The organism is Paraburkholderia sediminicola (genome assembly GCF_046026855.1).
GTDB classification, from domain to species: domain Bacteria; phylum Pseudomonadota; class Gammaproteobacteria; order Burkholderiales; family Burkholderiaceae; genus Paraburkholderia; species Paraburkholderia sediminicola_A.
Map to the genome: position 1 here is coordinate 1 of NZ_JAQQET010000031.1, position 57,671 is coordinate 57,671.

Below are 57,671 nucleotides of genomic sequence, written 5' to 3' on the forward strand. Positions count from 1 at the left end.
ATGCAAAGAAAAGTAGGTGCCGCCCCGCACAGGGGCAACGCTAATAGACCAACACCAATTCAAGGAAAGGCCAAAAAACCAGATCAAGAAGAGACCAAAGAGCAAGATCAAAGAAAGGCCAACGCCGCAAGCGCACAGACAAACGCGCCGCGCAGGCAACAAAAAAACGCCCGACCTGACCAGCAAGCCGAGCGTTCACACAACCCCATCCTCTTGCCGCTACGCGGCCACCCTTACGCGGCCAGCCTTATTTCCCCAAACCCGTCGCAGCGATCTGCTGCTGGACGTACTGCGCGAACAAGGCGTGCAAGTGCGTGCTCGGATGGACCAAGTCAGCGAACATGTAGGTCTGGTCAGCGCCAGCCACTGTGTAGGTCTGCGGTGAGCAGAACAGTGACGAGCCGAACTGGGAGCCGTACTGGGCCGGGGTCAGCCCGTTCGTTGCGCTCGGATTGGCGGTCGCGTACGCGGTTGCGTTGGCCACCATCGACGTCAGGTTACACGCCGTGCCGGTGTTGGACACCGTGAAGCCCAACGCCTGGTAGTTCGGCAACTGCTGATCAATCCACGTGAACGCATCGGCCACGATGACCTTGCCCGTGCCCAGCAGGCCGAGGGCCGTCAGGTTCTGGACCAGGAGGCCGTTATACGCCGCGGTAATTCCCGACAGTAGTGCAGCCGTGCCAGGCGCGGCTGCGTTAGCTTGAACGCCTTGCGGCGTATTGCCGATGTCCGGCACCGTCGACAGCACCACGTGGGTCGCACCCGAGTTGACGATGGTCTGGACTTGTGCGGCGAGCTGCGTGGCGGCCGTCGCGATCTGGGGGTTGGCCAACTGCTGCAGGTAGCCGGCGATAAACTGTACCTGGCCTGCCTGCGAGTTCGGCAGTTTGCCGGCCTGCACGAGCAGCGGGTATTGCGTCTGTAGCGCGGTGGCGAGCGCCGTCAGATTGGCGGCGCTCGAGAACTGGAAGATGTCGTTCGCGCCGCCGTTCACCAGTACGAGCTGGTTCGCGTTGAAGCTCGTATGCGCGCCCAGGTAGTTCGCTACCTGGGTCACCACCGGCACGGTCGTCGCCGCCATGCTGTTCGGTGCCCAACCTTCGCCCTGGGCGTTGACGACGTCCGAGCCGCCTTGCGCGTAGCCGAACCCGCCCGTCGCGACCAGCGGTTGACCGAAGCCGCCCACATACGCGGCGGTCAACGTGCCGCCGTAGTACTCCGCGACCTTCTGGGTCCACACTTCGCCCGGGTTGGTCGTGAAGCGGCCGCCGCCGAAGCTCGACTGAATCACCGGCGCGTACGTGCCGACATCCGACAAACTGTCGCCGAACGACACGACCTGCAGTTTCACGCCGCCAGCCGGCGTGCTACTTGAACTGTTGTTATCGCCGCCACCACCGCCGCAAGCCGCGAGCAGCACAAATGCGGCACTGGCGACGGCGATCTGGGTGAGGCGTACGAAACTGCGCTTCTTCGACGTTGTTTGATTCATTTTGACTACATCTCCTCGTATGTGTGGCCCTTATGCCATGTATTGCAGGCAGCGCCCACCGCTTCAGCGGCGTGACGACAGCTTACAGAATCTTCTACGGTCTGCGCGGTGTTTGAAACGCGGCCGTATGGTTTTCTTCAATGCCCGTAGCGCCGCCGGATGACGCGGCACTCGCGCCCGCACTGGCAGCGCGGCGCGCATGATAATCCGTTGCCCAGGCGGGCGGCGCGAACAGCGCGCGCAACTTGTTGCGCCAGCCTCGCACGCTCACGAAATCGGCGGCCATCGACGCCCATTCATGAAACGTCGCCTTCAACGGGTTATACGTGTGAAGTGGCTCGACAATGCCGTACACCGGCGCGTCGTGCGGATCTTCCTCGACATAGCTGCCGAACAGGCGATCCCAGATCACTAGCACGCCCGCGTAATTGCGATCGATGTAGCGGTCGTTGCGTGCATGATGCACGCGGTGAATCGACGGCGTGTTGAGCACGTATTCGAGCCAGCCGAGCTTGCCGATCGCCTGGGTATGCACGAAAAACTGGAAGCCGAGGTTGATCAGCACGATGGCGACGATCTGCTTCGGCGGAAAGCCGAGCACGGCGAGCGGAATCCAGAACAGCCACATGCCGGCAACCGGATACATCAGGCTCTGCCGGAATGCGGTGGAAAAATTCATCCGCTCAGACGAGTGATGTACGACATGCGCGGCCCACAGCCAGCGCACGCGGTGGCTGCAGCGGTGAAACCAGTAATAGAGCAGATCCTGAGCAACGAACAGCACGACGAACGACACCCAGCTCGCCTGCCAGGTATAGACGCGATAGTGGTCGTAGAAAAACGCATAGACGGGGATGATCGCGAGCCACGCGAGCTTGTCGGCGGCTTGCTGCATCAGTGCGAGCGCGGCGTTGCAGAACGTGTCGCGCCAGCTATAGAGCTGCGCGCCGGGGCGCGTGCGCCGCAGGTGCCACGCTTCCCAGCCAATGCATGCGAGAAAGACTGGCGCCATGGCGAGCAGCAGCAATTCGGCATCGAATTGCATTGTGTCTTCCTCCGTGGTCCCTGGCCGCTGCACTTGCTGCAGCGGACGTTGTCGTTATCGTTTGATTAGGCCGCGCGACCGTAACGGATGCGCGGCTCGCGCGCTACGCATTGCGTTTTACGCGCGCTTCAAACACTGCCCGACAGCGTACACGCTTGGGCGCGTTGCGGCGCGCGGCTTCTATAGAAGGAATACTCAATGGGCGGCGCGCTTGTGCGGGTTTTTCCTGGGCTTGCTGCTGCGCGGTTCGACGACGGGGTCGGAGACCTTCGTGAATCCTTGGGACGGCCCCTGGTATACCCATTCGAGCAAGGCGTCGTGCGCGGCACGCGCGGCTTCCGAATGCGGGTCGTTAATTAGGCTCACGACCACATAACTGTTGCCGTCCGCCGAGGCCACGTAACCGGCGATCGCGCGCACGTCGCGCAAGGTGCCGGTTTTGATGTGCGCATTGCCGCCCGCGCCCTGGTTGGTCAAGCGGTTGCGCATCGTGCCGTCGACACCCGCGATCGGCAGCGACTCCACGAACACCTGAGCGACCGGGCTCGCGTTGGCCCGCTGCAGGAGATCGGCGAGCGAGAGCGCGGTGATGTGCTCGTCGCGCGACAGGCCCGAGCCGTTGTCGAGCGTCAGGTATTCCATGTCGATGCTGTCGCGGCGCAAAAACGCCTCGATGGCGCGCGCCGATTTCTCGGGCGTGGCGGGCGGCCTTTCTTCCGTCGCGCCGATTGTCAGGAACAGGTTGCGCGCCATCGTGTTGTTGCTGAACTTGTTGATGTCGCGAACGATGTCGGACAGCACCGGCCCCTGGTGCGTGGCGACGAGGCGCGCGCCGACCGGCACCGCGCCTTCGCGGGTTGTACCGCTGAAGGTGCCTCCGGTTTGCTGCCACAGCGCGAGGAAACCGCCCGCGAAGAACGCGGAGTGATCGAGCACCGCCACGTTGATCGTGCGCGGGCCGCAGCGCACGGAGTAGTCGCCAGTGAACGACGCTACCACGGTGCCATTGGGCTGCGGCGTCACGGTAGGCGAGACGGAGGCTGCATCGCCACGGCAGGGGCCATTGACCGCGCGCATCTGATTGTCGATCTGCAACTGCGAGAGCGCGGGCAGCACGTCGATTGCGACGCTGCCGTCCGGTGAAGGCGTCAGCGTGAATGACAGCGATTTGAAGGCGTACAGCAGCGGATCGGGGCCGACGTTGTAAGGCGCGGTGGCGTCGTCGTCGAACGGCGGCAGATCGCGCGTGGAGGCGTCGAAATAGCGCTTGTCGAGCACCAGTGCGCCGTCGACGCCGTTGATGCCCGCCTTGTGGATCTTCTGCACGAGGTCGATCAGTTCCTCGGGCACGAGTTTCGGATCGCCTGTACCTTGAATGTAGAGGTTGCCGTGCAGCACGCCGTTAGCGTCGAGCGTGCCGTCCGCGTAGGCGCTCGTACGCCAGCGATAGTCCGGGCCGAGGATCGAGAGGCCGGAGTATGTGGTGACGAGCTTCATCGTCGAGGCGGGCATCATCGGTTTGCCGGCGTTCAGTGCGACGATTGGCGTGCGATCGCCGACTTTTTCGACTACCACGCTGATCGACGACAAGGGTATGTGCGCGCGCTGGAGGCCGACCATCACCGGTTGCGGCAACACGGTGGTGACGTTGACGCTCGGATGTTTGGCCTTGACGCGAGCCTGCGCGGTGAGCGGTAGCGATACGCCGCAGCCGAGCGCGGCGCAGGCCAGCAGCAACGCCGCCGCGCGCGGTGCGAACCGGCGCGGCATGGAGTCGGCGGAAGCAGAGGGGAGTGGACGCAACGCCACACGGCGTGCGCGAGATAACAAAAAAGCGGGCAAAAAAGCGTGCGTCATGGACAGGCGAAGAAGCAGGATTTCGGGGCGCGGTGGCGTGCGGCAATCCAAAGTGTGTCGGAGCATCGCGTGACGCGCGGAAAAACGCTGCGCGACGCAAAGCGCTCATTGTAGAGACATGCCGCCAGGCTGCGGTGAAAAAGCGTCGCGCGGCGCGCATGCCGGGCCGGGCGCTAGAATGCGGCATCATCAAATGTTTCAGGACCGTACCAACCATGCGCATATTGCTAGTCGAAGACGACCGGATGATCGCCGAAGGCGTGCGCAAGGCACTACGCGGCGAGGGCTTCGCGGTCGACTGGGTGGAAGACGGCGAAGCGGCGCTCAGCGCGGCGACCAGCCAACCTTACGATCTGGTGTTGCTCGATCTCGGCCTGCCCAAACGCGACGGGCTCGAGGTGCTGCGCACGCTGCGCGCCAAAGGCCAGGCCACGCCGGTGCTGATCCTCACCGCGCGCGATGCGGTCGCCGATCGCGTCAAAGGTCTCGACGCCGGCGCTGACGATTACCTCGTCAAACCTTTCGATCTCGACGAACTCGGCGCCCGCATGCGCGCGCTGATTCGCCGCCAATCCGGCCGCAGCGATTCGACGATTCGCCACGGCAACCTGACGCTCGATCCGGCCTCGCACCAGGTCACGCTCGACGGTGCACCGGTCGCGTTGTCGGCGCGTGAATTTGCCCTGCTCGAAGCGTTGATCGCACGGCCCGGCGCGGTGCTGTCGAAGAGCCAGCTCGAAGAAAAAATGTACGGCTGGGGCGAGGAGATCGGCAGCAATACCGTCGAGGTCTACATTCACGCGCTGCGCAAGAAGCTCGGCGCGGACCTGATCCGCAACGTGCGCGGTCTTGGCTACATGATCGCCAAGGACGCCTGAGCCGATGCGTTCGATTCGCCGTCAATTGTTGTTCTGGCTGCTGGCGCTGGTGTTGCTCGGCGTGGGCATTGCGGGTTGGCTGATCTACCGGCAAGCGCTTGCCGAAGCCAACGAACTGTTCGATTATCAGTTGGAGCAGATCGCCGCGGCACTGCCGGCGGAGCCGTTCTCGCAAGTGCTCGGTTCGCGCGACACCGGTGACGAAGGCATCGTGCTGCAGATCTGGAATCGCAACGGCGTGTTGATGTACTACTCGCGTCCGCGTGCGCCGCTCGCGCCGCGCGCCGAACTTGGCTTTTCGACCGAGCATACGGATCGTGGCGATTGGCGTGTGTACGGCGCGATCGTCGGCGATAACGTCGTGCAGCTGGCGCAGCCGGTTTCGGTGCGCAACCGGCTCGCGGCGAACGTTGCCTTGCGAACCCTGTGGCCGCTGATCGTGTTGCTGCCGCTACTGGGCGTGGCGGTATGGGTGGTTGTCGGGCGCGGACTGCGGCCGTTGCGGCGCGTGACCAGCGCGCTCGACGCGCGTCATCCCGAGGCGCTCGACCCGCTGCCCGATCAGCGTCTGCCGCTCGAAGTCCAGCCGCTTGTGCGTGCGTTGAACGGCCTGCTTGAACGGCTCGCCACTGCGCTGGACATTCAGAAAGCATTTGTCGCCGATGCAGCGCACGAATTGCGCACGCCGCTCGCCGCCGTGCAGATTCAATCGCAACTCGTGGCCCGCGCGAAAGACGATGCCGCGCGCAGCGAAGCGCTTGCCGATCTGCAAGCGGGCGTCACGCGCGCCACACGTCTCGCCGAACAATTGCTGGCGCTTGCGCGTTCGGAGCCGGACGGTCTCGCTGCCACCAACGCGATCGATCTGCATGCGTTGCTGCAGGACTGTGTCGTGGCATACGCGCCGCTCGCGCAGAATCGCGGCGTCGATCTCGGTATCGAGACGAGCGAACCCGCTACGGTGACTGGCGATGCCGACGCGCTGCGCGTCATGTTCAACAACCTCGTTGATAACGCAACCAAATACACGCCGCGAGGCGGCCGCGTCGACGTTAGTCTGCATGTCGACGAAGGGCATCCGGTGGTGCGGATTGCCGACAGCGGACCGGGCATCGAACCGGCCGAACGCGACCGTGTGTTCGATCGCTTCTACCGGGCCGGCGCCAGCGCGAACCGCGCTCGTACTGACGTGGCGGGCAGCGGTCTCGGGCTCGCGATCGTGCGCCGCATCGCTACGCAACACCATGCGGCGGTGAGACTCGACGAATCTCCGACGGGTGGTTTGCAGGTCGAAGTGCGCTTCTGAGAATGTGAGGCTTTCTGTTCGTAAAGTGGCTCGAACGTGGCTTGGCGAGGCTGAAACAAGCCTCAAAAGCCGGCTTGGAGCGATCTGACGCTGCTTAAGACTCTTTTAAGCGATGCCACGTACGCTTCATCTCATTCCAAAGCCTCTTTCTCCCAGTCAGGAGTACACGATGAACGCGAAAACCTTGTCCCGCAGCGCTGTTGCAGTGGCTGTCGCCGTGGCGCTCTCCGCCGGCTATGTGGCGGGGCATCGCGACGTGCCCGCGCCGCAGGTAATCACGCCGGCGCAGGCCGCGATGATGCCTGCCGAAGCCGCGGCGAAAACCGGCATCCCCGATTTCTCGGGTCTGGTCGAGACCTATGGCCCGGCTGTCGTCAACATTAGCGCGAAGCATGTGGTCAAGCAGACGGCATTGCGTAGCAACGGCGGTAATGGCGGCAACGGTGGCAACCAGTTGCCGATCGATCCGAGCGATCCCTTCTATCAGTTCTACAAGCATTTCTTCGGCGGCATGCCGGGCATGCAAGGCGGCGACGGCGGCGATGCCCCCGATCAACCGAGCGCGAGTCTGGGTTCGGGATTTATCGTCAGCAGTGACGGCTATATCCTGACCAATGCCCATGTGGTGGATGGCGCGAACGTCGTCACCGTGAAGCTCACCGACAAACGTGAATTCAAGGCGAAAGTGATCGGCGCCGACAAGCAATCCGACGTCGCCGTGCTGAAGATCGACGCGAGCAATCTGCCGATCGTGAAGATCGGCGATCCGCGTCAGAGCAAGGTCGGCCAGTGGGTGGTCGCGATCGGCTCGCCTTACGGCTTCGACAACACGGTGACCTCGGGCATCATCAGCGCGAAATCGCGTTCGCTGCCGAACGAAAACTACACGCCGTTCATCCAGACCGACGTACCAGTGAACCCGGGCAACTCGGGCGGCCCGCTGTTCAATCTGCAGGGCGAAGTGATCGGCATCAACTCGATGATCTATTCGCAGACCGGCGGCTTCCAGGGTCTTTCGTTCGCTATCCCGATCAATGAAGCGATCAAGGTCAAGGACGACATCGTCAAGACCGGCCACGTGAGCCGCGGACGTCTTGGCGTCGCGGTGCAGGGCATGAACCAGACGCTGGCCGATTCGTTCGGTATGCAGAAGCCGCAAGGCGCGCTCGTCAGCTCGGTCGATCCGGGTGGCCCGGCCGCCAAGGGCGGTCTGCAACCGGGCGACGTGATTCTGTCGGTGAATGGCGAGCCAGTCAGCGATTCATCGGATCTGCCGTCGCAAGTCGCGGGTCTGGCGCCGGGCAGTTCGGCCACCGTGCAGGTGTGGCGCGATAAGGCCACCAAGGACCTGAAGGTAACGATCGGCTCGTTGTCGGACGCGAAGGTGGCTTCGGACAAGGCCGATCAGCCGACCCAGTTGCAAGGCCGTCTCGGTGTGGCGGTGCGGCCGCTGACGCCGGAAGAAAAGAGCGGCGCGTCGGTGTCGCACGGTCTGCTGGTGCAGCAATCGGGCGGTGCGGCTGAAAACGCCGGCATCCAGCCGGGCGACGTGATTCTGGCGGTCAACGGCCGGCCGGTCACGAGCGTCGATCAGTTGAAGCAGATGATTGCCGGAGCGGGTAACAGCATCGCGTTGCTGATCCAGCGCGACAACGCGCAGATCTTCGTGCCGGTCGATCTCGGCTGAAGTTAGGCGTTAGGCGGATCGGTTAGCGGGTCGGCTGGTTGATGACGTAGATGATCGTTTGGCCGGCACTTTGACTGATACGCTGGCCGATCCGCCCGGAAATTGATGTAACGCTTGCCGGTCCTTGCACTTACTGCCGAAGGACCGGTATTCGTCACCCGCATCAAACTCGTGAAGAAGGGCGCTCTGCGCCGCATGGCGTGGCGCAGCAGCGGTTTCCAGACGACGTGAACTGACGCTTGGCACGCAGGTTGCGTCTGCCTTGATCCGGACCCACTGAGGGACGCCGGACGACAAGGACCTTAAGAAGGAGCGAACCGATGAAAACCCAACGCAATCAGCGAAGGATCGTAGCCGCCGCCGTATGTGCAGCGCTCACGCTCGGTCTGGCGGGTGGCGCTTATGCGCAGGCGAGTGACGTAACGGGTGGCACGACCACCGACGAAAGCAGCGCGGGCAACGCCAACGGTGGCGGCCTGCCGCAAATCCAGCATCAGGGCGACGTCTCGTTCGTGTCGGGCGGCGTCGGTCTCGACGAATCGAAAGCACTGCAGCACGCACAAAGCCAGTGGCCGTTGTCGCTGCGCTTCACCGGTCCCGGCTCTGATTTTCTCGCCGACGTCCACGTGCGAGTGGTCGACGCGCACAACGGCGAGGTGCTGAGCGCCACGTCACGCGGACCGTACATGCTGGCCAGGCTGCGCCCGGGCCGCTACACCGTGCATGCGCGATACAAGGATAACGACCAGACCAAGTCGGTGACGATTCCGGCCAAGGGCACCGCCAAGGCGGCGTTCTACTGGAATACGCAATAAGCGGCTCACCTCCCTGAACGGCGCCGGGCGAGACGCCTGGGCGGCATTCAGGAAGGTCGCGCAATTGGCTGAAGTTTGGCCGATAATGAAGCCACGGGCGCCCCCCGTGGCTTTTTTGTTTGCACGACCGCACACCAATACGGAGCCGAGACATGAGCGATGCCTTGACACCCCACGGAAGCCCCGGCGCCGGCGCGAGCACGGGCGGGCACACCATCGTCATTAGCGGCAATAACCACCGGGTGCGGGTGATTCACGGCGGCGTGACAATGGCCGACACCCAGGCCGGCTTGACGCTCACCGAAACCGGCCTGCCGGACGTGTTTTATTTCCCGCGTGGCGATGTGAACATGGCGCGCCTTGAACGCTCAACACACACTTCGCACTGCCCGTTCAAGGGCGATGCTTCGTATTACCATCTGCGCACCGAAGGCGGCCTGATCGAAAACGCCGTGTGGAGCTACGAGACGCCGCTCGATGCGGCGATAAGAATAAAAGGATATCTCGCGTTTTACGCATCGCGCGTCGACCGTATCGATCAGACGTCCTGACCGGCTGTCGCGCGTTCATCGGGGGAGGCTGCCATGGAAGTGAACGACGCGTTACGGATTCCGCTTACGCCGTCCGACGTTTGGGACGCGTTGCAGGACCTCGCCTTGTTGCGTGCCAGCCTCGACAACTGCGAATCGTTCACGCGGCTTGGCCACGGCGAATATGCGCTTACCATGACCGTGCCGCTCGGGCCGTTGCGCGCGCGTTACGAAGCGCGGGCCCACGTAGCCGGTCAGGACTCCGGACCGGCGGACGCGCAGCGCCGCACCATCAACTTCAAGGCGCGAGCCGAGGGTATCGGCGCGTTACGCGGACAGATCGAAGTAAGGTTGCGCGCGGACGATGGCGCGCATGGCATCGGCAGGGAGCGGGGCACGCGGATCGATTACACGATCTGGGCGACCTCGTCCGGGCCGCTCGCCGAACTGCCCACGCGCCAGCTAGAAAACGCGCTGCATCAACTGGCCGACGATTTTTTCGACGAGTTCGGTGCGGTCGTTCGCGCCAAACATGGGCAAGGGCCGAACCGCGCACGTGGATCAGGGGCGCGTCGGCAGCACGTGTTTCTGCGCCCGATCACGCTAAGTGGCATCGCTCGACGCAACCGTACCGAACATGCCAATGCGCTGACCGGGCGGGCGGCGAGCGCGGCGCATGGGGCATCCCACGGTGTGTCGCATGAGGTCTCGCATCGCGACTCGGGTCCGCATGCGGTCCCGAATTGGGCGTGGGCAGTGATGATTTTTCTGGTGGCGTTGCTGTTGTATGTGGCGCGCTGGATTAGCGAACAGTGACGGCCTGGCTTGGCCCACCGCTGTCGCGCCGGCGCGACTACGAAATCCTGGTGGGTGGCTACGAAACGCCGTCGGCCATACGGCGTTTGCGGCCCCTGAACGCTTTAGCCGCTTTTGCCGGTCCTACCCACCGACCGCGCTCACACGCCGCGAAACTCCCGTCTCCATGCAGACGGCGATGTGCGGAACGCCTCCGCGAAATGTTGCCGTAGCGAGGCGGTCGAGCCGAAGCCCGCAATCCCCGCGATCGCTTCCACGGACTCATCCGTGCTTTCCAGCAACTGCTGCGCGCGGGCGAGCCGCTGTGCCAGCAGCCATGCGCCGACGGTTGCGCCAGTGGCCAGCCGGAAACGCCGGGTAAAAGTGCGGCGGCTCATCAAGGCGCGTTCGGCAAGGGTGTCGAGCGTATGCGGCGCATCCAGATTTCCCCTGACCCAATCGAGCAGGCAGGACAGGCGGTCGCCGCGCACGTTCGGCGCCACCGGCTGCTGAATGAATTGCGCCTGGCCGCCTTGCCGATGCGGTGGCACGACCAGCCGGCGCGCGACATAGTTCGCGGCCTGCGCGCCGCACATTTTGCGCAGTACGTGCAGACAGCAGTCGAGGCCGGCGGCGGTGCCGGCTGAAGTCACCACGTTGCCGTCGTCGACATAGAGCACGTCGGGATCGAGCCGCACGCACGGATAGCGGCGTGCGAAGTCGTCCGCCCACGCCCAATGGGTGGAGGCCGGCCGGTCGTCGAGGATGCCGGCGGCCGCCAGCACGAACGCGCCCAGACACAGCCCGACCAGTTGCGCGCCGCGTGCGTGGGCGGCGCGCAATGCCTCGAGCAGTGCGGCGGGTGGTGTTTCGTTCGGATCACGCCAGCTCGGCACAATGATCGTATCCGCGTCGGCGAGCGCTTCGAGCCCATGCGTGACGGCGATCGAGAAACCGGCCGTGGTGGTCAGCACGCCAGTTTCAGCCGCACAGACGCGAAAGTCGAAATCAGGCAGGCCATTACCGTTGCGCTCTTCGCCGAATACCACGCACGGCACCGAAAGATGGAACGGGCTGATGCGATCGAAAGCGACTACCGCGACGACGTGACGGGGTGCATCGTCGCGCGCCGCACTGGGGGAGGTGGGTGTAGCCATCAGTCGCAGCCGCCCTATGAAATTCAACGATGATCCAACGATGGCCCGATTCTAGCGAATCTTGTCATTCGGGTCACTATCGGGGAAGCGGCGGGTGACGAACAATGCAGTCATCGCCGCTGCCTGTGCAGCGCCCGCCCCGGGCCACGCAGCGCGAGCCTTATCTGACAGGAGTCTTGCCATGACCGCACCCCGCCGCGCGCTGATCGTCATCGATGTGCAGAACGAATACGTCACCGGCGATCTGCCGATCGAATACCCGGATGTGCAAACCTCGCTGGCGAACGTCGGCCGCGCGATGGACGCGGCGCGCGCTGCCGGCGTGCCGGTGGTGGTGGTGCAACATTTCTCGTCGGCCGGCTCGCCGGTGTTCGCGCGCGGCAGCGAAGGCGCCGAACTGCATCCGGTGGTGGGCGAGCGGGCACGCGATCACTATATTGAGAAGTCGCTGGCGAGCGCCTTTTCCGGCACTGATCTCGCCGACTGGCTGGCCGCGCAGCAGGTCGACACGCTGACGGTCGTCGGTTACATGACGCACAATTGCGACGCGTCGACGATCAACCACGCATGGCATGCAGGGTTTGCCGTCGAATTTCTGCACGACGCAACCGGTTCGCTGCCCTATGAGAACAGCGCGGGCTTTGCGAGTGCGCAGGAGATTCACCGGGTCTTCAGTGTGGTCTTACAGTCGAACTTCGCGGCGGTGGCAAGTACGGAGCAGTGGATCGCGGCGGTGCAGGGTGGGCCGACGCTCGAGCGCGGCGATATCTACACGTCGAATCAGAAGGCGCGGGCGCGCCGGGTTGCCGCGTAAGTATCTAGCCAGTCTGACCGGGTAACCGGGCGGCCGGCGCCGTCCGATTACCCTTGCGCAACGCCGGACTCAGCAGCAGCGCATCGAACATCCCGGCGACCATCTGCTCCCCATGCTTGCCGAAATCGGTCGCATCCGGCAGGAACAGCATGTCGCGCAGCGAGCCACTGACGAACGCGTGCACCATCGCCGCTGCTGTCTTCGTGTCGAGATCGGCGGGCAGTTGGCCTTTGGAGATCGCGTTGCGCAGACCGCCTTCGATCTTCTTCAGCCCTTCGCGCATATTGGTCTGATAGCGGATCATCACCGGTCCCATCTCTTCGACCAGCTCGCACTTCAGAAACAGGATGTCGAACACCCGCCGGCGACGCGGGTCGTTGGCGGTGTCGCGCAGGCAGACCGTGCAGATTTCCGTCAAACGACCGAGCGGGTCGGGTTCATTGGGGTCTTGCGAGGCGGCCTTGAGTTCGTCCAGCGGAAGCAGCACGCGGTCGAACATTTCGGTAAACAGATCGCTTTTGTGCGCGAAGTGCCAATAGATCGCGCCACGTGTGACACCGGCTGCCTGCGCGATGTCGGCGAGCGACGTGCGCGATACACCCTTCTCGAAGAAAACCCGTTCGGCCGCGTCGAGAATACTATTGCGCGTCTCCTGCGCTTCTTCTTTGGTTCTTCTGACCATATCGGTGTGACCTGCCTGATTGTGGGGTTTTCCCGGGCGTTTTTCAGGACGCTCGATGACAATCTGTCTACTGTTAAGCAATTTGCGAAGCGATCTTTGCAGGCCCCCTGCCTGCAAAGATGTAAACGCACTTTTACATGCATTCGTGGATGTATATATAATAGCATCCCACGATCGGATAGCCCAAGCCGTGACGACCGGTTAATATCCGTCACTGTTGCCTTTCAAAACGCTCTTGCGCCGTGCCCGGATGGGCGGCGCCGTGCGGCATTTCCCCGGTATGGCGCATTTCACTCAGGATGCCCCTGCAGGTGCGGTTTGCATCCACGGGCTTCCGGTCAGGCGTCGCAAGACGCATGTGTGCGCTGTCGTCCCCGGGGTAGGGATGCGCGCACTTTTTCATTCTCAGTCTTTGACAGAGGTCGCTCCATGCGCGTCGAACGGGTTCCATTCCGCTTAATCAGTGCCGCGACGGCTGCCGTATTGCTGGCAGCGTGCGGACCAAAACAATCTGCCCCGCCGCAACAAACGCCCGAAGTTGGCGTCGTCACCGTCCAGCCGACGGCGGTGCCCGTCGTCACCGAATTGCCGGGCCGCACCAGTGCCTTCCTCGTCGCGCAAGTGCGTGCACGGGTCGACGGTATCGTGCTGCGCCGCGAATTCACGGAAGGTGGAGAGGTCAAGGCAGGTCAGCGTCTGTACAAGATCGATCCGGCGCCCTACATCGCGACGTTGAACAACGCGAAGGCAACGCTGGCGAAGGCTCAGGCCAATCTCGTGTCGACCACCGCGCAGGCCAACCGCTACAAGGTGCTGGTTGCCGCCAACGCGGTCAGCAAGCAGGACTACGACAACGCGGTCGCCGCAGAAGGCCAGGCCGCGGCTGACGTGGCCGCCGGCAAGGCAGCGGTCGACACGGCGCAGATCAACCTCGGCTACACCGACGTAACCTCGCCGGTAACCGGCCAGGTCGGCGTGTCGCAAGTCACGCCGGGCGCGTATGTGCAGGCGAGCGCCGCCACGCTGCTGGCAACGGTCCAGCAACTCGATCCGGTCTACGTGGATCTGACGCAGTCCAGCCTCGACGGTCTGAAGTTGCGCCGCGAAGTGCAGGAGGGGCGCCTGAAGACGAGTGGCCCGGACGCCGCCAAGGTCTCGCTGATTCTCGAAGACGGCCGTACCTATTCGGAAAAGGGCAAGCTGCAGTTCACCGACGTGACGGTCGACCAGAGCACCGGTTCGGTTACGGTTCGCGCGATCTTCAAGAACGCGGACAAGGTGTTGCTGCCGGGTATGTTCGTGCGCGCCAGGATCGAAGAAGGTGTCAACGACAATGCGATCGTCGTGCCGCAAGTCGGTATTACGCATGACCAGAAGGGTCAGCCGACCGCGCTTGTCGTCGACGACAAGAACAAGGTCGAATTGCGTCAGCTCGTCACTTTGGGCACGTACGGTTCGAACTGGGTGGTGGAAAGCGGCCTGAAGGCCGGCGACCGCGTGATTGTCCAGGGCACCGACAAGGCGCATCCGGGGCAGGAGGTCAAGGCCGTTGCCGCGCAACTTCCCACCACACCCGCTTCCGACGCATCCGCTCAGGGTGCGCCGGCCGCCAGCGGTGCTACGCAGACGGCGCAACCCGCTTCTGCTGCATCGGGCGCGTAATAACAGGGAGCCCGCCTCATGGCAAAGTTCTTTATTGATCGCCCGATTTTTGCATGGGTGATCGCCATTATTCTGATGCTCGCGGGTATCGCGTCGGTCTTTACATTGCCGATCGCGCAATACCCGACCATCGCACCGCCGGCCGTGCAGATCAGTGCAACGTACCCGGGTGCATCGGCGAAGACGGTGGAAAACACCGTCACGCAGGTGATCGAGCAGCAGATGAGTGGTCTAGACCACTTGCTGTATCTGTCGTCCACTTCGGACGACTCGGGTACGGCAACGATCACGCTGACGTTCGCAGCCGGCACCAATCCTGACATCGCGCAGGTGCAGGTGCAGAACAAGCTGCAGCTCGCCACGCCGCTGTTGCCGCAAGCTGTGCAGCAGTTGGGTACCAAGGTCACGAAGTCGAGCAGCAGCTTCTTGCTGGTGATGGCGTTCGTGTCCGAAGACGGCAGCATGAACAAGTACGACCTCGCGAACTACGTCGCGTCGAACATTGAAGATCCGGTCAGCCGGATCGACGGCGTGGGTACGGTGACGCTGTTCGGCTCGCAGTACGCAATGCGGATCTGGCTGGATGCGAACAAGCTGACCAACTTCGGCCTCACGCCGGTGGATGTGCAGACCGCGCTGACCAACCAGAACGTGCAGGTCGCGGGCGGTTCGCTCGGCGGTACGCCGTCGGTGCCGGGGCAGGTGCTGCAGGCAACCATTACGGAAGCCACGCTGCTGAATACGCCTGAACAGTTCGGCAACGTGCTGCTGAAGGTCAATCCGGACGGCTCGCAAGTCCGTATCAAGGACGTGGCGCGCATCGAGCTCGGTGGCGAAAACTACAACTTCGACACCAAGTACAACGGTCAGCCGACAGCGGGCTTCGGTATTCAGCTCGCTACCGGCGCGAACGCGCTGGCTACGGCCAAGGCAGTGCGTGCGAAGGTTGCCGAATTGTCGAAGTACTTCCCGCACGGTCTGGTCGTGCAATATCCGTACGACACCACGCCGTTCGTGCGCCTGTCGATCGAAGAAGTGGTCAAGACGCTGCTCGAAGGTATCGTGCTGGTGTTCCTGGTCATGTACCTGTTCCTGCAGAACCTGCGCGCTACGCTGATCCCGACGATCGCCGTGCCGGTGGTGCTGTTGGGCACGTTCGCCGTGATGGGGCTGGTGGGCTTCTCGATCAATACGCTGTCCATGTTCGGGCTCGTGCTGGCGATCGGCTTGCTGGTGGACGATGCGATCGTGGTGGTTGAAAACGTCGAGCGGGTGATGCAGGAGGAGGGCTTGTCACCTCGCGACGCCACCGTCAAGGCGATGGAGCAGGTTACCGGCGCGCTGGTCGGCGTGGCGCTCGTGCTGTCGGCGGTGTTCGTGCCGGTGGCGTTCTCGGGCGGCTCGGTCGGGGCCATTTACCGGCAGTTCTCACTGACGATCGTGGCGGCGATGGTGCTGTCCGTGCTGGTCGCATTGATTCTGACGCCGGCGCTGTGCGCGACGATCCTCAAGCCGATCGAAAAGGGCCACGCGGAAAAAACCACCGGTTTCTTCGGCTGGTTCAACCGTACGTTCAACAAGAGCCGCGACAAATATCACACGGGCGTTCACCACGTGATCAAGCGCTCGGGCCGTTGGCTGATCATCTACATGGTGGTGATCTTCGCGGTCGGCCTGCTGTTCGTGAAGTTGCCGAAGTCGTTCCTGCCTGACGAAGACCAGGGCACGATGTTCGTGCTGGTGCAAACGCCGTCCGGCTCGACGCAGGAAACCACGGCGCGCGCGCTGAAGGACGTCTCCGACTATCTGCTCAACGGCGAGAAGAGCATCGTCGAATCGACCTTCACCGTGAACGGCTTCAGTTTCGCCGGCCGCGGTCAGAACGCGGGTCTCGTGTTCGTGCGGATGAAGGACTATTCGGTGCGTCAGCATTCGGATCAGAAGGTGCAGGCGCTGGTTGGCCGTCTCTTCATGCATTTCTCGAGCTACAAGAATGCGCTGGTGTATCCGGTGAATCCGCCGTCGATTCCTGAACTCGGCACGGCTGCCGGCTTCGACTTCGAACTGCAGGATCGCGCCGGTATTGGCCACGAGAAGCTGATGCAAGCTCGTAACATGCTGCTGGGCATGGCCTCGAAAGATCCGACGCTGGCTCAGGTGCGTCCGAACGGCCTGAACGATACGCCGCAGTTCAAGGTGGATATCGACCACGAGAAGGCTTCCGCGCTCGGCGTGTCGCTGTCGGCGATCGACCAGACGTTCTCGATCGCATGGGCGTCGCAGTACGTGAACAACTTCCTCGATACCGATGGCCGGATCAAGAAGGTGTATCTGCAAGGCGACGCACCGTTCCGGATGAACCCGGAAGACCTGAACGCCTGGTACGTGCGCAATTCGGCTGGCACCATGGTGCCGTTCTCATCGTTCGCAAACGGCACGTGGACCTACGGTTCGCCGAAGCTCGAGCGCTACAACGGTATCTCGGCGGTGGAAATCCAGGGCGCGGCGGCACCGGGCAAGTCGACCGGTCAGGCCATGACGGCCATGGAAGCACTCGTGGCGAAGCTGCCTCCGGGTATCGGCTACGAATGGACAGGCTTGTCGTTGCAGGAACGCCAGTCCGGTTCACAGGCGCCGATTCTGTACGGCATCTCGATCCTCGTTGTGTTCCTCTGTCTCGCGGCGCTGTATGAAAGCTGGTCGATTCCGTTCTCGGTGATCATGGTGGTGCCGCTCGGCGTGGTCGGTGCACTGCTGGCCGCTACGCTGCGCGGACTCGAGAACGACGTGTTCTTCCAGGTGGGGCTGTTGACTACGGTGGGGCTGTCGGCGAAGAACGCGATTCTGATCGTGGAATTCGCCCGCGACCTGCAGGTGGGTCAAGGAATGGGGCCGGTCGAGGCCGCGCTTGAAGCAGCGCGTCTGCGATTGCGTCCGATTCTGATGACCTCGCTCGCGTTCATTCTCGGTGTGATGCCGCTCGCGATCAGTAACGGCGCGGGTTCGGCCAGCCAGCACGCAATCGGTACCGGCGTGATCGGCGGGATGTTGACGGCGACCTTCCTCGCGATTTTCATGATCCCGATGTTCTTCGTCGTGATTCGCGCGAAGTTCGGCGGCGAGAAGGAAGATCCGGATGAGGCGCTCGCACACTACAACCAGCACCATCCGCATGACGGCCAAGGTGGCGGGTCGACTGATGAAGGCTCGGGCAAGGACGGACATTGAGATGCAAAAACACTCTTTGATTGCAGTGGCGGTTGCGCTGTTCGCCGCCGGTTGCACGATGGCGCCGAAGTACCACCGCCCGGATGAACCCGTGACGGGCACTTTCCCGGCCGGCGGCGTGTATGACACGCAGCCGGGCGCGACCCAGCCGGGCGCGGGGCAAACGGGCACGTCGATTTCGGCGCGCAGTGCCAGCGGCCAGGCTGCGGCCGATATCGGCTGGCGTGACTTCTTCGTCGATCCGCGCATGCAGCGGTTGATCGAGATCGCGCTGAAGAACAACCGCGATCTGCGCGTGTCGGTGCTGAACATGCAGGCGTCGGCGGCGCAGTACCGCATCGTTCGTGCGGGGCTGTTCCCGACGCTCGACGCCGCGGCTTCGCAAAGCAAATCGCGTACGCCGAAAGAACTGGTTATCAACAACCAGACAATCTCGAACACGTACTCGGTCGGTCTGAACGCTTCCTGGGAAATCGACTTCTTCGGGCGGATTCAAAGCCTGAAGGATCAGGCGTTGGCGCAGTACCTGGCCACCGCTCAGGCACGCAAGGCGGCGGAAATCTCGCTGGTCTCGCAAGTCGCGGATCAGTACCTGACGGTGCTCGAGCTCGACGATCTGCTGACGGTGACGCAGAACACGCTGAAGACCTCGCAGGAATCGTATCGGATCGCCAAGCTGCAATTCGATAACGGCACAGGTTCGGAACTCGATTTGCGGCAATCGCAAACCGTGGTCGAGCAGGCCAACGCGAACCTGCAGGCGCAGGCACGTCTGCGCGCCCAGGGTGAGAATGCGCTGGTGCTGTTGCTCGGCGAGCCCTTGCCCGCCGATTTGCCGCCGGGTCTGACGTTGAACGACCAGAATCTCCTCACGGATATTCCGGCCGGTTTGCCGTCCGATCTGCTGACGCGTCGCCCGGACATCATGGAGGCCGAAGAGAACTTGCTGGCGGCCAACGCGAACATCGGTGCGGCACGTGCGGCGTTCTTCCCGAAGGTCTCGCTGACCGGTAGCTTCGGCACGCTGAGCCCGTCGCTCGGTGGCCTGTTCAAGCCAGGCTCGGCGGCGTGGAGCTTTGCGCCGTCGATCACGCTGCCGATCTTCGAAGGCGGGCAGAACCTTGCCAACCTCGATCTCGCCAATATCCAGAAGAAAGTCCAGATCGCGACGTATGAAAAGGCGATCCAGACGGCCTTCCGCGAAGTGGCGGACGGACTCGCAGCACGCGGCACGTACGATCAGCAGATCCAGGCGCTGGAGCGCAATACGTTTGCAGAACAGCGTCGACTGGATCTGTCGAACCTGCGTTATACGAACGGCGTCGACAGCTATCTGTCGGTGTTGACTGCGCAGACCGATCTGTACTCGTCGCAGCAGTCGTTGATTACCGCGCGCATGCAACGTCTCCAGAACCTGGTCGATTTGTACCAGGCACTGGGCGGCGGCTGGATCCAACGGGCTGGCGAGCAGCCGCGTCCGGCGGATGCGCCGGTCGACTACGGCGCGGCAAGTGCGCCGGTGGCGGCTTCGGCCGCGACGGCGGGCTAAGCTTGAAGCAGGCGCGCGGCGGGTCACGGTTTTAGGTCAGCCGCGCTGGTTGACTGGGTTGACTGGGAATAAAAAACGCCACGGCAAGCCGTGGCGTTTTTTTTGTGCAGAGAGTGCGTGACTTCAGGTGCCTCACTCACTTCAGGCACCCCCAGCATCTGAGCAGGCACCTCAAGCACCTCAAGCACCGCAGTCGCGCGGCACTGGTTCTCCTCAAGTCAGACGCTCAGTGCAGGTCCACCGCACGCAGCATCTCGTCGCGCGGCGGCTCGTTCCCGCCGCGTCCGTCGAAATCATGGCCGGCTTTGCGAATTTCGCATTGCGCCTTCTTCTCGCTCTTCACACCGTTGAAGATCAGGTTCAGCACGACCGCCGACACCGACGCCAGCAAGATCCCGCTATGCAACAGCGGCGAGAGCGCCGGCGGCAGCTTCGAGAAAAATTGCGGCGACACCACCGGCACCAGACCCATGCCGATACTCACCGCGACGATGAACAGGTTGTGGTGGTTCTTCACGAAGTCGACCTTGGCCAGCACTTTGATACCGTTTGCCGCAACCATGCCGAACATCACGATGCCCGCACCGCCGAGCACGAAAGCCGGCACCGAGGCAACCACTTGTGCCATCTTCGGGAACAGGCCCAGCAGCACCAGGATCACGCCGCCCATCGCGCAGACAAAGCGGCTCTTCACACCCGTCACGCCGATCAGGCCGACGTTCTGCGAGAACGAGGTATGCGGAAACGAGTTGAAGATGCCACCGATCAGCGTGCCCAGACCGTCGACGCGCAAGCCGCGCACCAGCGTTTTCTGATCCACCGGACGATCCACCATGTCACCGACCGCGAGGAACATGCCGGTCGATTCGATGAAGGTGACGAACATCACGGTGACCATCGTCGCGATCGCGAGCGGATCGAAATGCGGCAGGCCGAAGTGGAACGGCATCACGATGCCGACCCACGGTGCGTGCGTGACGCCGTCCATGTTCACGCGGCCGAGTGCCAGCGCGATGATGAAACCCGCAACGATGCCGAGCAGCACCGAGATATTGGCGAGGAAGCCCTTGGCGAATTTGTTGATCAACAGGATCAGCATCAACACGAGGAGCGACAGACCGAGATAGACCGGATTGCCGTAGTCAGGGTTGCCGACACCGCCGGCCGCCCAGTTGATACCCACTTCCATCAGCGAGAGGCCGATCACCGAGATCACCACGCCGATCACCACTGGCGGGAAAAAGCGCAGCAGCTTGCCGACCATCGGCGCGAGAAGAATGCCCACGACCCCGGCCGCGATCGTCGAGCCGAAGATGTCGAGAATGCCGAGCGACGGATTGGTGCCGATCGCGACCATCGGACCGACAGCCGCGAACGTGCAGCCCATGATGACCGGCAGACGGATGCCGAAGATCCACAGACCGAGGGTCTGAATCAGCGTGGCGATGCCGCAGGAAAACAGGTCGGCGCTAATCAGGAACGCGATCTGGTCTTTCGGCAACTTCAGCGCCGCACCGATGATCAGCGGCACCGCAACTGCGCCTGCGTACATCACCAAAACGTGCTGAATGCCGAGCGTCAGCAACTGGCCCGCGGGCAGTCGCTCGTCGCACGGGTGAACCGTGTTCGATTGCATTTTGTCTCTCTCCACCATCTCGTTTTGGGATGACTCCAAGGTATGCGGAACGAAAAAGTGGAACAAGACCACTGGGGCCTATTCTGGCATTCCCGGTGACGATATGCATGAGGCCCATTTGAAAGGCAAAAGAAATGCGCGCGCTGCACAAATCGGCCGTAAGTCCCATGCAGCAGCGATGGAAGCGCAGGTGACGCTCGCGCCCGCCTGAATGAGATATGTGTGAGAATCAATGAGGTGTATCTCGCTCGACGCATAGTGCTGTTTTGATGCGACTCGTGGCGTGGCGGGGTTAACCCGCGATTCCGGGTTTTCTGCGTACATTCGGACGCGTTTCCGAAGCCGCGTAGCGGTGACAGAAAATACGTCGTTCCAGGCACCTTTCGCGTACTTGTCCCCAAGCTCAAATTGACGTTCTATCGCCCATGAGTTTTCTTGGCATCGACCTCGGCACCGGTTCCCTCAAAGTAGCAATCGTCGACGAAAGCGGCCGTGAGCAGGTAGCGGCGAGTGTCGCGTATGCACTCGAAACGCCGCATCCGGGATGGGCGGAAATCTCGGTGCAAACCTGGTGGCGCGCGCTATGCGAAGCGGCGGCGCGTTTGCCTGAGGATATGCGCCGCGAGATACAGGCAATCGGCTTCTCCGGACAGATGCACGGTGTCGTGCTGATCGACGCCGATGGCGAAGCTGTGCGCCCCGCAATGCTCTGGCCCGACACGCGCGCGTTGGGCCTGCTCGACCAGTGGCCCGAGCCGCAGCCGAATCCTGTTGCACCCGGCATGGCGGGTCCTTTGTTGCGTTGGATCGTGCAGAACGAACCGCTGTCCGCGCGCAAGGCGCGTTGGGCGCTGCAACCGAAGGATTGGCTGCGTGTCGCGCTGGGCGGCGCGGTCGCGACCGATCCATCCGACGCTTGCGCGACGGCGCTCGCCGATCCGGCTGGTGTGTGGGATCGGGAACTGCTTGAACGGCTCGAATTGCCGCGTGAGTGGTTTGCGCCGCTTGCACCTTCCTATGCGGCGGGCGGTACGTTGTCGCAGAAAGCTGCGCAGGAACTGGGTCTGCGAGCCGGCATCGTGCTCGCGATTGGCGGCGCCGATACGCCATGTGCCGCGCTCGGCAGTGGTCTCGCCAGCGACGGCGACGCGTTGCTTACCACCGGCACCGGTGGGCAAATCGTCGTGCTCGCCGAACACGCACCGCAAGCCGTGAAAGGCTTGCATCGCTATCGAGCCGCGAGTGACCACTGGTATCGGATGGCGGCGATGCAAAACGTCGGCGTCGCGCTCGAACGCGTGCGCGGCTGGCTCTCGTATGAATGGGCCGATGCCTATCGTGAAGCGTTCGGTGAAGCGTCGGGCGATGCATTGAGCAGCGGTGCCTCAGGCAACGCATCGGGTGAGGCCCTTGGTGACGCAACAGACGCTACCCCAATCGCCGCGCCAGGCCTCACCTTCCTGCCATACCTCACCGGCGAGCGCACGCCGTGGCTCAACCCATCCGCACGCGGCGGCTGGCTTGGCCTTGCATTCGACCACACGCGTGGCACGATGATGCGCGCCGCATTTGAAGGCGTCGCGTTCTCGCTGCGCGCCGGGCTCGACGCGATCCGTGCGAGTGGCGCCACGGTAACGACATTGAAACTCGCAGGCGGTGGTTCAGTCGATGCACGCTGGCGGCAGTTGCTTGCCGATGCGCTGAACGTCGAGCTCCATGCCGTGGATTGTCCGAACGCGGCGCCCCGTGGCGCGGCCATTCTCGGCGGATTGGCGAGCGGGCATTGGCGCGCGAGCGATCTCGCCGCGCTTGCGCCGGGCGCGACACGTGTTGCCGGGCCACAAGGTGATGCGGCGCTTGCCGAACGTTACGCGCGCTTTCTCGATCTGTATGGCCGCGTCGAATCATGGTTCGGCGAACCCCCACAACGGTAACCGAAGCGATGTCAGCTACAGACAATGCTGCGACGTACTTTGCAATACCATTACGGCTTTCGCGCGCTAAGTTATAGGCCGGCACGCGATGTCGGACGAGAGCAACATCGTCCGTTCACAGCCTGGCAAACGAATTAACTGCAGTAGCCGAACCGCGACACCGGCACGCCGCGCTATATTTCACTGCGACGCGCCAGAGCATTCATAGACTCACAGGAGCATTCACGATGAAAACCAAAGCAGCAATCGCCTGGAAAGCCGGCGCCCCGTTGACGATCGAAGAGGTGGACCTGGAAGGCCCGCGCGCCGGTGAAGTCCTGATCGAAGTGAAAGCGACGGGCATCTGCCACACCGACTACTACACGCTCTCGGGCGCCGATCCGGAAGGCATCTTCCCGGCGATTCTCGGTCACGAAGGCGCGGGTGTGATCGTCGACGTCGGCCCGGGCGTGGGCACGCTGAAGAAGGGTGATCACGTCATTCCGCTCTACACGCCGGAATGCCGCCAGTGCAAATTCTGTCTGTCGCGCAAGACCAATCTTTGTCAGGCGATCCGTTCGACGCAAGGCCGCGGCCTGATGCCCGATGCAACGTCGCGCTTCTCGCTGGACGGCAAGCCGCTGTTTCACTACATGGGCACATCGACGTTTTCGAACTACATCGTCGTGCCGGAAATCGCCGTCGCGAAGGTGCGTGAAGATGCACCGTTCGACAAGATCTGCTACATCGGTTGCGGCGTGACGACGGGCGTGGGCGCTGTCGTGTATTCGGCGAAGGTCGAAGCGGGTGCGAACGTGGTGGTGTTCGGTCTCGGCGGCATTGGTCTGAACGTGATCCAGGGCGCGAAGATGGTCGGCGCGGACAAGATTATCGGCGTCGATATCAACCCGGGCCGCGTGGAGCTGGCGAAGAAGTTCGGCATGACCCACTTCATCAACCCGAACGAAGTCGAGAACGTGGTCGATCACATCGTGCAACTCACCGACGGCGGCGCGGACTACTCGTTCGAATGTATCGGCAACACCAGGGTGATGCGTCAGGCGCTGGAGTGCACGCACAAGGGTTGGGGCCAGTCGTTCATCATCGGCGTGGCGGCGGCGGGCGAGGAGATCAGCACGCGTCCGTTCCAGCTGGTGACGGGGCGCGAGTGGAAGGGTTCCGCATTCGGTGGCGCGCGCGGCCGTACGGACGTGCCGAAGATCGTCGACTGGTACATGGAAGGCAAGATCAATATCGACGACCTGATTACGCACCGCCTGCCGCTCGAACGCATCAACGAAGGCTTCGATTTGATGAAGAAGGGCGAGTCGATCCGTTCGGTCGTGCTGTACTAACGCGGCACCGATACGTCACCGATACGTCACCGATACGTCAGTGGCCCAGCACAGAAAGGAGCATTGCGAATGCTTGAACTATTGTCGTCGTATGCCTGCCATGGCGGCGAGCAGCGGATCTACCGGCACGACTCGCAGACTGTCGGTCTGCCGATGCGCTTCTCGGTGTATCTGCCGCCGCAGGCCTTGCAGGCCAGCGCGAATGTGCCCGCGCTGTTCTACCTCGCGGGTCTGACTTGCACGGAAGAAACCTTTCCGGTCAAGGCGGGCGCGCAGCGCTTTGCGGCACAGCACGGCATCGCGCTGATCGCGCCGGATACCAGTCCGCGCGGCGCGGGCGTGCCGGGTGAAAGCGCGGCGTGGGATTTCGGCGTGGGTGCGGGCTTTTATGTCGACGCGACACAGCAGCCGTGGGCGAAGCAGTATCGGATGTACTCGTACGTGCGCGACGAACTGCGCGAAACGGTACTCGCGAATCTGCCAGTGGACGGCGCGCGTCTTGGCATCTTCGGGCATTCGATGGGGGGTCACGGCGCGTTGATGCTGGCGCTGCGCAACCCGGAGATCTATCGGTCGGTGTCGGCGTTCGCGCCGATCGCCGCGCCTTCACAGTGCCCGTGGGGCGTGAAGGCGTTCAGCGGATATCTGGGCGAAGACCGCGAAGCGTGGAAGCAGTATGACTCGAGCGAGCTGGTCGCTCACGTGTCGCGCAAGTTCACGCAAGGGATTCTGGTCGATCAGGGGCTGGCGGATCAGTTCCTCGCCGAGCAACTGAACCCGGATGTGTTCGAAGCTGCCTGCAAGGCTGCGGGGCAGCCGCTAACGCTGCGCCGTCACGCGGGCTACGACCACGGCTATTACTTCATCTCGACTTTCATCGAGGACCATCTCGCGCATCACGCGAAGGTGCTGCTTGGTTGAAGTCTTGCAGGAGGAGGGCGGCGGCATGCAGTTGTGTTGCCGCCTCAATGCCGCCTCAACAAACTCCCGCCATACACAACAGCCGACAGCACGGTGATCCAGAAGCTCGTTGGCCAGTCGGTATAGAACGCCAGGGTCAATCCCAGCCATGCCTGTACCAGCGCGAACACGGCGGCGAGTACGAGACCGGTGGAAAGCCGCGTCGTCACGTTTTGCGCGGCGGCAGCCGGTCCGACCATCAGCGTGAACACCAGCAGTACGCCGACGATCTGTGTGCATGCCGCCACGGCCAGTGCGGCGATCGCCAGAAACAACACCGACACCAGACGCAACGACACGCCCTTGGCTTCGGCTAATTCCGGCTGTAGCGAAGCAAACAGCAACGGCCGCATGATCGCCGCGAGCGCCAGCAAACTGACGACACCCAACGCCGCCAGCACGCCGAGCGTCGACGCATTCACGCCGAGCACGTTGCCGAACAGCAGCGCGGTGACCTGGGTCGCGTACGCCGTGAAGAAGTGCAGGAACAGCAAGCCGAAGCCGAGCGACAGCGACAGGATCACGCCGATCGCCACATCGCGTCCGGCGAGCCGCTCGCCGAGCGCGCCCATGCCGACCCCTGCCGCGAGCGTGAAGCCGATCATCCCCCAGATCGGCGAGATGCCGATCAGGACCGCGCCGGTCGCACCGGTGAAGCCCACGTGCGAGAGCGCGTGGCCCGCGAAGGTCTGCCCACGCATCACCAGAAAATATCCCACTATCCCTGCCAGCACCGCGACGATCCCCGACGCCGCGAACGCGTTCACCATGAAATCGTATTCAAACATCGTGCGTGTGTCCGTCGCGTGAGTCGTGCTGGTGTGAGTGGCCGTGTGCACCATCGTGGTCGTGCGAATGCCCGTGAGAGTGCGAGTGGCTATGGCCGCCGTTCTCGTCGTGTTCGTGCTCGTGATCGTGTTTTTCGACTTCGACGTCGCCCGACATCACGAAGATGCGGCCGTTCACGCGCATCACGTCGATCGGCGAACCATAGAGACGCGACAGCACCGGCTTTGTAATGACTTCATCGACGGTGCCGAGCGCGGCGACGCCGCTGCCGAGATACAGCACGCGGTCGAGCGAGTTCAGAAGCGGGTTCAGTTCATGCGCCGAGAACAGCACGGCAATGCCGAGTTCCTGCTGCACGCGCCGCACCAGTTCAACGACGCTCTTCTGATGATGTGGATCGAGGCTGATCAGCGGTTCATCGAGGAGCAGCAGCTTGGGATTGCCGAGCAGGCATTGCGCGAGCAGCAGGCGCTGACGCTCGCCGCCCGACAGTTCCGATAACGGCCGCTCGGCCAGCTTGCGGCCGCCCACCAGATCCAGCACCCGCTCGACATCCGCACGGGTCTTGCTGTCCGCATGGGGCAGGCCCCAGCGGTGTCCGTCGGCAGCCATGGCGACGAAGTCGCGGCCACGCACGCGGCGTCCTGCCAGCGCACTGCGCGTCTGCGGCATATAGCCGATCGACGCGTTGCCACGCGCGACCGGCTGCCCCAGCAAGCGGATCGCGCCGCTCGCCGCCGGCACGAGACCGAGCACGGCGCGCATCAAGGTCGTCTTGCCTGCGCCGTTCGGCCCGAGCACGCCGATGAATTCGCCCTGGTTCACCACGAACCCGGTGTCGCGCAGAATCGAGCGGCCGCCGAGTTCGAGCGTCACGTGCTCGAGTTCGAGCACGGGCGTGTTGGCGCGTGAGCTGGTTAATGCACTCGTTGATGCATTAGCTGGCGTGCTGTGGCCAGTCTCGGTCATGGGGTTTTTCCTTTGGCGGTGCTTGCCGCCGCATCCGCTGCGCTCGCATCGCCCGCAGCCAGCGCCGTGCCCAACGCGTCGAGCTGCGTCAGCATCCACGTCTGATAGGTCTTGCCGGCCGGTTCGGTTTCGGTGACGCTCATGGTCGGCACCTTCGATTGCTGCGCGAGCTTCAACATGCGTTTGGTCAGGGCCTCGGTTGCCTGGCTGTTATAGATCAGAACGCGTACGCGCTTTTCGCGCAGATCGCGTTCGAACGCGGCGATATCGGCCGCGCTTGCTTCAGTGTCGTTCATCGTCGCCAGCTGGAAGCGCAGATTGCGCATCGAGAGGCCTACTGCGTCCGACATATAGCCGAACACCGGCTCGGTCGCCGTCACGGGCACGCCGGCGTAGCGGCTATGCAGACCGGCGACTTTGGCGTCGATGGGTTTCAGCGAATCGAGAAACTTCGCGAGGTTCGCATCGTACGCCGACTTGTGCGCCGGGTCAGCCGCGACGAGCGCCGCGCTCACCGCGCGCGCCACTTTCGGCATGGTCGCCGGGTCGTACCACAGGTGCGGATTATCGCCGCCCTTCTTGCCGACGAGATCCGCGGCGACAATCGTGGTGCGCTTCGCGCTCTTCGAGGCCCCCAGCAATTTTGCCATCCACGGATCGTAGTCGGCGCCGTTGTAGACCACAAGGCTCGCATGCTGCAAGGCGCGCGCCGTCTTCGGGCTGGCCTCGAACAGATGCGGATCCTGATCCGGATTGCTGAGGATGCTCGTTACGTCGACGCGGTCGCCGCCTAGTTGCTGCACGACGTCGCCGTAAAAGTTTTCCGCTGCCACCACCGGGATTTTCGCATCCGCGGCGAAGGCGCTATGACTGAGCGAGAAAGCAGCAGCGGCAACCGCGCCCATGGCCAGGTATTTCGACAGCTTCAGCGCATGGCGCGCCCCGTTCAACATCGAGCCGAATTTCTTCATCGTTGTTTCCTGCTGCGTGAGAGTTGAAAGAAACACAAACGTCAGGCATGCCCGGTTTTCGCGGTCACGCCGGTTTTCATGCCGATGCACCTGTGGACCGCGCCGCGCGGGCGCAGCGGGCGCACAGTCCGCTTAATTCGACTACCTGGCGGTGCACCTCAAAGCCGTGCGCCGGCGCGCTATGCGACAACTGCTGGGCAAGATCGCCGCCGGGAATCTCGACGGTCGCCCCGCACCCGTCGCACATCAGAAACTGGCCGCTGTGCGGCAGGCCGACTTCGCAGCAGGCCACGAACGCGTTCTTCGATTCGATCCGATGGACGAAGCCGTGTGCGAGCAGAAATTCCAGCGCGCGGTAGACGGTCGTGGGCGGCACGCGGCCACGCTGCGGCTCAAGTGCGTCCAGTAGTTCATAGGCGCCGATCGGCCGGTCGCTGGCGACGATCGCCGCATACACCTGACGCCGCAGCGGCGTGAGCGCAAGCCCATGCAGGGCGGCGTGCGCTTCGGCATGGGCGACGCGTACGGCATGGTGTTCTGCAATCGATGTAGCCATCAGCGGACTCCCCTGACGAACCTGCAAGGCTTCGAAGCGAAGCGAGGTCGCAATGATATAACGTATCTTTAATTCTTGTCAGCGACTTGAGCAGAAAGCCGATTGGCGGCCTTTGATTTCTCGGAACAGTGTCGATCGGGACGGGGAAAGGGTGCACGCTGGATACGCGCCGGGCGGGCCCGGCTCCTGCCGCGCTGCACCATCGAAATCTGCTCGAGCGCCTTGACATGACCCGGTCCGTATCCGATCATTCGATCACTAACAGAGCAATTGTTCGCGCAACGAGCGTTCGCTCACTGCGCCACAAGAAGCGAAACGAACCGGAGACAGGCAGTGGCGGCACGATTGCAAGACAAGGTGGCCATTCTGACGGGTGCGGCAAGCGGAATCGGTGAAGCCGTGGCGCGGCGCTATCTGGACGAAGGCGCGCGTTGCGTGCTGGTCGATGTGAAGCCGACGGACAGTTTCGGCGACGCGTTGCGCGCCGCGTACGGCGACCGCGTGCTGACCGTCAGTGCCGACGTGACGCGCCGCGAGGACATCGAACGCATCCTCGCGAGCACGCTGGCGCGCTTCGGCCAGGTCGATATCCTGTTCAACAACGCGGCGCTCTTCGATATGCGCCCGATCCTCGATGAATCCTGGGACGTGTTCGACCGCCTCTTCGCGGTCAACGTGAAGGGCATGTTCTTCCTGATGCAGACCGTCGCCCAGAAAATGGTCGAGCAGGGCCGTGGCGGCAAGATCATCAATATGTCGTCGCAAGCCGGGCGGCGCGGCGAGGCGCTGGTGTCGCACTACTGCGCGACCAAAGCCGCCGTACTCAGCTATACGCAGTCCGCGGCGCTCGCTCTCGCGCCGCACAAGATCAATGTGAACGGTATTGCGCCGGGTGTCGTCGATACGCCGATGTGGAAAGAGGTCGACGCGCTCTTCGCCCGCTATGAAAACCGGCCGCTCGGCGAGAAGAAGCGCCTGGTCGGTGAAGCGGTGCCGCTCGGCCGTATGGGTGTGCCGGACGATCTGACCGGCGCCGCCCTGTTTCTCGCGTCGGCGGATGCCGACTACATCACCGCGCAAACGCTGAACGTCGACGGCGGCAACTGGATGAGCTGAGCGAATCGTAGAGTGGATGAGTCGGACCTGCTTCACCCTTCGTCATTTTCGTAGAACAAACGCAGCATCACATAACGTACGAGAAAGGAGACAACACATGAAACCAGCTACAAAATCCGCGCTGAAGGCGGTCAGTGCCGGCGCTGTCGCATGCTTTGCGTTGCACGCTCAGGCGGCCACGGTGACCATTGCGACGTTGAACAATCCGGACATGATCGAGTTGAAGAAACTCTCGCCCGCTTTCGAGCAGGCGAATCCGGATATCAAGCTCAACTGGGTGATTCTCGAAGAAAACGTGCTGCGTCAGCGCGCCACCACCGACATCACGACTGGCAGCGGCCAGTTCGACGTGATGACGATCGGCGCGTACGAAACGCCGCAATGGGGCAAGCGCGGCTGGCTCACGCCGCTCACCAACCTGCCCGCTGATTACGATCTGAACGACGTCGTGAAGACGGCCCGCGACGGCCTCTCGAGCGGCGGCCAGTTGTACGCGCTGCCGTTCTACGTCGAAAGCTCCATGACGTATTACCGCAAGGATCTGTTCGCGGCCAAGGGCCTGAAGATGCCCGATCAACCGACCTACGACCAGATCGCGCAATTCGCCGACAAGCTCACGGACAAAGCCAACGGCATGTACGGCATCTGCCTGCGCGGCAAGGCCGGCTGGGGCGAAAACATGGCGTACGCGACGACGCTGGTGAACACCTTCGGCGGCCGCTGGTTCGACGAAAAGTGGCAAGCGCAACTGACCTCGCCGGAATGGAAGAAGGCCATTACGTTCTACGTCGATCTATTGAAGAAAGACGGCCCTCCGGGAGCGAGTTCGAACGGCTTCAACGAAAACCTGACGCTGATGTCCTCGGGCAAGTGCGCAATGTGGATCGATGCAACGGTGGCCGCCGGCATGCTCTACAACAAGCAGCAGTCGCAGATCGCCGACAAGGTGGGTTTTGCGGCGGCGCCGATCGCCGTCACGCCGAAGGGCTCGCATTGGCTGTGGGCATGGGCATTGGCCATTCCGAAGTCGTCGAAGCAGGCTGACGCGGCGAAGAAGTTCATCGCCTGGGCCACGTCGAAGCAGTACATCGAACTGGCCGCGAAGGATGAGGGCTGGGCTTCGGTGCCGCCGGGAACGCGTCATTCGACTTACGCGCGCCCTGAGTACAAGCAGGCCGCACCGTTCGGCGACTTCGTGCTGAAAGCAATCGAAACGGCGGATCCGGATCACCCGACGCTCAAGCCGGTGCCGTACACCGGTGTGCAGTTCGTTGGCATCCCTGAGTTCCAGTCGTTCGGCACCGTGGTCGGTCAGAGCATCTCCGGCGCGGTTGCCGGTCAGATGACGGTCGATCAGGCGCTGGCAGCCGGGCAGGCAACGGCGAACCGCGCCGTGCAACAGGCCGGTTACCAGAAATAAGCTGGCTTGCAAGCACCGTAACGTAACGTGAAACGCGCCGGCTGACGCCCGTCAGCCGGCTCACGCAGCACAGCGGGCCGTCCTCGTCACTCATTTGGCACTTACGCGCCGCGACATCGCAGGCGTCGCGGTGAGTGATGCGGCTAAGGCGGTGTCTTCGCCGGACAGCCCGCGCATTACCGAACAGGTGGTCAACCATGCGTCCTCTGCGCCTACCTCTCATGCATGCCCATCCCCAGACAGAAAAAGAACGCGAAGTCCGCAAAGCCAATTCCGCCCGCTGGCTGGTATCGCCCTCGGTCGCGGTACTCGTACTGTGGATGGCTATTCCGCTGGCGATGACGATCTGGTTTTCGTTTTCGCGCTACAACCTGCTGAATCCGGATCTCAAAGGCTTCGCTGGATTCGACAACTACAAATATCTCGCCACCGATCCGTCGTTCGGACCGTCGATCGGGCACACGCTCGAGCTGATCATCTCGGTGCTGGTGATCACGGTGGTCGGCGGCGTGCTGATGGCGATTCTGTTCGATCGTAAGTTCTACGGTCAGGGCGTCGCGCGGCTGCTGGCGATCGCGCCGTTTTTCGTGATGCCGACGGTCAGCGCGCTGATCTGGAAGAACATGATCCTGCACCCGGTGTATGGCCTGATCGCACAGGGCATGCGCGCAGTCGGCATGCAGCCGATCGACTGGTTCGCCGACTATCCGCTGACGGCCGTGATCATGATCGTCGCGTGGCAGTGGCTGCCGTTCGCGTTCCTGATTCTGTTCACCGCGATCCAGTCGCTCGATCAGGAGCAGAAGGAAGCGGCACGCATCGACGGTGCGGGTCCGTTCTCGATGTTCTTCTACATCACGCTGCCTCACCTGAAACGGGCAATTGCAGTGGTGGTGATGATGGAGACGATTTTCCTGCTGTCGATCTTCGCCGAAATCTATACGACCACGGGCGGCGGTCCGGGCACCGCGACCACCAATCTGTCGTACCTGATCTATTCGCTGGGTCTGCAACAGTTCGACGTCGGTCTCGCTTCGGCAGGCGGCATTCTGGCTGTGGTGCTGGCCAACATCGTGTCGTTCTTCCTGGTGCGGATGCTCGCGAAGAACCTGAAAGGGGAGTACGAAAAATGAGCCACGTTGCCTCTACACCTGCGTCCACTACGACGCCCATGACTGTGCCGGCCAAGTCGCCGTTCGCCGCAATTCGCCGCGGCATTCCCGGCGTGATTGCCTGGCTGGTCGCGCTGCTGCTGTTCTTCCCGATCTTCTGGATGACGATCACCGCGTTCAAGACGGAGCAGCAGGCGTATTCGTCGTCGCTGTTCTTCATCCCGACGCTCGATAGTTTTCGCGAGGTATTCGCGCGCAGCAATTACTTTTCGTTCGCGTTGAATTCGGTGCTGATTTCGGTCGGTGTCACGGTGCTGTGCCTGATTCTCGCCGTGCCCGCCGCCTACGCGATGGCGTTCTTTCCGACGCACCGCACGCAGAAGGTGCTGCTGTGGATGCTGTCGACCAAGATGATGCCGTCGGTCGGCGTGCTGGTGCCGATCTATCTGTTGTGGAAGAACACCGGCTTGCTCGATACGGTGTCGGGTCTGGTGATCGTCTACACGCTGATCAATTTACCGATTGCCGTGTGGATGTCGTTCACGTACTTCGCTGAAATTCCGCGCGACATTCTCGAAGCAGGACGGATCGACGGCGCTGCGACGTGGCAGGAAATCGTCTACCTGCTGATGCCGATGTCGTTGCCGGGGCTTGCCTCCACCTCGCTGCTGCTAGTGATCCTGTCCTGGAACGAAGCGTTCTGGAGCATCAACCTGTCGAGTTCGAACGCCGCACCGCTGACCGTGTTCATCGCGTCGTATTCGAGTCCTGAAGGTCTGTTCTGGGCGAAGCTCTCCGCTGCATCGCTGCTTGCGGTCGCACCGATCCTGATCGTCGGCTGGTTGTCGCAGAAGCAACTGGTGCGCGGCCTTACGTTCGGGGCGGTCAAATGACGGCAGGCACGGCGATAGGCAGCTTCGCGCTGATCTGCGATTGCGACGGCGTGCTGATCGACAGCGAAGCCGTGGCGGCGCGCATGCTGGTGCACGAACTCGAAGCGCGCTGGCCCGATACCGATGTCGAACCGGTGGTGCTGCCGCTGCTCGGCCTGCGCATCGAAAAGGTGTTGCAAGGCACGGCGGCGCAACTCGGCAAGCGCCTCAGCGTCGCGGATATCGAGGCGATCCGCCAAGCGGTGGAAGCGGCGGCGATGCAGGCGCCGGCAGTCGTTGGAATCGAGGCCGCGCTCGCGCAGGTGCCGCTCACCAAAGCATGCGCGAGCAACAGTTTCCGGCCGTATGTGGAGAACGTGCTGGCGCGCACGGGCCTCGTGAAATTCTTCGGCGACCGGCTCTTTTGCGCCGATGCGGTGCCGAATCCGAAGCCCGCGCCCGATGTCTATCTCGCTGCCGCGCAAGGTGTCGGCCTCGCACCGTCCGCCTGCCTCGTCGTGGAAGACAGCGTGACGGGCGTGACGGCGGCAACCGCGGCGGGCATGACGGTGCTGGGCTTTATCGGCGGCGGTCATGCGAGTGACGCGCAGATCGACGCATTGCATGCAGCGGGCGCACGTCACGTTTTCGACGACATGCTGCAGTTGCCGGAACTGGTCGCGCAATGGACGCTGAGCGCGACGGCAGCGGCGCCGTAAGCGCCGTAGGTCAAAGTCAATGAACAACGAATGAGCTGGATCGGAATCGTACATAGAGAAGCGAATCAACGCAGCTGCTGAAGAAACGGAAGCAACGGAACTAACCTGAGCAACCGACGCAGTTGAAGCACCGTTAGCAACGCACAGCAATACACGGAGACACATCATGGCAAGCGTAACTCTGCGTAACATCAGAAAAGCCTACGACGACAACGAAGTGATGCGCGACATCAACCTCGACATCCTGGACGGCGAATTCGTCGTGTTCGTGGGTCCGAGCGGTTGCGGTAAATCGACGCTGATGCGGATGATCGCCGGCCTCGAAGACATCAGCGGCGGCGACCTCACCATCGACGGCACGCGTGTGAACGACGTGCCGCCCGCCAAGCGCGGCATCGCGATGGTGTTTCAGTCGTACGCGCTGTATCCGCACATGACGCTATACGACAACATGGCGTTCGGCCTGAAACTCGCCGGCACCAAGAAGCCGGAGATCGACGCCGCCGTGCGTAATGCGGCGAAGATTCTGCACATCGACCATCTGCTCGATCGCAAGCCGAAGCAGCTTTCGGGCGGTCAGCGCCAGCGCGTTGCAATCGGCCGCGCGATTACGCGCAAACCGAAAGTGTTCCTGTTCGACGAACCGTTGTCGAATCTCGACGCCGCGCTGCGTGTAAAGATGCGCCTCGAATTCGCGCGTCTGCATGACGAATTGAAGACCACCATGATCTACGTGACGCACGATCAGGTCGAAGCCATGACGCTGGCCGACAAGATCGTCGTGCTGTCGGCGGGCAATGTGGAGCAGGTCGGCAGCCCGACCATGCTGTATCACGCGCCGGCCAATCGCTTCGTCGCCGGCTTCATTGGTTCGCCGAAAATGAATTTCATGGAAGGGATCGTGCAATCGGTGACGCACGACGGCGTCACGGTGCGCTACGAAACCGGCGAGACGCAGCGTGTCGCGGTCGAGCCGGGCACGGTGAAGCAGGGTGATAAGGTCACCGTCGGTATTCGTCCGGAGCACCTGCATGTCGGCACGACAGACGACGGCATCTCGGCGCGCACCATGGCGCTCGAATCGCTCGGCGACGCAGCGTATCTGTATGCAGAATCCGGCGTTTCACCGGATGGCCTGATCGCGCGAATTCCACCGCTCGAACGGCACGCCAAGGGCGAGATGCAAAAACTTGGCGCCACACCGGATCACTGCCATTTGTTCGACAGCGAAGGGAAAGCGTTCCAGCGTAAGATCGTCGAAGTCCTGGCCGCGTGAGTCAGTGATGGGGAAGGTGGCGGGCGCGCCGCTTTCCTTCAGGCTTCCAGCGCCGCCCGTGCACACAACTCGTCAGTCACCAGTCCCGACAGCCAGCCGCCTTTGAGCACCGCGATCAGCGCTTCGCGCTTGCGCGCGCCGCCGGCAAACCCGATGGTGGGCCGCTGCGGCGGGGCGTCGAGTGCGATGCTGGTGACACGCCGGCCAGTCGGCGATTCAACGTGCGCGCCGGCTGAATCGATCGGCAGGCCGAGCATTTCCGCCACCGCACCGTTCTGCACCAACTCCTTCACTTCCGCGGAGGTGATAAAGCCGTCTTCATGCAGCGGACAGTGCGGCCCGATATTGCCGATGCCGACGAACGCGACATCCGCCTTGGCCGACAGCGATTCGACGATTCGGTACAGCCGGTGATTGCACCACTGCGCGCGCTCGGCCTCGCTATCGGCGAGCAGCGGCGCAGGCAGCAGAAAATACTTGCCGCCGGTCTTCTCGGAAATGTGCAGCGCGACGTCATAGCGGTTCGAGGAGCCGTCCTGGGCGATCGCCCCGACCATCGATACCAATCGGTGCTGCGGACGCTCCAGCTGGGCGATCTGATCGACTGCGGCCTTCAGCGTACGGCCGCTGCTCACGGCGACCACCATCGGTTTTTCTTCGCTGAGATAGCGTTCCATGACCTGCGCGCCGGCCACCGCCAGCTTGCGGTCGACTTCCTCCGGCGTATCGCTGTCGATCGGTACGACTTCGCACATGCTCAGGCCGTAGCGCTTCGAGAGTTGATCGGCGAGGGCAAGACAATCGGCCAGTTTGTGATCGACGCGCACGCGGATCAGATTCTTCTCGACAGCGAAGGCGACCAGGCGCTGCGCGACCGGGCGTGACACCTGCAGTTTCTCGGCGATTTCGTTCTGGGTATTGCCGGCGACGTAATAAAGCCACGCGGCGCGGGTAGCAAGATCTAATTTTTCTGTGGACTTGGGCACGGTGACGGTTCGCTTGAGGTGCGCCGATGATAGCAGCCGGTCTCCGCCTCTCAGCGGGAACCGGCTGCGGCTTGCCGGTTAGGCGAGCGGTTGCCGCGCGGGGTCGAACAGCGGCCGCACGTGGCGGTAGAGCGCGCGATAGGCTTCGAGCCGGTTGCGCAGTTCGGCGTGTCGTTGCGGGTTCGGCGTGAACTCCTTTTCGATCGGCGGCTTGGTCAGCACCTTGGCCGGTTCGCCGCCCGCCGCCAGCCAGCCGAGGCGTGCCGCGCCGAGCGCCGCGCCGGTTTCGCCGCCGCCGTGCTTGCGGGTCGCGGTGTCGAGCGCATCGGCGAGCAGTTGCGCCCAGTAGTCGCTGCGAGCGCCGCCGCCGAGCAGGGAAAGCGCCTTCGCTTCGGTGCCGGCCGCGCGCAATGCGTCGAGGCCGTCAGTGAGTGCGAGCGTCACGCCTTCGAGTACCGAGTAGCCGAGCAACGCGCGATCGGTTGCGTGATTCATGCCGAAGAACACGCCTTGCGCATACGGATCGTTGTGCGGCGTGCGCTCACCCGACAGATAGGGCAGAAAGAGCGGGGCGGTGTTCAACGCGTCCGCTGGCAGCGCCTCAATTTCGGCGAGCAGGGTCGGCTCGTCGGTTGAGGTGAGTTTGCAGAACCAGCGCAAGCAACTTGCCGCCGAAAGCACCACGCTCATCTGATGCCAGCGATCTGGAATCGCGTGACAGAATGCGTGCACCGCAGAAGCCGGATTCGGCCGGAAGCTGTCGCCGACCACGCACAACACGCCGGACGTGCCGAGCGAGACGAAGCCGTCGCCCGGTTGCGTTGCGCCGATGCCGATCGCACTCGTGGCGTTATCGCCGCCACCGGCCGCGACGATCACGGCGTCGCTCAAACCGAACTCGCGCGCCACCTCGGGAAGCAGGGTGCCGGATGGCTCGCTGCCTTCGCACAAGGCTGGCATCTGCGCGCGCGTCATGTTGCAGGCGGCGAGCAGCGAATCGGACCAGTCGCGTTTGGCGACGTCGAGCCACAGCGTGCCCGCTGCATCCGACGGATCGGATACCTTGCCGCCGGTCAGTTGCAGGCGTAGATAGTCCTTCGGCAGCAGCACGCAGGCAGTCCGCGCGAAGATGTCCGGTTCGTGACGCGCGACCCACAGCAGCTTCGGCGCGGTGAAACCGGGCATCGCGAGATTGCCGGCCACGGTGTGCAACTCCGGCGCGCGCTCGGTCAGCTCCGCGCATTCCTTGTCGCTGCGCATGTCGTTCCACAGGATCGCAGGGCGCAATACGCGGTCCTGCGCATCCAGCAGCACGGCGCCGTGCATCTGCCCCGAGAGGCCGATGCCGCGAATCTGCGCGAACTCGTCGGGATGTTTGGCGCGCAACGCGGCCAACGCCGTGCGCGTGCCGGCCCACCAGTCTTCGGGATTCTGTTCGGCCCAGCGCTGATGCGGGCGCGAAACGGTAAAGGGCGAGCCTGCGGTGCCGATCACGCGTCCATCGGACGCAAGCAGCAGGACTTTCACTTCGGACGTGCCGAGGTCGATGCCGAGATACATGGGCGCGAAACCTTCGTCGTTAGGGATGCGCTACTTTAGCCGCATAGGGCAAGCGGTGCCATGCGCATTAAGCCTGGCACCGGCGCGCTTCGATGCCGCGCGGTGCCAGGCGCTGAGCGACGCGATGCCCGTTGCTGCCGGCGTGCGCGTGCACCACATTGCGGCGACGCTGGGCGCCGTCGCACGGGTTCGCGGGTCAAGCCGCGCCGCGTTTGGCCAGCCACACGTCGACGCGTGCCAACGCGCCTGCCAACGCCGATTCCAACTCCGGTGTCTGCGCCATGCTGCCCCACAGCAGCCGGTCAGCGGCGAACGCCTTCAACGGATCGGGCGCGCTAAAGAAACCGCGCGCGACGCGCTCGTCCATCACGCCATCCTGATACGCATACGGCAGCTTGCCGGCGTTCCAGCGTTCGAGGAAGCGAAAGAACAGCGCCGGCAACATCGCCGTCGCCGCTGGCGTGGCGCCGCGCTCGAAGCATTCGGCGAGCGTCGGCGCGATAAAACCGGGCAGCTTCGAAAAACCATCGGCGGCAACGCGCTGGTTGGTGTCCTGGATATAAGGGTTGCCGAAGCGGTCGAGCACGACATCGCGATAGCGTTCGAGATCGAGTGGGCTCGGCGTAAGGCAGGGGATCACGTCTTCGGTCACGTAATCGAAGGCGAATTTGTGGATGTCCGGGTCGAGCGTGCCTTCGTGGATGTAGTTCAGTCCGACCAGCGTGCCTGCCCACGCAATGCAGCTATGCGGTGCGTTGAGAATGCGGATCTTCGCTTCCTCGTAAGGCAGCACCGAGTCGACCAGTTCCGCGCCGACCTTTTCCCACGCGGGGCGTCCCGCGATGAAACGGTCTTCGATCACCCATTGGATGAAGGCTTCGCCCATGACCGGGCAGGCATCGTCGACGCCGGTGGCGGCTTTCACGCGTTCGCGCACGTCGGGCGTGGGACGTGGCGTGATGCGGTCGACCATTGAACTTGGACACGCGGTGTTGTCGTCGAACCATTGCGCCAGTTCGTCCGCACCGCGTCGTTCGAGAAATTCGCTCATGCCCGCATGAAAACGCTCGCCGTTGCTGCGCAGGTTATCGCAAGTCTGGAGCGTGACCGGGCCAGCGCCGCGCTTCATGCGTGCGTCGAGAATCGCCGCGAGCGCGCCGTAAATCGTGGTGTGGCCGCCTTTCAGGTCAATCGCGAGATCGGCATTTTCGGTATCGAGTTCGTCCTGTTCGTCGAGGTAATAGCCGCCTTCGGTGACGGTAAACGCAATGATCTTGCAGGACGGATCGGCGCCCGCTTCGATCAGCGTATCGAGACTCTCGGTCCACGGCACCACGCGCTCGATCGAACGGATCGTCTCGTACGCGCGCTCGCCCTGCGGCGTGACGGTTTCGAGTGTATAGACGCCGTTTTGCGCGGCAAGCGCTTCGAGCACCGCATTCATGTCGCTGCGAATATTGCCGACCGTCAGCGACCAGTGCGGCTCGCCCGCCACTTTCGCCTCGTTCAACCGATGGAGATACCAGGCCTGATGCGCGCGATGAAACGATCCCGCGCCGATGTGCAGGATCACGTGTGCGGCCGCGCCGCTGCCTTGCCCGCTGTTCATGTGCGTCTCCTGAATGTCTTCGATCGCACGGCTTGAAGCGTGCGTTTTTTCTCGAGGGTGGAGCATTTGCTCTGTCTGTGAGCGAATGATCGTACCCGGCGAATCGAATGTCAAGGCGACGTAAGCGGCTTTTCGTGGCGCAGCGCGGCGTGGCGGGACTTTCGGCGCGACTCGCGAGGCGTCCGCGCGTTATGGGACGTGTCTCGCGGTGCGTATTGCATTGCATCAAATTTGACTTTCACCGCGCCAGGACTAACCCGAATGCAAAAAAGTATCGGTCCACGGTTTCATTTCGAGTGGTGGATAAGGCTTTTGAGGGCTACTTTTCGCTATACAAGATGAAGCTCAGCGGCACTTGCGACACGCCGCTTCATGGAGGCAGACGCGATGCAACCCGATCTGGAACTCGTCGCCGTACGGCGTGACGAATCGTTCAAAGTGTGGTCGCACGGCTATCCGTATCGCACGGTGCGCTGGCATTTTCATCCGGAATACGAAATCCATCTGATCGTGGCGACGACCGGCAAGATGTTCGTCGGCGACCATATCAGCAGTTTTGTGCCCGGCAACCTCGTGTTGATGGGGCCGAACCTGCCGCATAACTGGGTCAGCGACGTGCCGGAAGGCGAGACGATTGCGCAGCGCAATCTGGTTGTTCAGTTCGGGCAGGAGTTCGTGTCGAGTTGCATGGGCAGCTTCCCGGAGTGGCGTCAGGTCGAAGCGCTGCTCGCCGACTCGCGCCGCGGCGTGTCGTTCGGCGCGCAGACAAGTGCGGCGATCCAGCCGCTGTTCCTCGAATTGCTGGCCGCGCGTGGACTGCGCCGACTCGTGCTGTTCATGTCGATGCTCGAAATCCTGATGGATGCCGAGGATCGCGAGACGCTTGCGAGTCCCGCCTATCAGGCAGACCCGACCGGGTTTGCGTCGACTCGCATCAATCACGCGCTGTCGTATATCGGCAAGAACCTGTCCAACGATCTGCGCGAATCGGATCTGGCTCAACTCGCCGGGCAAAGTGTCAGTGCGTTCTCACGCTATTTCCGCCGCCATACGGGGCTGCCATTCGTGCAGTACGTGAACCGCATGCGCATCAACCTCGCGTGCCAGCTGCTCATGGACGAGGAACTGAGTGTCACCGATATCTGCTTCAAGGCGGGCTTTAACAACCTGTCGAATTTCAACCGGCAGTTCCTCGCGGTGAAGGGTATGGCGCCTTCGAAATTTCGCCACTACCAGCAACTGAACGACGCGAGCCGCGACGCCTCCGAAGAAGCGGCCGCGCGCGGCGCAGGCATCGACGATGCACCCGCTATCGTGCTTGCGCCAGGTTTGCCACGCACCGCTGCCGCTGCCTATCCACCGACGTAGTCCTCATCAAGCTTTAAGCCAAAGCGTTTCACTTCACCCGCGTTTCAACACCTATCGCGCTGTCGCCGGACAGCGTGAGGGACGTGCTCATCTCATCGAATAGTTTTAATAACGGAGACAACCATGACGCAATCCACTTCAAAGCAGACATCGTTGAAGACCTTCGCGCGCAGTACGGCAGCGCTCGCGATGTTCGCGTTCGGCCTGTCGTTCGTCACGGCGCCGGCTGCACAAGCCGCACCGCTGAAGATCGGCATGACGTTTCAGGAACTGAACAACCCGTACTTCGTGACGATGCAAAAAGCGCTGAACGATGCGGCGGCGTCGATCGGTGCCACCGTGGTCGTCACCGACGCGCATCACGACGTCAGCAAGCAGGTCAGTGACGTCGAGGACATGCTGCAAAAGAAGATCGATATCCTGCTCGTGAATCCGACCGATTCGACCGGCATTCAATCGGCGGTGACGTCGGCTAAAAAGGCGGGCGTCGTGGTGGTTGCGGTCGATGCGAATGCGAATGGTCCGGTCGATTCGTTCGTCGGCTCGAAGAATTTCGACGCGGGACAGATGGCGTGTGAGTACCTGGCGAAGTCGCTTGGCGGCAGTGGAGAAGTGGCGATTCTCGACGGCATTCCGGTCGTGCCGATTCTCGAACGTGTGCGCGGCTGCAAGGCAGCGCTTGCGAAAGTACCGGGCATCAAACTCGTGGATACACAGAACGGTAAGCAGGAACGCGCGACTGCGTTGTCCGTCACCGAAAACATGATTCAGGCGCATCCTAATCTCAAAGGTGTGTTCAGCGTGAACGACGGCGGTTCGATGGGCGCGCTCTCGGCGATCGAATCATCGGGTAAGGACATCAAGCTGACCAGTGTCGACGGTGCGCCGGAAGCGATTGCCGCGATCCAGAAACCGAATTCGAAGTTCATCGAAACATCCGCGCAATTCCCGGCCGACCAGGTGCGTATCGCGCTCGGCATTGCACTCGCGAAGAAGTGGGGCGCCAATGTGCCGAAAACCATTCCGGTCGACGTGAAGATGATCGACAAGAGCAATGCCAAGGGTTTCAGCTGGTAAGTCGAATGCTTGCCGCCGTCGCTGGGTTCGATAAGCGCGGCGGCGAGCAGCAGAGGAGGGCCCGATGGACACGATACTCAAGCTCGACAACATCACCAAAAGCTTTCCAGGCGTAAAGGCGCTGCAAGGCATTCACCTGGAAATTTCGCGTGGCGAGATTCACGCGTTGCTCGGCGAAAATGGTGCCGGCAAATCGACATTGATGAAAATCCTGTGCGGCATCTATCAGCCCGACGAAGGCACGATCACGATCGCGGGCGAAGCGCGCCACTTCACGAACTATCACGACGCGGTTGCCGCGGGCGTCGGCATTGTGTTTCAGGAGTTCAGCCTGATTCCGTATCTGAACGCGGTGGAGAACATGTTTCTCGGCCGCGAGTTGAAGAACGGTTTCGGTCTGCTCGAACGCGGCAAGATGCGGCACGCGGCAGCCGCGATTTTTCAGCGCCTGGGCGTGACGATCGACTTATCGGTGCCGATTCGTGAACTGTCGGTCGCGCAGCAGCAGTTTGTTGAAATTGGCAAGGCGTTGTCGTTGGAGGCACGCATTCTGATTCTGGATGAACCGACCGCGACGCTAACCCCGGCCGAAGCTGAACATCTGTTCGCGATCATGCGTGATCTGAAGACGCAGGGCGTGGCGATGATCTTCATCTCGCACCACCTCGAAGAGATTTTCGAAGTGTGTGATCGCATTACCGTGTTGCGCGACGGTCAGTACGTCGGCATGACCGAGGTTGCGGAATCCGATGTGAGCCATCTCGTGGAAATGATGGTGGGGCGCCGCATCGAAAACAGCTTTCCGCCAAAGCCGCCGTTGCGCGCCGATGCGAAGATCGTGCTCGCGGTCGACAAACTGCAGTTGCTCAAAGACAGCCCGATGCTGAGTTTCACGCTGCGCGAGGGCGAGATTCTCGGCTTTGCGGGACTGGTCGGTTCGGGTCGCACGGAAACCGCGCTGGCCGTGATCGGCGCGGACCCGGCTTACGTGAAGGAAATCCGCATCAACGGCACAGCCGCAAAACTATCCGATCCTGCCGATGCGTTGCGCGCCGGTGTCGGTATTCTGCCGGAGAGCCGCAAGACCGAAGGTCTGATTACCGATTTCTCGATCAAACAGAATATCTCGATCAACAACCTCGGCAAATACCGCTCACTGCGTTTCTTCATCGATCAGCGCAGCGAAGCGCGTGCCACCGCCGACATCATGAAGCGCGTCGGGGTTAAAGCGCCGACGATGCATACCGAAGTCGCGACACTCTCAGGTGGCAATCAGCAAAAAGTGGTGATCGCCCGCTGGCTGAATCACCACACCAACATTCTCATCTTCGACGAACCGACGCGCGGCATCGACGTCGGCGCCAAAGCCGAAATCTATCTGCTGATGCGCGAACTCACCGCGCGCGGCTACTCGATTATCATGATTTCGTCCGAACTCCCGGAGATTGTCGGCATGTGTGACCGCGTCGCCGTGTTCAGGCAGGGCCGCATCGAAGCGATGCTCGAAGGCGACGGGATCGACTCGAACGCCGTGATGACCTATGCAACAGCCGGCACCCGTGGAGCACCCCATGAACACGCCTAATCCTTCTTCATCGCCGAAAACCTCGACCGTCAGTAGTGGTACGCCCGGTGCACCGGTGCGCTATACGTGGGCCGCGTTGAAACGCTCGACGCTCTTCTATCCGTTCATCGGCTTGCTGGTGGTGTGCATCGTGATGGTGTTCGCGAGCGACAGTTTTCTCTCCGCTGCGAACATCGAAAACGTGCTGCGCCAGGTGTCGATCAACGCGATCATCGCCGTGGGGATGACGTGCGTGATTCTGACCGGCGGCATTGATCTGTCGGTGGGCTCCGTGATGGCTTTGGCGGGTACGCTCGCCGCGGGCTTGATGGTGGCCGGGATGAACGCAGTCGCTGCATTGGCGGTCGGCATCGCAGTCGGATTGGGCTTTGGCGCCGCGAACGGGTTCTTCGTTGCATTCGCCGGTATGCCGCCGATCATCGTCACGCTCGCCACCATGGGTATCGCGCGCGGCCTCGCGCTGATCTACACCGGCGGCTATCCGATCGACGGCCTGCCTGACTGGGTCAGCTTCTTCGGCAGCGGCAAGATATTTGGCATCCAGGCGCCGGTTGTGATCATGGTGGTGATCTATGCGCTTGCCTGGGTGTTGCTTGAACGCATGCCATTCGGCCGCTACGTGTATGCGATTGGCGGCAACGAGCAGGCGACGCGCTTATCCGGCGTACGTGTGGCTCGCGTGAAGCTGATCGTCTACTCGATTGCCGGTTTGACCTCCGCTTTCGCCGCCATTGTGTTGACCGCGCGTTTGATGAGTGGCCAGCCGAATGCGGGTGTTGGCTTTGAACTCGACGCCATCGCCGCCGTGGTGATGGGTGGCACCTCGATCTCCGGCGGACGCGGCTCGATCATCGGCACCCTGATCGGCGCGTTGCTACTCGGCGTACTGAACAACGGTCTGAACATGGTCGGCGTGAATCCGTATGTGCAGAACGTGATCAAGGGCGGAATTATTTTGCTGGCGATCTACATCAGCCGCGACCGTAGAAAGTAACTTTTAACCGACCTCTTTTAAGCAGGACCATGTAATGACTCAGTCCACTGAATCCACCCAATCCGGTAAGCAGGAAATGACGGCGATTGTTTGCCACGCACCGAAAGACTATCGCGTCGAACAGGTGTCGAAGCCGAAAGCGCGTGCTCATGAACTGGTGATCCGCATCGCCGCGTGCGGCATCTGCGCGAGCGACTGCAAGTGTCATTCGGGCGCGAAGATGTTCTGGGGCGGCCCAAGCCCCTGGGTCAAAGCGCCGGTGATTCCGGGCCACGAGTTTTTTGGTTTCGTCGAAGAAATCGGTGAGGGCGCCGCCGATCACTTCGACGTGAAGATGGGCGACCGCGTGATCGCGGAACAGATCGTGCCGTGCGGTAAGTGCCGTTACTGCAAATCCGGCCAGTACTGGATGTGCGAAGTGCACAATATCTTTGGCTTCCAGCGCGAAGTTGCGGACGGCGGTATGGCCGAGTACATGCGCATTCCGCCGACGGCGATCGTCCACAAGATTCCCGACGGTATCTCACTCGAAGATGCCGCTATCATCGAACCGCTGGCGTGTGCGATCCATACGGTGAATCGCGGCGAGTTGCAACTCGATGATGTGGTGGTGATCGCGGGTGCGGGTCCGCTTGGTTTGATGATGACGCAAATCGCTCATCTGAAGACGCCAAAGAAGCTGGTCGTGATCGATCTGGTTGAAGAGCGCCTGGCGCTCGCACGTGAATACGGCGCGGATTTGACGATCAATCCAAAGCAGGAGGATGCGCTGGCGATCATTCATTCGCTGACCGACGGCTATGGTTGCGACGTCTACATCGAAACGACCGGTGCGCCGATCGGCGTTAATCAGGGCATGGACCTGATTCGCAAGCTTGGGCGTTTCGTCGAGTTCTCGGTATTTGGTGCGGATACGACGCTGGACTGGTCGGTGATCGGCGACCGCAAGGAGCTCGATGTACGCGGCGCGCATCTCGGCCCATACTGTTATCCGATTGCGATCGACTTGCTGGCGCGCGGACTCGTTACGTCGAAGGGTATCGTCACGCATGGGTTTTCGTTCGAAGAATGGGACGAGGCGATCAAGGTCGCTAATTCGCTCGATTCGATCAAGGTGTTATTGAAGCCGCACGCCTGAGGATTGAGTGCAGCATGGGTCAAGGACGAGCGGCACATAAACGGAGACTGTATGGATTACGTCATCGGCGTCGATATCGGCACGCAGAGCACCAAGGCGCTGCTGGTCGATCAGCACGGCGCGATCGTCGCGCAGCATGCGTCGAGCTATCAGCCGGATACGCCCAAGCCGCTATGGGCAGAACAATGGTCTGCGGTGTGGTTGAAGGCCGTGGTGGAATGCATCGCGGCGTGCGTCGGCAAGGCGAAGGAGGCGGGCCTCGCGGCGAAGTCGATCAAGGCGTTGTGCGTGAGCAGTCTGTATGGCGGTTCGGGGATTCCCGTCGATAGCGATATGCGGCCGCTCTATCCGTGTCTGATCTGGATGGACCGGCGCGCGACCGGTCAGGTCGAGTGGGTGCGTGAAAACATCGACCTTGAGCGACTGTATGCCATCACGGGCAATGGCGTGGACAGCTACTACGGTTACACGAAGATGCTGTGGCTGCGTGACCATGAGCCGGATGTGTGGGCGCATACGCGTTACTTCCTGCCGCCCAATGCCTATGTGATTTATATGCTGACTGGCGAGGTCGCCGTCGATCATAGTTCGGCGGGCAATATCGGCGGTATCTACGATATTGCGAAACGCGACTGGTCGGACGAAGCACTCGACATGCTCGGCATTCCCGCGACGATGATGCCGGAGCGGTTAGTGGAGTCGTCCGAAGTGGTGGGTGGCTTGTTATCGCAGTGGACCGAACAGCTCGGATTGGAGGCGGGCACGGCAATCGTCGCGGGTGGCGTGGATGCGGCGGTGGCGACGTTTGCCGCAGGCGTCACGCGCGCCGGGCAACATGTTGCGATGATCGGCACGAGTATGTGCTGGGGGTATATCAACCAGACTGTCGACGCGCGGCATGGGTTGATCAGCATGCCGCATGTGTTCAACGGTCAGCGCGATATTTACGTATTTGGCGGTGCGATTACGGCGGGTGCTTCGGTGACGTGGTATCGCGAGCAATTTTGTCATGCGGAGACTGAGGCCGCACGCGCGATGCCGAATGGGGATCCGCATCGGTTGCTGGAAGAGAGCGCTTCACAGATTCCGGCGGGTTCGGATGGGGTGATGTTCTTGCCGTATTTGATGAGCGAACGCAGCCCTGTGTGGGATGCCAAGGCGAGTGGGGCGTTTGTTGGCCTGAGCCTGTTTCACACGCGGGCGCACTTGTATCGGGCGGTGTTGGAGGGTGTGTCGTTCGCGTTGAAACACAACATCGAAGCGGGACGTAAAGGCGCGCAATCGTTGGATGACAAGCTGATTGTGGTGGGCGGGGCGGCGCATTCGGATTTGTGGATGCAGATCATCGCGGACATTACCGGCTATCCGGTCTATACGATCGAGCAGGAAGTGGAGGCCGCGATGGGGGCGGCGTTGCTGGCAGGGGTTGGTGTCGGTCTGGTATCGCGTGAAGAGGCGCAAAGCGGATGGGTCACGCTGATTGAACGTGCGGAGCCGAACGCGCAGCGGATGGCTTTGTATGAACAGCGATTTGGTATTTATACGGATTTGTATCCGGCGTTGAAGCCGGTCATGCATCGATTGCAGACATCATGAATGCTACTTTTGATTTTTCTGGTAAGTCGATTCTGGTTACTGGAGCGTCGAGCGGAATTGGACGGGCTACGGTTGAAGCGTTGTGCGCGTCCGGTGCGAATGTGGTCGCGGCGGCGCGCAATGTGAATGAACTCGCGCGATTGGCTGAGGAAACGGGATGCGAACCGTTGACGCTCGACGTGAGCGATGAAGCCGCTATCGATGATGCGTTGAGTTCACTCGACGCGTTCGATGGGCTCGTGAACTGCGCGGGTATTGCTTTGCTTGAGCGGGCGGTGGATACGACGGGTGCCAGCTTCGATCGCGTGATGGGGGTGAATGCGCGTGGGGCGGTGCTGGTTGCCAAGCACGTGGCTCGCGGGATGATCGATACTAAGCGTGCTGGCAGTATCGTGAATGTTTCCAGTCAGGCAGCACTTGTGGCGCTTGATGATCATTTGAGTTATTCGGCTTCAAAGGCGGCGCTTGATGCTGTTACGCGTGCTTTGTGTATCGAACTGGGGCCCTACGGCATTCGGGTGAATAGCGTTAATCCTACGGTGACTTTGACACCGATGGCCGTGCAGGCCTGGAGTGATCCTGTGAAGCGCGATCCCGCTTTGATGGCGATTCCGTTGAGGCGCTTTGCGGAGTCTGCTGAAGTCGCTGCGCCGATTATGTTTTTGTTAGGCGATGCAGCTTCGATGATTAGTGGGGTTTGTTTGCCGATTGATGGGGGGTATACCGCGAGGTGATTGGTTTGTCTGCTACGGATTAATGTCGGTGCGGCTACGGTGTAACGGCGAATCGCGTCTAGGACGTCACCGGACTTGCACGGCCGCTATGTCGCGAATGAGATTCCAGGCCCCGCACACGAGCGGGCCTTTTTTGTTGGCCACGGGCAACGAAGTTCGCACTTCGTCTGCACACAATCCCAGCTCCCGTAGGTCGGTGATGCCGTCCGGCGGGTCGACTTAGACCATCGCGCTCGCGTCAATCGGCGAATCGTCGACAATTTGATGGTCGACGATGCTGTGCACGGAACGTCCCCGCCATCTTAGGCAGTCACTTTGGTGCCTTGCCATCTTCCTTGAATGTCCCCGATGCGGGCGTTGTTGCGGCACCCGCTTAGCGCCACTCTTGTTTTGATGCTTCTGATTTCAGCCGGTTTGTGAAGATCTGTCGCGCAATAGGTATTTTCAGAATGTTCCTATTCTGGTTTCAGTTCCCCTTCGTGCAACGTCGAATTATTACGCATTTCTAACGACGTATTGCTGAGGGGAGATGTATGAGAACAAAACCCCAACCTTGCCGGCTTGGAGGCAAGCTAGCCCGCCTGGTGGCCGCATGTGCCTTGCTACTGGTGACCTCTACCGCGCGTGCAGACGACTGCTGGACGCTTTATTCGAAGTCTGGTGCAACGCCAGGTACAGCGAGCTGCCGACTGGACGTCGCAAGCAATACCCCAAGTGGCATGGGTAATTACGGATGTAGAAACGACATAGCGGCAATTGACGAGTGGTGCGCCACAACTACGGACCCTGACGAATCCTGTCCGGTTGCCGATCCGGTCTATCCGGCCAACGGCAAGGTGACGCTCTCTGAAAACGACTTCCGTAGCGGCGATGGAATGCCGCTGACATTCACTCGAAGCTACCTATCCTCACCGTTTCTCAAATCGGCTACCGCCATGGGGCCGGTATGGATGAGTAACTGGCAGCGACAACTCAACGTGGCCGTGACCAGCGGTAGTTCACCGCAAGTCATTGCCTATCGTGCAAACGGCCAACCGCTCACTTTCCTACTTGCCAACGGACAGTGGAAAACCCCTAACTTCAGCGGGCTCGCTCTCGCTCAGAATGGCGCTGGCTGGGCCCTGACGGACCTGACGACTGATACCGTCGAGTCTTATTCGGCACAGGGCGTCTTGTTGTCCGAAACAACACATACTGGCTTCACACGAACGCTCACCTATGACAACGCGGGGCGACTCACGGCCATCAACCAGCGCGCGGCAGGTGCGGTTCCGAAGTATGAGTTACTGTCGATCAAGCTTGAGTACGACACGTTAGGCCGTATCTACCGCATGACAGACCCAAGCGGTGGCCTTACGCAATACGGTTATGACGGAAGCAGTAACCTCGTATCAGTCACATGGCCCGATGGTTACGTGCGCCGTTACGTCTACGACGATTCGCGCTTCAAGAATGCACTAACAGGTGTAGTTGACGAATCCGGTTCACGGATCGCTACGTGGACTTATGATGCAAGGGGGCGCGCTACCTCCGCCACGCACCCGGATACGACGCGGAATGTCCAGTTCACCTATGGCAACGGCTCTACGACCATGTCCTGGGCTGACGGTTCGGGCACGGTTAGCTTTGCGTCAGTCGCCGGCATGTTGCGCGTGACCGGTGGCAGTACAACCGATGGCACCGAGAGCCGGACGTTGGATACGAGCGGGAACCTGCTGCAAAAAACTGCGCCGGACGGAAGTGCGGCATATTCGTACGATGCTTCGGGCCGACCGGTTCGCGCTGCGGTAAGTAGTTCTGGTGGCATGGTGATAACGTCGGTGCGTTATGCCGATTCGGCAAGCTTGCATCCGTCACTTGTTGCGACTCCGGGAAAGATGCGTGCGTTCGTGTATGACGCAGGTGGCAACGTCACCGGATACAGCGAGTTCGACACGTCTGACACAACAGGCGCAAGTGGCTTCGACGCTAGTGGCACAGGCAACAAATTGACTGTAGGCGCGCGCTACGATGCCAACAACCGCTTGGCGCAAGCAGCTGTCTACATGAACGGCGTCAAAACCGAAGATTGGGCGTACTTCCCAGACGAAACCGGGAATCTGCAGACCGCTCAGGAGCTGATCTCACATTGGCTACTTGGTGCAGTCGATCGTGACGCGTCGAACCGTGTAACGAGAGCCAGCGGGAACTACCGTGAAGCACGCTTCACTTATGACAAGCGTGGACGCGTCAGCCGGTTCACCTACAACGAAGATGCAACTGCACTGACGGCAGGTCTGAAGCGTTTCCTGACTGTGGACTACAGCTATACACCGGACGGTCGTGTGGCGGGTCGGACAGGTACGGTGGCCAGGAACGGGGGTGCAGCGCAAGCGATATCCAGTGATGAGATTGACCAGTGGATTAATAACTATGAAACTGGTGCTGATCCTGTCGGGCCTCCCGGCAATCGCTCAGCCTCGCGTAGGGCTTTAAGAGCGGACGCCGCAACGACAATCTCTCCGGTATGCGCAGAGTGTTATGTTTTACGAAGGCCAAGCTGGCATGGAAGCTCTTTTATCACGGGCTTGCCATCACTCAGGCAGATCAGCCTGTTCGGGGTGGCGAGCCTGAATTGCAAATTGCGGCACAGGAGCAGGTACCGTTTCCTATCCTGATGCCTGAACAGAACGGGCAATCAAAACGTGCGGTGCTATATGCACAACTGTTCCAGACTAACGGCGACTCTGATTCGGGTTTCGTCAAGTGCTCTTACGGTGTGCCTATGACGAAGCGTTGCCGCCAAGTGAAGGAACGATGCATCGACAAATGCCATTTGTTATTTCAGACAAAAGACTACGGAGTGACTTATTTCAGATGCCTGAACAAATGCATGGCCGACAACGATTGCTAGGGGAAAACACGATGATTGACGATAAAATTCTCGCCGCGGAAGTCAATGAGAAATTACTCTCGGCAAATCGCGCGATTGTTGATGCTGTGAAGTTGGTTGAGGAACGCGGCGCGGAGCAAGAGATTCGAGCATTTCGTGCTGAAGCCGCGAATGTGGCAGGACAGCTGTTTACTGTCCTTTTGAGACCGCTGTGGCAAGCGTTTCCTGAACTTGCTCCTGAAGGGATGGGGACGACCCCTTCGCCAAAGAAAAAAGGCAAGCGATAGAAACATAATAAGGCGCGAGTAGTTCGCGCCTTTTTTCTACCCCGGCATGGCGGCCACTACTTCATTTTAGTGCTTCACTGCCGCCTGCTTTGCATCAGCCCGCGCGCACACGGCAGTCTTTACGCGCGCCTGCTTGCGTGTCACAGCATTGTCAGATGCAGCCTCGGCTTCTGCTGCAGCTTCCCGTGCTTCTCGTCCCGTCTCCGCGGCATCTGAAAGAAGTTTCGTCGCAAGCTTGGCGGTGATACGACTGTGAGCAACCCCCTTTGCATCGAGCGCGATCACCTGGTACAGATCGCGGTCGCATTCAACTTCCTGCTGGTATTGCTCGACGGTATAGAGCAGGTGTTCCAGCAGGTTGCGCTCACGGCGTCTTTCTTCGACCGTTGTGGCCGGGCATCGCGTGATGCTCGCCGCGAGATCAATCAGCGTTTCAAGCTGCCGGATTTGCCGGTCGCATGTTCCAAACGCTGACAATGCAAGTTTTTCGTACTGGAGCGCATCAACAGGCGGGCGTGATGCAAGTCGAGTCTTTCTAGTGGGTTTGTTCATGGCGCGATTTCCGGTGTGTTTCTGAATCGCCCGACACTCGCGAACTAATCGTTGGGGTGAGCCGGCACGTAGCGAGTTTGAGAGACCGGGCGCAAAACCAGAACCGGCGAGCCTTGCGGCTCCCTCACCACTGCCCGCCCATAGATATAGACGTGTCTGATTGCGCACTATCCACTTTCGCAGATAGTGCGGCTTTGCGCTGCGGGCTCTCACACCCGGCCGTCTTTCCAACGGCAAATAGAAATCTAACCCACCCGTTTTTTAAGACGATCAACCACGCAGGCTAAACGCGCGAGTTAAGACCAATCTTTACATTTTGACCTGTGTGTCTATCGCTCGCAATGCATTGCGTGAACGTTGCCAATACATTGCGAATTGGCAAAGACGCAAACACGCTTTAAAGCATCGTCCTCACATGCCAAAGCTCCGGAAACAGAACCACATCCAGCATCTTTCGCAGATAAGGCGCGCCACTCGTGCCACCCGTGCCTTGCTTAAAGCCGATGATTCGCTCAACCGTCGTCACATGCCTGAACCGCCACTGTCGAAACGCATCCTCGAGGTCGACAAGTTCCTCCGCCATCTCGTACAACTCCCAATGCCGCGAGGGATTCCGATAGACCTCCAGCCAGGCCGCCTCAACAGACGCATCATGCGTAGTCGGCTGCGTCCAGTCCCGATCCAACCTCGACGGTGAAATCTCAAACCCACGCCGCGACAGCAGCCGAACCACCTCGTCGTAAAACGAAGGCGCTTCCAGCGAAGCCGTTACCTCAGCAAGGACATCCGGCCGATGCGCATGCGGTTTCAGCATCTGTTCATTTTTATTCCCAAGCAAAAACTCAATCTGCCGATACTGATAAGACTGGAACCCGGAAGAGCTACCCAGATAAGGCCGCATCGCCGTGTACTCCGACGGCGTCATCGTCGCGAGAACGCTCCATGCCTGCACAAGCTGCTCCATGATCCGCGACACACGAGCTAGCATCTTGAACGCCGGCGGCAACTCATCGCGATGCACCGCCTTCAACGCCGCGCGCAACTCATACAGCGCGAGCTTCATCCACAACTCGCTCGTCTGATGCTGGATGATGAACAACATCTCGTTGTGATCCGGCGATAACGGATGCTGCGCATCCAGTACCGTCCCCAACGACAGATAATCGCCGTAACTCATCGACTCCGAAAAATCGAGTTGTGCGTCATGCCAGCCATCGCCGGAATCGGCAACAGCAGCGGTCGTAGCAGAGGCCGAAGGAGCAACCCCGCTGCCATGTCCAAACGGACACCCTTGCGCCGGTTTCTCTTCCGGCAATCCCGGCGTTTGCATGTGATCGGTCATCGCGCGCTCCTTAGGTCACGGCGCCGCGAGCGGCAAATTCAGGTGCTCGCCAGGTCTCTTGCGCAAGCACATCGCGCAGCGTCTCCACCGCATCCCACACATCGACAAAGCGGGTATACAGCGGCGTAAAACCAAACCGCAGCACATGAGGCTCGCGATAATCTCCGATCACGCCACGCGCGATCAACGCCTGCATCACTTCATACCCATGCGGATGCTCGAAGCTCGCATGCGAACCGCGCTGCGCATGGTCACGCGGCGTCACGAGCTTCAAAGGAAACTCGCCACAACGCGCTTCGACCAGTTCGATAAACAGATCGGTCAGCGCGAGCGACTTCGCGCGGATCGTCTGCATATCCGTTTGCAGGAACACATCGAGTCCGCATTCGACGAGCGACATTGACACCATCGGCTGGGTGCCGCACAGGAAGCGCCCGATACCGTCATCGGGTTGATACGCCGGGTCCATCTTGAACGGTGCGCGATGTCCCCACCAACCGGACAGCGGCTGCGCGAAATCGTTTTGATGACGCTTGGGCACCCACACGAACGCCGGCGACCCTGGGCCGCCATTCAGATACTTATACGTGCACCCTACTGCATAGTCCGCGCCGACGCCATTCAGGTCGACCGGCACCGCGCCCGCCGAATGTGCGAGGTCCCACAGCGCAAGAGCGCCCTTGTCGTGGATCAGTTTGGTCAGCGCCGCCATGTCGTGCATGTAGCCGGTGCGATAGTTCACATGCGTGATCATGGCGATCGCGGTGTCGTCGCCGATCGCGGCGGGCAATTCGGACGGATCGTCGACGAGGCGCAATTCATAACCGCGGTCGAGCTGTTCGATCAGCCCTTGCGCGATGTACAGATCGGTCGGGAAATTCGAACGCTCAGAAACGATCACGCGACGCTTCGGATCGCGGGCGTTCGCCAAGCGCACGGCAGCTGACAAAAGCTTGAACAGGTTGATCGAAATCGTATCGGTGACGACGACTTCGTTTTCGGCCGCACCGATTAGCGGCGCGAGCTTGTTGCCAAGGCGGCGCGGTAATTCGAACCAGCCAGCGGTGTTCCAGCTGCGGATCAGGCCTTCACCCCACTCGGCGCCGATCACGGTCTGCGCGCGCTGCGCGGCGGCGGCCGGCGGCACGCCGAGCGAGTTGCCGTCGAGATAGATGGTCGTCGACGATAGCGCGAACTGGTCGCGCAGCGTTGCGAGCGGGTCGGCGCTATCGAGCGCCAGTGCTTCGTCACGAGTGTTCATGGTGGTCCAGTCAGTCAGATCAAGGAGTTCGGTGAATACGATGAATGCGGTTGTTCAGCCTTGCAGGGCATCGGTAATCAGCGAGATTCGGGCAACGCACGCAACACGGCGCGCACAGGGCTCGCATCGAGCGTAGTCAGCTTGAGCGGCAGCGCGATCAGTTCGTAGTCGCCGGGTGCGACGGCATCCAGCACGATGCCTTCGAGAATCGCCATGCGGTGCGCGCGAATCCGGTGGTGCGCGTCCATCGTCTTCGATTCCTGCGGATCGAGCGACGGCGTATCGATGCCGATCAGCTTCACCCCTTTCGCCGCCAGCAGATCGATTGTTTCGGGCGCGACTGCGCAGAATGCGCTGTCCCAAGCCGTCGTCGGCGCGATTTTGTAAGTGCGTAGTAAGACTCGCGGCGGCAGGTCGTCGAGTGAGCCGCTCAGGTGTTGTGGCGTGACAACAGGCAAAGCGCCGATGCAATGAATCACACGGCAGCGTCCAAGGTACGCATCGAGCGGAACTTGCCCGATCGCCGCGCCTTCTGCGTCGTAGTGAAGCGGGGCGTCGGTGTGGGCGCCGGTGTGCGGCGACAAGGTCAGTCGCGCGACGTTGACGGGCGAGCCCGCCTCCATGCGCCATACGCGTTCGATGCCGACCGGCGTATCGCCGGGCCAGACTGGCGTCGCGGTATCGACGGCGGGGGTGATGTCCCAGAGTGTGTCCATGTCTCCATCGGCGGATTGTGTCTATCCGGGAATGATAGGTGGCTTGCCGCGAAATGTGATTGCGAAAAAATCTCCTTCTGCGCCCTGTCTTGGAACATAATTTGAGACAAATGGGAAAGGGAGACCGAATATGAACGCGATCTCGCTCGACGCCACCGATTGTCGTATCTTGACGGTGCTTCAGCAAGAAGGACGGATCAGCAATCTTGACCTCGCGGAGCGCATTTCGCTCTCGCCATCGGCCTGTCTACGACGCCTGCGCCTGCTCGAAGAGCAGGGCGTCATCGAACATTACCGCGCGTGTCTGAATCGCGAAGTGCTGGGTTTCGAACTGGAAGCGTTTGTGCAGGTGTCGATGCGCAACGACCAGGAGAACTGGCACGAGCGTTTTGCGGAGGCGGTGCGGGATTGGCCGGAAGTGGTCGGCGCGTTTGTCGTGACCGGCGAGACCCATTATCTGTTGCGGGTGCTCGCCCACAATCTCAAACACTATTCGGATTTCGTGCTGCAGCGCCTCTACAAGGCGCCGGGCGTGATGGATATTCGTTCGAATATCGTGCTTCAGACGCTGAAGGAAGATTCGGGCGTGCCGGTGTCGCTCGTGCCGAAAACCAGCGGACACAGCGCGTCGCATAGCTGAGTGCGAGCGGCCGGTCAGCTTGCTTCGGCATGTACCGCTTGTTTGCAGCCGCTGTTAATACGCAGCGGCGCCGCGTTCAGAGCGGCTTGAGTCCGTGAAACTGGCCGTTCTGGAAGACCAGCGGCGCAATTTCCGCAGCATTCTCGTGGACGCCGCAGCGCTCCACTTCGCCGACGAAAATTACGTGATCGCCTTCTTCGTAACGGCTGCGGTTATGGCATTCGAACCAGGCGAGCGCGCCGTCGAGCACCGGCATGCCGGTGTCGCCTTCGGCATGCGAAACGCCTTCGAAACGATCACCCTTCACCGTGGCGAAGCGTTTGCACAGATCGAGCTGCGACGCTGCCAGTACGTTGACCACGTAGTGACTGTTCGCCCGGAACACCGGCATCGACGCCGAGCGCGTCGCGAGGCTCCATAGCACCAGCGGCGGATTGAGCGAAACCGAATTGAACGAGCTGGCCGTGATGCCGATCAATTGGCCGGACGCTGCGCGCGTTGTAATGACGGTGACGCCGGTGGCGAATTGGCTGAGCGCCTGTTTAAAGGCGGGCTGGTCGAAATTGGGTGGGCTGGCGCGCTTCATTGGGCGGAAGCCCTGGTGCCAGGCCGGGTGAAGCCCGGGCTGAACCCATCGCGCGTGCGGCCGGAAACAAATGATTCAAAAGTCATAGTGAAAATCGTCGATTTGTCCCAATTTTAACTGTAATCGCGGTGGACTGGCCGCGCCGCCTGCCGGTAAATGGAAAAACCGCTAAGCTGGAAAGTCTCGACGCGGGCATGAGCGTTGCGGTTAAGCGAGGCAGGCATCAGCCGACTATGGGAATCAAGGAGCAAGCAGCATGAGTCAGATAGGCGAAGTCGCTACCCTCGGTGGCGGGTGTTTCTGGTGTCTCGAAGCGGTGTATCTGGGCGTCGAAGGCGTGAACGCGGTGGAGTCGGGCTATGCGGGCGGCCAGACCCAGCGGCCGACCTATGAACAGGTGTGCGACGGGGTGACGGGCCACGCGGAAGTCGTGAACGTCGACTTCGATCCGGCGAAGATCAGCTATCGCGAGATTCTCGATATTTTTTTCGCGATCCACGATCCGACCCAGTTGAACCGGCAGGGCAACGACGTCGGCACGCAATACCGCTCGGTGATCTTTACCCATTCCGACGGGCAGCGCGAAACGGCACAGCAGGCGATCAGTGAGATCGGCGAACAGGCTATCTACGACGGCCAGATCGTCACCCAGGTGCTGCCGCTCGACGGCAACTACTGGCCGGCCGAAGCGTATCACCAGAACTATTTCGCGCAGCACCCGAATCAGGGGTACTGCTCGTTCGTGGTGGCGCCGAAGGTCGCGAAGTTTCGTCAGAAGTTCGCGCATCGGATCAAGGCGAGCTGAGTGGTTCCTCCGGCTTTTCGGGCTCGTCCTCGTCTGGATGCTCGGGCTCGTGAGCGAGGCGCGCATACGCTTCGATGATCGCCCGCGCCAGTTCCACGCAGCTTAACGGTGCCGACCCTTCCGCCTTGTTGTTGATCGCGATCACCACCGGCTGGCCGGCCAGCGCATAGCGTGCGGCCAGCTCGGCGAGCGAGGCGCGGGTCGCCGGATCCCGATCGACCAATTGGTTGAACGGTTCGTACTTGGCCTTCGCCTGCTCGTATTTGAAGCCGCCGTGCAAGCTCCAGCGCACGATCAGCGGGCCGGCTGGCTCGCCGTCCAGCAGCGCGAGCGCCGCCGCCTGACGCAGCGGATCCGGCATCCGTGCATGAATCCCCACGCAATACCGCACCCCCGCTGCTTTTAGCGTGCGGATGAACCGCGGCGTGAGCAAACTGGCGTCGCGGATTTCAATCGCGTAGCACGTGCCTTCAGGTAGCTTCGGCAATGCTGTCAGGAACTCGGCGAGGCGCTCGATGAATGCCGCCGGTTGCGCGAGCATCTGGTCGGGCAGTGGCGAGAGCTGGAACACCAGCGCACCGGCTTTCGTGCCGAGGCCTTCGATACACGGCGTGACAAACTCGTCGATCGCCATTTGTGCGTTCAGAAAACAGGGGTTCAGCGAGACCGGCTCGCCGCGTTCGGCGCGCACGGTGGCGTCGGTAATCGTCATCGGTGCTTTGACGATGAAGCGGAAGTGCTCCGGCACCTGCTGCGCGTAGCGCAAGTATTCGGTGACGGTGAGCGCCTGGTAAAACGA

The 57,671-nt window shown here is 61.6% G+C and carries 50 protein-coding genes (1 of these 50 running past the window's edge); 31 read left to right on the forward strand and 19 right to left on the reverse strand.

Going from position 1 to position 57,671, the window contains the following annotated elements:
• Positions 1–247: 247 nt before the first annotated feature.
• From PQR40_RS28475 to dacB, 3 genes are all read right to left on the reverse strand, one after another.
• On the reverse strand, positions 248–1,495 hold the full coding sequence (locus PQR40_RS28475) for an SGNH/GDSL hydrolase family protein (protein ID WP_408234883.1): 1,248 nt from the start codon (positions 1,493–1,495) through the stop codon (positions 248–250).
• 94 nt (positions 1,496–1,589) lie between these two features.
• On the reverse strand, positions 1,590–2,540 hold the full coding sequence (locus tag PQR40_RS28480; RefSeq protein WP_408510332.1) for a sterol desaturase family protein: 951 nt from the start codon (positions 2,538–2,540) through the stop codon (positions 1,590–1,592).
• A 195-nt stretch (positions 2,541–2,735) separates the two neighbouring features.
• Entirely contained in the window at positions 2,736–4,397 is a 1,662-nt protein-coding gene (gene dacB / locus PQR40_RS28485; RefSeq protein ID WP_459252662.1) for a D-alanyl-D-alanine carboxypeptidase/D-alanyl-D-alanine endopeptidase, read from the reverse strand.
• A gap of 215 nt (positions 4,398–4,612) precedes the next feature.
• Between dacB and PQR40_RS28490 the strand changes: the two genes are divergently transcribed.
• The 6 genes from PQR40_RS28490 to PQR40_RS28515 all read left to right on the forward strand — a co-directional run bounded on the left by PQR40_RS28490 (position 4,613) and on the right by PQR40_RS28515 (position 10,429).
• Entirely contained in the window at positions 4,613–5,275 is a 663-nt protein-coding gene (locus PQR40_RS28490) for a response regulator (RefSeq protein ID WP_408234892.1), read from the forward strand.
• 4 nt (positions 5,276–5,279) lie between these two features.
• Complete coding sequence (locus tag PQR40_RS28495; RefSeq protein WP_408234895.1) at positions 5,280–6,581, forward strand: ATP-binding protein; 1,302 nt, start codon at positions 5,280–5,282, stop codon at positions 6,579–6,581.
• A gap of 169 nt (positions 6,582–6,750) precedes the next feature.
• Positions 6,751–8,268 carry a DegQ family serine endoprotease gene (locus PQR40_RS28500; protein ID WP_408234898.1) on the forward strand — a complete coding sequence of 506 codons (1,518 nt, stop codon included), beginning with the start codon at positions 6,751–6,753 and terminating at the stop codon, positions 8,266–8,268.
• Positions 8,269–8,588: 320 nt separating this feature from the next.
• Positions 8,589–9,083 (forward strand): carboxypeptidase regulatory-like domain-containing protein, encoded by a 495-nt coding sequence (locus tag PQR40_RS28505; protein ID WP_408234900.1) that lies wholly within the window; start codon positions 8,589–8,591, stop codon positions 9,081–9,083.
• A gap of 152 nt (positions 9,084–9,235) precedes the next feature.
• Positions 9,236–9,634, forward strand: coding sequence for a DUF427 domain-containing protein (locus tag PQR40_RS28510; RefSeq protein WP_408510333.1), 399 nt, complete (start codon positions 9,236–9,238; stop codon positions 9,632–9,634).
• Positions 9,635–9,667: 33 nt separating this feature from the next.
• Complete coding sequence (locus PQR40_RS28515) at positions 9,668–10,429, forward strand: SRPBCC family protein (protein WP_408337393.1); 762 nt, start codon at positions 9,668–9,670, stop codon at positions 10,427–10,429.
• Positions 10,430–10,569: 140 nt separating this feature from the next.
• On the opposite strand, the gene PQR40_RS28520 is transcribed toward PQR40_RS28515, so the two are convergent.
• Complete coding sequence (locus PQR40_RS28520) at positions 10,570–11,565, reverse strand: helix-turn-helix domain-containing protein (RefSeq protein ID WP_408510334.1); 996 nt, start codon at positions 11,563–11,565, stop codon at positions 10,570–10,572.
• Between the two features lie 181 nt (positions 11,566–11,746).
• Here PQR40_RS28520 and PQR40_RS28525 point away from each other — a divergent pair, with 181 nt between their 5' ends.
• Positions 11,747–12,379 carry a cysteine hydrolase family protein gene (locus PQR40_RS28525; RefSeq protein ID WP_408337397.1) on the forward strand — a complete coding sequence of 211 codons (633 nt, stop codon included), beginning with the start codon at positions 11,747–11,749 and terminating at the stop codon, positions 12,377–12,379.
• 4 nt (positions 12,380–12,383) lie between these two features.
• On the opposite strand, the gene PQR40_RS28530 is transcribed toward PQR40_RS28525, so the two are convergent.
• Positions 12,384–13,061, reverse strand: coding sequence for a TetR family transcriptional regulator (locus PQR40_RS28530; protein WP_408234915.1), 678 nt, complete (start codon positions 13,059–13,061; stop codon positions 12,384–12,386).
• Between the two features lie 429 nt (positions 13,062–13,490).
• Here PQR40_RS28530 and PQR40_RS28535 point away from each other — a divergent pair, with 429 nt between their 5' ends.
• From PQR40_RS28535 to PQR40_RS28545, 3 genes are read left to right on the forward strand one after another with little or no spacing between them, the layout of a single operon-like run.
• Positions 13,491–14,723 carry an efflux RND transporter periplasmic adaptor subunit gene (locus PQR40_RS28535; protein ID WP_408234916.1) on the forward strand — a complete coding sequence of 411 codons (1,233 nt, stop codon included), beginning with the start codon at positions 13,491–13,493 and terminating at the stop codon, positions 14,721–14,723.
• 18 nt (positions 14,724–14,741) lie between these two features.
• Positions 14,742–17,951: an efflux RND transporter permease subunit gene (locus PQR40_RS28540; protein ID WP_408234919.1), complete on the forward strand. Its 3,210-nt coding sequence runs from the start codon at positions 14,742–14,744 to the stop codon at positions 17,949–17,951.
• Position 17,952: 1 nt separating this feature from the next.
• Positions 17,953–19,500: an efflux transporter outer membrane subunit gene (locus tag PQR40_RS28545; protein ID WP_408234922.1), complete on the forward strand. Its 1,548-nt coding sequence runs from the start codon at positions 17,953–17,955 to the stop codon at positions 19,498–19,500.
• Positions 19,501–19,726: 226 nt separating this feature from the next.
• Here PQR40_RS28545 and PQR40_RS28550 read toward each other — a convergent pair whose 3' ends face one another.
• Complete coding sequence (locus PQR40_RS28550; protein ID WP_408234925.1) at positions 19,727–21,136, reverse strand: nucleobase:cation symporter-2 family protein; 1,410 nt, start codon at positions 21,134–21,136, stop codon at positions 19,727–19,729.
• 1 nt (position 21,137) lies between these two features.
• Here PQR40_RS28550 and PQR40_RS28555 point away from each other — a divergent pair, with 1 nt between their 5' ends.
• The 4 genes from PQR40_RS28555 to fghA all read left to right on the forward strand — a co-directional run bounded on the left by PQR40_RS28555 (position 21,138) and on the right by fghA (position 25,325).
• Positions 21,138–21,347 carry a prephenate dehydrogenase gene (locus tag PQR40_RS28555; protein ID WP_408392137.1) on the forward strand — a complete coding sequence of 70 codons (210 nt, stop codon included), beginning with the start codon at positions 21,138–21,140 and terminating at the stop codon, positions 21,345–21,347.
• A gap of 214 nt (positions 21,348–21,561) precedes the next feature.
• Positions 21,562–23,070, forward strand: coding sequence for a xylulokinase (locus tag PQR40_RS28560; protein WP_408337402.1), 1,509 nt, complete (start codon positions 21,562–21,564; stop codon positions 23,068–23,070).
• Positions 23,071–23,297: 227 nt separating this feature from the next.
• Complete coding sequence (locus tag PQR40_RS28565) at positions 23,298–24,404, forward strand: S-(hydroxymethyl)glutathione dehydrogenase/class III alcohol dehydrogenase (protein ID WP_408337404.1); 1,107 nt, start codon at positions 23,298–23,300, stop codon at positions 24,402–24,404.
• A gap of 69 nt (positions 24,405–24,473) precedes the next feature.
• Entirely contained in the window at positions 24,474–25,325 is an 852-nt protein-coding gene (fghA, locus tag PQR40_RS28570) for an S-formylglutathione hydrolase (protein ID WP_408510335.1), read from the forward strand.
• 44 nt (positions 25,326–25,369) lie between these two features.
• Here fghA and PQR40_RS28575 read toward each other — a convergent pair whose 3' ends face one another.
• The 4 genes from PQR40_RS28575 to PQR40_RS28590 form a co-directional block, all read right to left on the reverse strand.
• Positions 25,370–26,152, reverse strand: coding sequence for a metal ABC transporter permease (locus PQR40_RS28575; protein ID WP_408206710.1), 783 nt, complete (start codon positions 26,150–26,152; stop codon positions 25,370–25,372).
• Positions 26,145–27,122 carry an ABC transporter ATP-binding protein gene (locus tag PQR40_RS28580; RefSeq protein ID WP_408337408.1) on the reverse strand — a complete coding sequence of 326 codons (978 nt, stop codon included), beginning with the start codon at positions 27,120–27,122 and terminating at the stop codon, positions 26,145–26,147. Before PQR40_RS28580 ends, PQR40_RS28575 begins: the two co-directional genes overlap by 8 nt.
• Entirely contained in the window at positions 27,119–28,093 is a 975-nt protein-coding gene (locus tag PQR40_RS28585) for a metal ABC transporter solute-binding protein (RefSeq protein ID WP_408234940.1), read from the reverse strand. Before PQR40_RS28585 ends, PQR40_RS28580 begins: the two co-directional genes overlap by 4 nt.
• A 76-nt stretch (positions 28,094–28,169) precedes the next feature.
• Positions 28,170–28,649: a Fur family transcriptional regulator gene (locus tag PQR40_RS28590; protein ID WP_408234943.1), complete on the reverse strand. Its 480-nt coding sequence runs from the start codon at positions 28,647–28,649 to the stop codon at positions 28,170–28,172.
• A gap of 333 nt (positions 28,650–28,982) precedes the next feature.
• Between PQR40_RS28590 and PQR40_RS28595 the strand changes: the two genes are divergently transcribed.
• From PQR40_RS28595 to PQR40_RS28620, 6 genes are all read left to right on the forward strand, one after another.
• Entirely contained in the window at positions 28,983–29,765 is a 783-nt protein-coding gene (locus tag PQR40_RS28595) for an L-iditol 2-dehydrogenase (protein ID WP_408234945.1), read from the forward strand.
• Positions 29,766–29,862: 97 nt separating this feature from the next.
• Positions 29,863–31,185 carry an ABC transporter substrate-binding protein gene (locus tag PQR40_RS28600; protein ID WP_408234948.1) on the forward strand — a complete coding sequence of 441 codons (1,323 nt, stop codon included), beginning with the start codon at positions 29,863–29,865 and terminating at the stop codon, positions 31,183–31,185.
• A gap of 197 nt (positions 31,186–31,382) precedes the next feature.
• A complete protein-coding gene (locus PQR40_RS28605) occupies positions 31,383–32,318 on the forward strand; it encodes a carbohydrate ABC transporter permease (protein WP_408234951.1) in 936 nt (311 codons plus the stop codon).
• Positions 32,319–32,356: 38 nt separating this feature from the next.
• On the forward strand, positions 32,357–33,190 hold the full coding sequence (locus tag PQR40_RS28610; RefSeq protein ID WP_408235188.1) for a carbohydrate ABC transporter permease: 834 nt from the start codon (positions 32,357–32,359) through the stop codon (positions 33,188–33,190).
• Positions 33,187–33,888 (forward strand): HAD family hydrolase, encoded by a 702-nt coding sequence (locus PQR40_RS28615; protein ID WP_408337416.1) that lies wholly within the window; start codon positions 33,187–33,189, stop codon positions 33,886–33,888. Before PQR40_RS28610 ends, PQR40_RS28615 begins: the two co-directional genes overlap by 4 nt.
• A 166-nt stretch (positions 33,889–34,054) precedes the next feature.
• A complete protein-coding gene (locus PQR40_RS28620) occupies positions 34,055–35,164 on the forward strand; it encodes an ABC transporter ATP-binding protein (protein ID WP_408234957.1) in 1,110 nt (369 codons plus the stop codon).
• 38 nt (positions 35,165–35,202) lie between these two features.
• Here the strand turns inward: PQR40_RS28620 and PQR40_RS28625 are convergent, their stop codons facing one another.
• The 3 genes from PQR40_RS28625 to dalD all read right to left on the reverse strand — a co-directional run bounded on the left by PQR40_RS28625 (position 35,203) and on the right by dalD (position 39,319).
• Positions 35,203–36,150 carry a sugar-binding transcriptional regulator gene (locus tag PQR40_RS28625; RefSeq protein WP_408234960.1) on the reverse strand — a complete coding sequence of 316 codons (948 nt, stop codon included), beginning with the start codon at positions 36,148–36,150 and terminating at the stop codon, positions 35,203–35,205.
• A 78-nt stretch (positions 36,151–36,228) separates the two neighbouring features.
• A complete protein-coding gene (gene xylB, locus PQR40_RS28630; protein ID WP_408510336.1) occupies positions 36,229–37,710 on the reverse strand; it encodes a xylulokinase in 1,482 nt (493 codons plus the stop codon).
• Positions 37,711–37,906: 196 nt separating this feature from the next.
• Positions 37,907–39,319 (reverse strand): D-arabinitol 4-dehydrogenase, encoded by a 1,413-nt coding sequence (gene dalD, locus PQR40_RS28635; protein WP_408510337.1) that lies wholly within the window; start codon positions 39,317–39,319, stop codon positions 37,907–37,909.
• A 387-nt stretch (positions 39,320–39,706) separates the two neighbouring features.
• On the opposite strand from dalD, the gene PQR40_RS28640 reads away from it, so the two are divergent.
• The 9 genes from PQR40_RS28640 to PQR40_RS28680 all read left to right on the forward strand — a co-directional run bounded on the left by PQR40_RS28640 (position 39,707) and on the right by PQR40_RS28680 (position 50,970).
• Positions 39,707–40,687, forward strand: a complete 981-nt coding sequence (locus PQR40_RS28640; RefSeq protein ID WP_408234969.1) for an AraC family transcriptional regulator — start codon at positions 39,707–39,709, stop codon at positions 40,685–40,687.
• A gap of 123 nt (positions 40,688–40,810) precedes the next feature.
• Complete coding sequence (locus tag PQR40_RS28645) at positions 40,811–41,764, forward strand: ABC transporter substrate-binding protein (RefSeq protein WP_408234972.1); 954 nt, start codon at positions 40,811–40,813, stop codon at positions 41,762–41,764.
• 64 nt (positions 41,765–41,828) lie between these two features.
• Positions 41,829–43,349, forward strand: coding sequence for a sugar ABC transporter ATP-binding protein (locus tag PQR40_RS28650; RefSeq protein ID WP_408337423.1), 1,521 nt, complete (start codon positions 41,829–41,831; stop codon positions 43,347–43,349).
• The gene (locus tag PQR40_RS28655; protein ID WP_408510338.1) at positions 43,336–44,343 is read left to right on the forward strand and encodes an ABC transporter permease; all 1,008 of its coding nucleotides are present in this window, start codon (positions 43,336–43,338) and stop codon (positions 44,341–44,343) included. Before PQR40_RS28650 ends, PQR40_RS28655 begins: the two co-directional genes overlap by 14 nt.
• A 34-nt stretch (positions 44,344–44,377) precedes the next feature.
• Positions 44,378–45,481, forward strand: coding sequence for an alcohol dehydrogenase catalytic domain-containing protein (locus PQR40_RS28660; protein WP_408510339.1), 1,104 nt, complete (start codon positions 44,378–44,380; stop codon positions 45,479–45,481).
• A gap of 51 nt (positions 45,482–45,532) precedes the next feature.
• Positions 45,533–47,077, forward strand: coding sequence for an FGGY-family carbohydrate kinase (locus PQR40_RS28665; protein WP_408510340.1), 1,545 nt, complete (start codon positions 45,533–45,535; stop codon positions 47,075–47,077).
• Entirely contained in the window at positions 47,074–47,811 is a 738-nt protein-coding gene (locus tag PQR40_RS28670) for an SDR family oxidoreductase (RefSeq protein ID WP_408392112.1), read from the forward strand. The genes PQR40_RS28665 and PQR40_RS28670 overlap by 4 nt, the downstream gene beginning before the upstream one ends.
• Positions 47,812–48,344: 533 nt before the next feature.
• Entirely contained in the window at positions 48,345–50,468 is a 2,124-nt protein-coding gene (locus tag PQR40_RS28675) for a DUF6531 domain-containing protein (protein ID WP_408510341.1), read from the forward strand.
• Between the two features lie 247 nt (positions 50,469–50,715).
• The gene (locus PQR40_RS28680; protein ID WP_408510342.1) at positions 50,716–50,970 is read left to right on the forward strand and encodes a hypothetical protein; all 255 of its coding nucleotides are present in this window, start codon (positions 50,716–50,718) and stop codon (positions 50,968–50,970) included.
• A 66-nt stretch (positions 50,971–51,036) separates the two neighbouring features.
• Here the strand turns inward: PQR40_RS28680 and PQR40_RS28685 are convergent, their stop codons facing one another.
• The 4 genes from PQR40_RS28685 to kynB all read right to left on the reverse strand — a co-directional run bounded on the left by PQR40_RS28685 (position 51,037) and on the right by kynB (position 54,841).
• On the reverse strand, positions 51,037–51,522 hold the full coding sequence (locus tag PQR40_RS28685) for a hypothetical protein (RefSeq protein ID WP_408510343.1): 486 nt from the start codon (positions 51,520–51,522) through the stop codon (positions 51,037–51,039).
• 397 nt (positions 51,523–51,919) lie between these two features.
• The gene (gene kynA, locus PQR40_RS28690; RefSeq protein WP_408337431.1) at positions 51,920–52,864 is read right to left on the reverse strand and encodes a tryptophan 2,3-dioxygenase; all 945 of its coding nucleotides are present in this window, start codon (positions 52,862–52,864) and stop codon (positions 51,920–51,922) included.
• A 10-nt stretch (positions 52,865–52,874) separates the two neighbouring features.
• Positions 52,875–54,125, reverse strand: coding sequence for a kynureninase (gene kynU / locus PQR40_RS28695; protein WP_408510344.1), 1,251 nt, complete (start codon positions 54,123–54,125; stop codon positions 52,875–52,877).
• A gap of 77 nt (positions 54,126–54,202) precedes the next feature.
• The gene (gene kynB / locus PQR40_RS28700) at positions 54,203–54,841 is read right to left on the reverse strand and encodes an arylformamidase (protein ID WP_408337435.1); all 639 of its coding nucleotides are present in this window, start codon (positions 54,839–54,841) and stop codon (positions 54,203–54,205) included.
• A gap of 130 nt (positions 54,842–54,971) precedes the next feature.
• Between kynB and PQR40_RS28705 the strand changes: the two genes are divergently transcribed.
• Positions 54,972–55,481: an Lrp/AsnC family transcriptional regulator gene (locus PQR40_RS28705; protein WP_408206662.1), complete on the forward strand. Its 510-nt coding sequence runs from the start codon at positions 54,972–54,974 to the stop codon at positions 55,479–55,481.
• Between the two features lie 76 nt (positions 55,482–55,557).
• Here PQR40_RS28705 and PQR40_RS28710 read toward each other — a convergent pair whose 3' ends face one another.
• Positions 55,558–56,067 (reverse strand): flavin reductase family protein, encoded by a 510-nt coding sequence (locus tag PQR40_RS28710; RefSeq protein ID WP_408235001.1) that lies wholly within the window; start codon positions 56,065–56,067, stop codon positions 55,558–55,560.
• Positions 56,068–56,323: 256 nt separating this feature from the next.
• Between PQR40_RS28710 and msrA the strand changes: the two genes are divergently transcribed.
• Positions 56,324–56,872, forward strand: coding sequence for a peptide-methionine (S)-S-oxide reductase MsrA (msrA, locus tag PQR40_RS28715; RefSeq protein ID WP_408510345.1), 549 nt, complete (start codon positions 56,324–56,326; stop codon positions 56,870–56,872).
• Here the strand turns inward: msrA and PQR40_RS28720 are convergent.
• Positions 56,859–57,671, reverse strand: partial view of a DUF72 domain-containing protein gene (locus PQR40_RS28720; RefSeq protein ID WP_408510346.1) — the 3' portion only. The gene runs 516 nt beyond the window's last position; 813 of the gene's 1,329 nt are visible here — the last part of the coding sequence; its start codon lies beyond the right edge, outside the window — the gene reads right to left on this strand; its stop codon occupies positions 56,859–56,861. The two genes, msrA and PQR40_RS28720, sit on opposite strands and share 14 nt — an antisense overlap.

Excerpts from the sequence above, each read along its gene's own strand:
- PQR40_RS28580 (WP_408337408.1), bottom strand. The coding sequence starts at position 27,122 with ATGACCGAGACTGGCCACAGCACGCCAGCTAATGCATCAACGAGTGCA.
- PQR40_RS28480 (WP_408510332.1), bottom strand. The coding sequence starts at position 2,540 with ATGCAATTCGATGCCGAATTGCTGCTGCTCGCCATGGCGCCAGTCTTT.
- kynU (WP_408510344.1), bottom strand. The coding sequence starts at position 54,125 with ATGAACACTCGTGACGAAGCACTGGCGCTCGATAGCGCCGACCCGCTC.
- dalD (WP_408510337.1), bottom strand. The coding sequence starts at position 39,319 with ATGAACAGCGGGCAAGGCAGCGGCGCGGCCGCACACGTGATCCTGCAC.
- PQR40_RS28560 (WP_408337402.1), top strand. The coding sequence starts at position 21,562 with ATGAGTTTTCTTGGCATCGACCTCGGCACCGGTTCCCTCAAAGTAGCA.
- PQR40_RS28685 (WP_408510343.1), bottom strand. The coding sequence starts at position 51,522 with ATGAACAAACCCACTAGAAAGACTCGACTTGCATCACGCCCGCCTGTT.
- PQR40_RS28495 (WP_408234895.1), top strand. The coding sequence starts at position 5,280 with ATGCGTTCGATTCGCCGTCAATTGTTGTTCTGGCTGCTGGCGCTGGTG.
- PQR40_RS28710 (WP_408235001.1), bottom strand. The coding sequence starts at position 56,067 with ATGAAGCGCGCCAGCCCACCCAATTTCGACCAGCCCGCCTTTAAACAG.
- PQR40_RS28645 (WP_408234972.1), top strand. The coding sequence starts at position 40,811 with ATGACGCAATCCACTTCAAAGCAGACATCGTTGAAGACCTTCGCGCGC.
- msrA (WP_408510345.1), top strand. The coding sequence starts at position 56,324 with ATGAGTCAGATAGGCGAAGTCGCTACCCTCGGTGGCGGGTGTTTCTGG.
- PQR40_RS28670 (WP_408392112.1), top strand. The coding sequence starts at position 47,074 with ATGAATGCTACTTTTGATTTTTCTGGTAAGTCGATTCTGGTTACTGGA.
- dacB (WP_459252662.1), bottom strand. The coding sequence starts at position 4,397 with ATGACGCACGCTTTTTTGCCCGCTTTTTTGTTATCTCGCGCACGCCGT.
- PQR40_RS28520 (WP_408510334.1), bottom strand. The coding sequence starts at position 11,565 with ATGGCTACACCCACCTCCCCCAGTGCGGCGCGCGACGATGCACCCCGT.
- xylB (WP_408510336.1), bottom strand. The coding sequence starts at position 37,710 with ATGTATCTCGGCATCGACCTCGGCACGTCCGAAGTGAAAGTCCTGCTG.
- PQR40_RS28610 (WP_408235188.1), top strand. The coding sequence starts at position 32,357 with ATGACTGTGCCGGCCAAGTCGCCGTTCGCCGCAATTCGCCGCGGCATT.
- PQR40_RS28510 (WP_408510333.1), top strand. The coding sequence starts at position 9,236 with ATGAGCGATGCCTTGACACCCCACGGAAGCCCCGGCGCCGGCGCGAGC.
- PQR40_RS28705 (WP_408206662.1), top strand. The coding sequence starts at position 54,972 with ATGAACGCGATCTCGCTCGACGCCACCGATTGTCGTATCTTGACGGTG.
- PQR40_RS28540 (WP_408234919.1), top strand. The coding sequence starts at position 14,742 with ATGGCAAAGTTCTTTATTGATCGCCCGATTTTTGCATGGGTGATCGCC.
- PQR40_RS28545 (WP_408234922.1), top strand. The coding sequence starts at position 17,953 with ATGCAAAAACACTCTTTGATTGCAGTGGCGGTTGCGCTGTTCGCCGCC.
- PQR40_RS28605 (WP_408234951.1), top strand. The coding sequence starts at position 31,383 with ATGCGTCCTCTGCGCCTACCTCTCATGCATGCCCATCCCCAGACAGAA.
- PQR40_RS28575 (WP_408206710.1), bottom strand. The coding sequence starts at position 26,152 with ATGTTTGAATACGATTTCATGGTGAACGCGTTCGCGGCGTCGGGGATC.
- PQR40_RS28535 (WP_408234916.1), top strand. The coding sequence starts at position 13,491 with ATGCGCGTCGAACGGGTTCCATTCCGCTTAATCAGTGCCGCGACGGCT.
- PQR40_RS28505 (WP_408234900.1), top strand. The coding sequence starts at position 8,589 with ATGAAAACCCAACGCAATCAGCGAAGGATCGTAGCCGCCGCCGTATGT.
- kynA (WP_408337431.1), bottom strand. The coding sequence starts at position 52,864 with ATGACCGATCACATGCAAACGCCGGGATTGCCGGAAGAGAAACCGGCG.
- PQR40_RS28500 (WP_408234898.1), top strand. The coding sequence starts at position 6,751 with ATGAACGCGAAAACCTTGTCCCGCAGCGCTGTTGCAGTGGCTGTCGCC.
- PQR40_RS28490 (WP_408234892.1), top strand. The coding sequence starts at position 4,613 with ATGCGCATATTGCTAGTCGAAGACGACCGGATGATCGCCGAAGGCGTG.
- PQR40_RS28515 (WP_408337393.1), top strand. The coding sequence starts at position 9,668 with ATGGAAGTGAACGACGCGTTACGGATTCCGCTTACGCCGTCCGACGTT.
- PQR40_RS28530 (WP_408234915.1), bottom strand. The coding sequence starts at position 13,061 with ATGGTCAGAAGAACCAAAGAAGAAGCGCAGGAGACGCGCAATAGTATT.
- PQR40_RS28680 (WP_408510342.1), top strand. The coding sequence starts at position 50,716 with ATGATTGACGATAAAATTCTCGCCGCGGAAGTCAATGAGAAATTACTC.
- PQR40_RS28550 (WP_408234925.1), bottom strand. The coding sequence starts at position 21,136 with ATGCAATCGAACACGGTTCACCCGTGCGACGAGCGACTGCCCGCGGGC.
- PQR40_RS28600 (WP_408234948.1), top strand. The coding sequence starts at position 29,863 with ATGAAACCAGCTACAAAATCCGCGCTGAAGGCGGTCAGTGCCGGCGCT.
- PQR40_RS28590 (WP_408234943.1), bottom strand. The coding sequence starts at position 28,649 with ATGGCTACATCGATTGCAGAACACCATGCCGTACGCGTCGCCCATGCC.
- PQR40_RS28475 (WP_408234883.1), bottom strand. The coding sequence starts at position 1,495 with ATGAATCAAACAACGTCGAAGAAGCGCAGTTTCGTACGCCTCACCCAG.
- PQR40_RS28620 (WP_408234957.1), top strand. The coding sequence starts at position 34,055 with ATGGCAAGCGTAACTCTGCGTAACATCAGAAAAGCCTACGACGACAAC.
- PQR40_RS28525 (WP_408337397.1), top strand. The coding sequence starts at position 11,747 with ATGACCGCACCCCGCCGCGCGCTGATCGTCATCGATGTGCAGAACGAA.
- PQR40_RS28650 (WP_408337423.1), top strand. The coding sequence starts at position 41,829 with ATGGACACGATACTCAAGCTCGACAACATCACCAAAAGCTTTCCAGGC.
- PQR40_RS28675 (WP_408510341.1), top strand. The coding sequence starts at position 48,345 with ATGAGAACAAAACCCCAACCTTGCCGGCTTGGAGGCAAGCTAGCCCGC.
- PQR40_RS28640 (WP_408234969.1), top strand. The coding sequence starts at position 39,707 with ATGCAACCCGATCTGGAACTCGTCGCCGTACGGCGTGACGAATCGTTC.
- PQR40_RS28565 (WP_408337404.1), top strand. The coding sequence starts at position 23,298 with ATGAAAACCAAAGCAGCAATCGCCTGGAAAGCCGGCGCCCCGTTGACG.
- PQR40_RS28615 (WP_408337416.1), top strand. The coding sequence starts at position 33,187 with ATGACGGCAGGCACGGCGATAGGCAGCTTCGCGCTGATCTGCGATTGC.
- PQR40_RS28660 (WP_408510339.1), top strand. The coding sequence starts at position 44,378 with ATGACTCAGTCCACTGAATCCACCCAATCCGGTAAGCAGGAAATGACG.
- kynB (WP_408337435.1), bottom strand. The coding sequence starts at position 54,841 with ATGGACACACTCTGGGACATCACCCCCGCCGTCGATACCGCGACGCCA.
- PQR40_RS28585 (WP_408234940.1), bottom strand. The coding sequence starts at position 28,093 with ATGAAGAAATTCGGCTCGATGTTGAACGGGGCGCGCCATGCGCTGAAG.
- fghA (WP_408510335.1), top strand. The coding sequence starts at position 24,474 with ATGCTTGAACTATTGTCGTCGTATGCCTGCCATGGCGGCGAGCAGCGG.
- PQR40_RS28665 (WP_408510340.1), top strand. The coding sequence starts at position 45,533 with ATGGATTACGTCATCGGCGTCGATATCGGCACGCAGAGCACCAAGGCG.
- PQR40_RS28655 (WP_408510338.1), top strand. The coding sequence starts at position 43,336 with ATGAACACGCCTAATCCTTCTTCATCGCCGAAAACCTCGACCGTCAGT.